This is a genomic window from Nostoc linckia z4 (assembly GCF_002608075.1).
Taxonomy (GTDB): Bacteria; Cyanobacteriota; Cyanobacteriia; order Cyanobacteriales; family Nostocaceae; genus Nostoc; species Nostoc linckia.
Genome location: NZ_LAHA01000030.1, coordinates 1 through 57671 on the forward strand (window position 1 = coordinate 1; position 57671 = coordinate 57671).

Consider the following 57671-nt stretch of genomic DNA (forward strand, 5'->3'; position numbering starts at 1 on the left):
CCCTTTCCCCTTTACCCTTTCCCCTTTACCCTTTCCCCTTTACCCTTTCCCCTTTACCCTTTMCCCTTTCCCCTTTCCCCTTTACCCTTCCCCCTATTGTGTTTCTTCCCAGACAGCAGCCACGGTCACCTTACCACTACTGGGCTTCCTGCTTAAATTTGTTGTAAAAGAAAGATAGAGTTATTTTTTACTTTTGCCTTTACTATGGCTGTAATTCGCTTGATTCTATTGGTGGCGGTACTGGGAGGACTAACACTGTTGTTAGTTCAGAATTGGTCACCTCCACTATCGCTGGTATTTTTAGGTCTGCGGACTCAACCGTTACCCCTAGCGATGTGGGTTTTGTTTAGTACAGTCGCTGGTGCTTTTACATCTATATTTATTACGACGTTGTTTAAATTATCCAATTATTTTGCCCCAGGACAACGCCAAACTCCTGACAGACCAGCAGCAACTTCATCTCGCGCAAAGGCAAATCCTAGAGAAGAACCTACATATACTCGTCCAAATCCACCACCAGCTAGCAAAAAACAAGAACCTACCAACGATGTGTTTGATGATTGGGAGACAAATAGTAGTGGAGATGATTGGGACTTTGATGAAAAACCCGAAGAAACCTCTACTCGCAATCCTCAAACTCAACAGTCCAGAGACTCTAAAATTTACGAACGCCAATCGCAACCTAAAACCAGTTCTGAATCTGGTTCAGTTTACTCCTACGGCTATCGCGAACCGAAAAATACAGCAGTCGGAAAAACTGAATCAATTTACGATGCTGATTATCGAGTGATTATTCCCCCTTATCAGCCGCCAACTACGAAGCAAGCTGATGATGACGATGATTGGGGATTTTTTGAAGATGATTCTGAAGATGACAATGAACGTCCCCGGCGGTAAGAACTATTAAGCTACCTCTCTACTTGATACCACATCGCTCTCTTGATTCTTGCTTGACTTTACCAGTCATGGCTGCTTCCTGCAAATTCATGAAAGCATTAAAATCTTCCAAGTCATAAGGGGTAGTCAACAGTTGTCGGAGTCGATTTTCAGCTTCCACTGTCAAATAGCCAGTTGCTAAAGCTTCTTGTACAATGTCGCGAATTCGAGCCATAGTTGACGCCTCATTCATCCTACTATTTATTAATTCAGGCTTATTCAAATGAAATATGCAGTAGTTTTTATGTCGAAACTTCTAGTTTGGAAATATATTTCAGCTAATTCCGAGTGATAAGTCATTATTTACACCTTTGATTATCAATTATTAATTGTTCATGTCTTGTCCTAACTCAATTATGAAAAATTCCACTTTGTGTTGATTAAAACACAGTATATTTTGTACTGAAATTCGTCTGCCAAAGATAAAATACTGGCTATTCGGATAGACAGAAATTGTTTCGATAAAGTTTCAAAGAAGTTATCTTAAATTTCCGTTAAACGTAAATGTAGCTCAACAAAATTTGTTAAGCCACCTCACAAAGGTTACTAAATTTGTGAGATGATTAACTATTTATCTATACTGAATAATTGTTAATTTCTTGTGTTTGTTACTTTCAATACAGAAATAACAGTAATAATGGCAATTAATTCCATTCAAATAAAAGATGAATTGATAGAAACTAAGACTTGTGCTTTCAAAAAAAGACTAAATTATAGATGATTTGCATACCACATCTATCTCAAGAAAGATTGTTGTATGACTACATTTTGGGTTTGCTACTACCCAAATTGCCATTGGTTCTGGCTTTGACTTCTGCAAAATCTCAATTCAGTACTAAAATTAAACTCTTGTAAGACTTCTCAGGTTTTATCTGAGCCTTAGGAAGCAGCTAACATAACTCACGATTGGAGCGAAGCAACTGGTGAGCAGTTTATTACAAGGAGTCAACCTGTACTTAATTGGGATGATGGGGGTTGGTAAGACAACAGTGGGGCGCTTACTAGCAAAGCAGCTGGCTTATGGGTTTGTGGATACCGATGATGTTATTGCTCAAGCAGCAGGTAAATCCATCAATCAGATATTTGACGAAGAAGGAGAAGCAGCATTTCGTCAATTAGAAAGCGATGTTCTGTCGCAGGTTTGCGCTTTTACAAAATTAACCATTGCAACTGGTGGCGGTATTGTATTGCGGCGAGAAAACTGGAGTTATTTACACCACGGTTTGATAGTGTGGTTAGATGCGCCAGTGGAACTAATTTACAGCCGTTTAGCGGATGATACCACAAGACCGCTGCTACAAGATTCCGATCCTCAAGAAAAATTGCGATCGCTCCTCGAACAACGTCAATCATTATACGCCCAAGCCGATATCAGAATTGCGATCGCTCAGGAAGAAACACCAGAACAAATTGCAACCAGAATCATAGAGGCTATCCCCAGCGTACTGAAAAAACCTGTTTCTCATTAATGAGGAAAACGTACTAACAGATTATTAAGTGTAATTGCGGAATTATGCCATCATTGTCATAATATTCGCAAATATCGCTGAATCGAAAACCCTATGGTTTGGATAGCTGGACAGCAGTTGCAGGGCGGTAAGTATGTAATTGAACAAATTCTCGGACAAGGTGGCTTCGGTATTACCTACAAAGCGCGACACGCACTACTGAACAACCTTGTGGTGATTAAAACCCCCAACGAAAGCCTGCGCCACGATCCAGAATATCCCAAATATGTCAAGCGATTTATCGATGAAGGACAGCGACTAGAAAAGCTTTCCGAAAAGCAGCACCCAAATATTGTCCGTGTCAGGGATTTATTTGACGAGGGTGGTACTTACTGTTTGGTAATGGATTTTGTTCAGGGAGATAGTTTATTTCAGCTGATTCAAAAAAGAGGAGCATTACCAACACAAGAAGCTTTGCAATATATTATGCAAATTGGTGAAGCATTGAAAGTTGTCCATCAGGCTGGATTAGTCCATCGAGATGCCCATCCCGGTAATATTATGATTCAACAGGATGGCAAAGCAGTATTAATCGACTTTGGCATTGCGGGTGAGACAATGCCAACAACCGTTAGTTCCAGATTTTTTGGAAATCCAGGATTTGCACCCCACGAACAAATGCGGGGAGATAGAAAACCCTATGTTGATGTTTATTCCCTCGCAGCTTCCCTATACTACGCGATCGCGGCCAAAAGACCAACTGAATCTTTTCAGCGTAAAGCCTATAATATGCCATTGGTTTCCCCACAGGAGCATATTTCTAGTATTAGCAATGAATTAAATCAAGCAATTCTCAAAGGGATGGAATTAGAACCAGAAAACCGTCCCCAAAGTATGCAAGAATGGCTAAAATTGCTGACAGATGAAGTTGTCACAATTTGGAAAAGCGGATATCGGTTACAAAATGGCAAATATACTATTGAAAATGATATTGCTCAAGGTGGCTTTGGCATTACTTATTTAGCCATAGATGAAAATAATCAACGAGTTGTCATCAAAACCTTGAATGAAACAGTGCAACGCCGTCCAGATTTTGCCAAACTTCAGCAAGATTTTCTCAACGAAGCTGTAAAATTAGCAAAATGCAATCATTCCCATGTTGTCAAAGTTAGGGAAGTATTCCCAGAAGGGCAACTTTGGTGCATGGCAATGGAATATATTGAAGGGGAACACCTTGCTGATAGGGTGCAACGTCTAGGTGTTTTATCAGAAGCCGAAGCATTAGGTTACATCCAGCAGATAGGTGAAGCGTTAACAGTAGTGCATCAAAATGGTTTGTTACATCGGGATGTGAAGCCAGCAAATATTATTGTGCGTTCTCAAAAACGAGAAGCAGTATTAATTGACTTTGGCATTGCACGAGAGTTTATCCCTGATTTGACACAGATTCATACTCCATATTTATCTCATTGCTTTGCGCCAATTGAACAATATCAAACAGTTGCACCAAGGGGCGCTTACACTGATATTTATGCTTTAGCTGCAACGCTATATTTTCTGTTAACAAATAGATTGCCTCCTATAGCTCCAAATAGGGCTACTGGTGCAGTATTAAATTCACCACAGCAGATTAATTCTAGTATTAGCGACAGGGTAAATCAAGCAATCCTCAAGGGGATGGAGTTGGAACCAGAAAACCGTCCACAAACAATGCAGGAATGGTTGGAATCATTAAAGGAACCACCAGTAGTTGTTGTTGCACCAATCAATAATCATCCACAAATAAATAACAATCCCCAAGTCAATAACAATCAACAAACACTTATCAAACCATCACGGCGAAAATTTATTCAAACTGTTGGCTGGATGGGTGTTGGGTTGGGAACTGTGACTGTGGGTAAGCTAATTACGGATGCTTTTAGAAAACCATCAACATCTCCAAATGCTTCTACAAAACAATCAACATCTCCAAAAGAATTATCCCTAAAAACCTTTAATTTTAAAACAGTGACAGTTGATGCAAAGGGAAACATCACTAACCGCCGCAATGGCCAGGCAAAATACTTTGTGGAAGACTTGGGGAATGGTGTCACTTTAGAAATGGTGCAGATACCAGGCGGAACCTTTAAGATGGGTTCACCGGAGGAGGAAGTAGGGAGAAATGAAGATGAAAGTCCACAGCATCAGGTGACAGTTCCTGGGTTTTTCATGGGTAGATATGAAGTCACCCAAGCCCAGTATCAAGCAATTATCGGGACGAATCCTGCTGTGTTTGAAGGCGAGAAACTACCTGTAGAACTAGTGAGTTGGGATGATGCGGTGGAATTTTGTCAAAAGTTAAGTCAGAAAACAGGACGTACCTACAGGCTACCCAGTGAAGCGGAGTGGGAATACGCCTGTCGTGCGGGGACGACTAAACCGTTTTATTTTGGTGAAACGATTACGACAGATTTAGTAAATTACGACGGGGATTATACATACGCCTCTGCACCCGAAGGTGAAAATTACCTACAAATAAAACCAGTAGGCAGTTTTTTGCCCAACGCCTTTGGTTTATATGATATGCATGGCAATGTTCGGGAGTGGTGTCAAGACCATTACCATGATAATTACTATGGCGCACCAACAGATGGCAGGGCCTGGGTCAGTGATAATACAAATTTAAGGCTACTGCGGGGCGGTTCTCACGTCGATTCTCCTAGACTCTGCCGTTCCACGTCCCGCTACGTCTCTGTTGGGGCAGAGCGCGGTGACCCCAACAATATTATTGGTTTTCGTGTTGTCTACGCGGTTGGGAGGATTCTTCAGTAGCCTTTTTCTCTTTTCCCCTGTTCCCCTTTACACTTCTTCACTTTTCCCTCTTCTGCCTTCGGCGGAAAATTTTTTTATTTTGGGTGTGGTGATTAAATTCATTAAAATATGAATTTATTAGGAAAAATATCTTGATGCGATCGCTTTTAGATTGTGCGATCGCAATATCCTAAATACTACGATCGCATTTTTTAAAGAATATTTTTTGGTGCGATCGCTTTGATATTTACTAATTAAAATTAGAGTATCGTAATTTATAATATGCCATAGCTCTCGAAATGCAACAAGGATTACTATATAATTGAGTTGCCAATATATTTATCAAGTTAATTTTATGTCTCTCACTGAGCTTTTGCCCCATTTAAAAGAATTATCTCACACCGATAAACTTTTATTACTGCATTTCCTAGTAAATGAAATGGTGAACGAATCCGGTTTAGTTCCATTAGATGCTCAAGGTAAAACTGCAAACCTTGGTTTGTATGATTCTTTTGAAGCTGCTGCTGTTTTAGCAAAAGCTTTAGCAGAAGCAAAAGCACCAACAAATGGTTGATAAAGTCAGATTTAGGTTCACTGAGGTTAACCCAGAGTTAGGTGCATTAAGCACATTTCCTTATCTTCCTTTAACCCTAACCTATCAGAATCATTCTTTGAATGTATCGGGTTTACTGGATACAGGTTCAAGTGTTAATGTTTTACCTTACGAAATCGGATTGAGGTTGGGGGCTGTTTGGGAACGTCAAACACTTTCCGTTCCGTTGGGAGGTAATTTGTCTAGATTTGAAGCAAGAGCATTGGTTGTGATAGCAACAGTAGAACAATTTCCAACTGTGGAATTGGCTTTTGCTTGGACAAGAGACAGAAATGCTCCCCTGGTTTTAGGACAGATGAATTTTTTCTTGGAATTCAATGTATGTTTTTATCGTGCTGATTTAGCATTTGAGATTAGCCCTAAAAAAACGCAATTGTAAGTAACTACGCAAAAATATTTATATAATTACGAGAAAAATATTTTCGTGCGGAACATCGCACGAACCGCTACACGATCGCATTTTTGTAGAGAATATTTTTTGGTGCGTTCGCATAGCGACTCCTGTGGAGTATCGCCAGCATAATATAAAATTAATTGCATTTTTCAAGACATATATTTTTAGTGCGATCGCCATCAAGCAGCTTTATTAACAGTTGGTTTTGGAAGTTCTTCACCCGTGGCTTCGTAAGCCATAATTAAAGATTCTAAAGCTTCAATTCCATTTGTGACAGCTTCCTCATAACTATCACCATGAGTTCTCCAAAGCTGTCCGGGAAAATCGGGAAATCCCACCAAAAAACAATTATCTTCTTCAGACCATTGAATCAGCATTTGATACTTAAATTTGCTCATCTTCTTGCTTCTGTTGTTGTTGTCTTTCTTCTACTTCCTTTATAGCCTGCTGAACATCTTTTTCTTGATAGGGTTTAGCATCCGAAGCATCTTTACCAGAAATAGTTAATTTTCCACTGTATAAAGGATGAATCCAGTTGGTATGACTACCTTTACCTGGGAGTTCAGTAAAATCTAATTTACGTAGAATCTGTTTTAACTCCCTGATTTTCCTCGGCATTTTTCAGGTTTTGGTTATTATTCATAGCAGATTAACATTAGCCATCATCTTTTTGAGGATATATTTTGTTGGTGCGATCGCTCCTGGAACAACGTCAAGGACTATATTCCCAAGCCGATCTAAAAATTACAGTGCAAGAGGGAGAAACACCGGAAGAAATTGCCACGCGGATACTTGAGGCAATTCCTAGCGTTCTCAAATCACAAGTTTCTAATAATTAAGAACAAAGTAATTTTCTGACGCTTACCAGATTTTGGTCATCTTTAACACAAATCCTGGCAATTCTGGATTGCCACTAACTGTTTCAGGATTATCCAAAATTTCAAGTTGTTGATGAGGACGGTAAATATAAACCTTTCGATTTTTGCGATCGATCAACCACCCTAATGATGCACCATTGTCAATATACTCCTGTATTTTTTCTTGTAATTCTTTGAGGCGGTCACTAGAAGAACGTAGTTCAATTACAAAGTCAGGACAAATTGGTGCAAAAGAAGCTTTTTGTGCTTCTGTTAAATCATTCCAGCGCTCTAATTTAATCCAAGATGCATCAGGGGAACGAGTAGCACCGTTGGGCAATGTAAAACCCGAACTGGAGTCAAAGCCAATCCCAGTACCATCTTTTTCAGTCCAGTAGCCTAGCTGTGCAGCGATATTAAAGTTACGATTGCCCGTATCTGAAAAAGCTGGTGGCATGATAATGACTTCCCCACTAGCAGTACGCTCAATTCGCAAATCTCGATTAGCTTGGCAAAATTCGTAGAACTGCTCATTTGTCATCTGCACAAGCCAGGGAAAATTGACTGTTAAAGGTGTGCTTTGGGTTTGAATTAGCAGTCTCGTCATTTTTATTTTGCGGTTCTTCAATCCCCGATTGTGATGATTTCAATTTTAGACCTTTGATGCAGCGATCGCCCCGCCCAATGCTCAATGCCCCATAACTTATTGTTACAGGTTCCAAAGTCTTCTACACTGACTGAAATAGGTTTTAATTTTCAATGGCGGCTCCTCATAATGGTTAATGATAGTGAGTACATCAGGCAAGCTGAAGCCACTCGCGTGCAAGTGCTAAGCGAAGCACTACCTTACATTCAACAGTTCACCGGCCGGACTGTTGTTGTTAAATATGGTGGCGCAGCAATGAAAGATAGCACCCTCAAAGATCAAGTCATCCGTGACATTGTATTTTTATCTTGTGTTGGCTTGCGGCCAATTCTAGTCCACGGTGGCGGGCCAGAAATTAATAGTTGGTTAGATAAATTAGGAATTGAAGCGCAATTTAAGAATGGTCTACGTGTTACCGATTCCCCCACAATGGATGTGGTGGAAATGGTTTTAGTCGGTCGGGTTAATAAAGAAATTGTGGCGCTGATTAACCAAGCTGGAGGTTTAGCTGTAGGACTTTGCGGCAAAGATGGTAATTTGATTACAGCTCGTCCCCAAGGTCAAGAAGGCATCGGTTTTGTTGGGGAAGTCAGCAATGTAGATATCAAAATTTTAGAAACTCTCGCTAGTAATGGCTATATTCCGGTGGTATCCAGCGTCGCCGCAGATGAAACAGGACAAGCTTACAACATTAATGCTGATACTGTGGCTGGAGAAATTGCCGCAGCATTAGGAGCAGAAAAGCTAATTTTATTAACTGACACCAGAGGTATTTTAAAAGATTATAAAGATCCATCTACCTTAATTCCTAAAGTAGATATTCGCGAAGCTCGCGAATTAATTAGTGCTGGTATAGTTAGCGGTGGTATGATTCCTAAAGTCAATTGTTGCGTGCGATCGCTTGCTCAAGGAGTACGTGCAGCACACATCATCGATGGACGCATTCCCCACGCCCTACTTTTAGAAATCTTCACTGACGTTGGTATCGGGACAATGATTCTCGGTTCGCAGTTTACATCGTAAAAGGGCATGGGGCAAGCAGGAAGTGTGGGAGGGGTGGGAGGATGGGTGAACGAAATTTTGTGTGGGATTTCTGGCTAAGTATCCAAAAAATGACCCTCCACACCCCCCACACCCCCCACACTCCCCACACTCCCCACACTCCCCACACTCCCCACACTCTCAACACTCCCCACTCTACCGAGGATAAGTAATAATAACCCGCGATCGCCCGCCGCTAAATGGTGTACGACGCCATGAGTTATTGATAATCACCGGATTGACTAGTGTTGAGTTGCGAATTGTAGGATTCACCAAAGTTGGATTAATTATGGTGGAATTTCTCACCCTTTGTCTGATGACAGGATAGGAATAATTGTTGTAATAATCAATGCGTTGTGGTGTCAATCCTGTTGCTGGGTCTACAGGCATTGGTGTGGGAATTGGACTACCATAAATGAAGGAACCAACAGCAGGCGCTCGCCTAATTCCAGAGCCACTGTCAATTATAATTATGTCGGCGGATGCTGGAGCGATGGCAGCACTCATCACTGCCAGAGATATGCCTGCTCCTAGCCAATACAATTGTGAATGCTTGGTTTTTAGCATATGTTTGATAACTTGTATTTGATACCAGACTTTTTAACGAAAAAATAGCCATAGCTACTAGTTAAAATTTTAGAAGTTTATCTAGTTTCAAGTTGTTAGCTTGTGAAAAGATTTTAAAAAGATTGCTGACATTGGCAAAATTAAAATAGTGGTAATTTACGAACAGAACGTGAGTGCAGAAAGTATAGAAATTGCTAAAACCCGCTACCAGACTGGAAAAATTGCCTTTGAAAATGGGCAGTACCGCGAAGCTGTAGAAAATTTAGAAAAGGCTAGCGCTCTATTAGCTCGCAATTCTCGTCTTGGAGGTGAAGTTGAAATTAGTCTGGTGACTGCTTATGAAGCAGCTGGACGCACAGATGATGCGATCGCTCTTTGCGAAAGACTCAAACGCCACCCACATTTTGAAACTAGCAAACAAGCGCGACGGATGCTTTACATATTGAAAGCACCAAAGCTCAAAAGACCAAGCGAATGGATGACTCAAATTCCTGATTTGGGCGCACTACCCGATAACGAACTCAAAATTACTGTTGCTGCTAAGTCTCCTAAATCTCCTCAACCGCAGAAGCCTAAACTGACTGAGCGAGAATTTGTCGATTTGAGTCAAGTTAATACTAAAGATAATCGCTTTATTTGGGTAGCGTTAATTACAATTGGTCTAACTATTTTCTATTTACTTTGGTTGAGTGTTTCCGGAGCACCTGTTTAACATACAGCAGATTTCAAGCAAAGTTAGATACAGTCCTAATTGATTTGTGACATCTAGGAATCCTGTTTGATTGTTGAACAAAATTCTGTAGACTTTACTCTTTTATAACCTTATTGTCTATTGCCTATTGCCTGCCTATACAGATGAGTTCATTACTAAAATTTTCACAACTCAAATAGGATTGCAATACAATACTTGTCGGTTAAGGGGGAAAGGGAAAAGGGAAAAGGGAAAGAAAAAACCTTTAACCCTTTCCCTTTAACCCCTTCGGGGTGACGCTCCTTCGTCGCTAACGCTGACGCTAACGCCAGTCGCTCATGGGGGAAACCCCCAAGACCGCGCTGGCTCACCTTTTCCCCAAACCAAATTCCAGTTTAAAATCCTTAACCGAGCAGTATTGGATTACTATAAACAATGACGATATACATCAGCCGTCATTTGTGCAATGTAGTCCCAATTATATTGTTGGGCTAGCTTGAAATTGTACTGTCCCATAGACAATAATTCATGCTGTTTTTCTATAGCAGAATTCATGGCTTTCATTAAGCCTTTTTTATCATCGATTTGGTATAAAAATGCTCCTTGCTCGTCAAGCACTTCTCCAATACAACCTTTGCAGGGTGCAATGCAGGCTCTACCAAAAGACATTGCTAAAATTACCGCACCTGATGTCAAAATATCTCGATATGGAAAGATAACTACATCACAAGCATTCATGTATACTTGAACTTCATCGTCTGGAACGAAGCCTGGAAAGAATTTTATTCTCGGATCTTTCGCAATTTTTTCTTTCAAGGTATCTGTAATTTCTTGGCTATCGTCATAAACTCTACCTGCAATCACTAGTTGAATGTTATTACTTTTGTCGCTATTTAGCTGACTAAATTGATCTATAAGTTCAAATACTCCTTTGTACGCACGAATTGTACCAAGGAACAAAAAAACCATACTAGAATCTTGCAAACCTAAAATTTTGCGTGCGTTTAATTTTCCAATTTTATTGTCATAAGCTTCTATGTAATTTCCATGTGGAACAACAAATATTTTATCTGCATTTTTTACAGAAAATTTTTTGACTATCTCTTTTTTTGCTATATGACAATGAGCAATCATCGCATTAGCTAATTTAGCTACAGTAAGGCTATAAATTCGGTCTAAAGCTAAGTTTTTATTTTCATGATTTTTGATATTATGTACAGTCCAAATAATTTTAATGCCGATTATTTTAAGAATCATTAACTCCAAGATAATTATGACAAATTTAATTATATTCACCAACGGATTCTTTGAGTGTACAAAGAAGGGATGTAGCCAATGCAAATGTATGATATCTGCTTTTTGTGGGAAAAATACCGTAGATAAAAACAATGTTCTTGAAGAAGAAGTGTCAGGAAATACTAACTCAATATCTAATTTTTTTAGATGAAGTTTCAATTGTTTGATATAAGGATTGTCATCAATGACTTTAGGTAGAAAAATAGATTTAATTTGCTTTTTTGTTAAATTTTTTTTACTAGATGTTGTTATCATATTGATTTGTTATCAAATTTTATAGGATTACCATAACTTATAAAACAAAACTTGCATTTGTTTTATTAAAAATAATTATATATTTTTATTTCTGTATAGAAAATCAAAATACTTTCGTAATCACCTTCTATAATAAAACTTTTCAGGCTTGTGAATTTATTAATACATAAGAAAACAAAGTTTGCTGTGCCATTGAAAGTAGTGAGAAGCAAGAATCCTGATTTTAAACTCCAATTAACCTGTGAAGTTTAGCCTCTGCATTCTTAGACTTCTCGCTATCGATCGCTAAATGGCAAATCTTGTGATTTCTATTTTAAAATCTCCGAAATCATATCAAAGTTAGCTGCTGCTGCTTGCTTAGTTTGTGGTAGTACTTGATTTAGCCGATTGGCCACTTCGTGACGTTTATTCCAACAGTTAACTATAGTTTCACAAGCTACATCGGCATTGAGAAATTGTTGAATTGAAATCAGTAATTTATGATCGTGAAGTGCTTCGGAACCAAAAAGATCCAACATAATTCCTTCTGCCTTCACTGAATAACCAACTGGGAGAGTACAGATACCACTGGAAAGTCCAGCGATCGCTGGGTGCATTCTTTCGGCTACAATCATGTCGCAGGCTGCTATTAATCCTTTAAACTCTGACGCAGTATGATCTGCACCTGCAAGTCGAACATCTAAATGATAATCAAGAGCTTTTAACAATTGCGTAGCAAAGATGCGATCGTCATTATTAGCATTGATTTCTTGAACGTGAGGAATAATCAATACCTGCGCCTGGAATTCGTTAACCATTAGCTTGATTACCTGACACCAAACATTAATATGTTTTTCATAATCTTGAGCAGCATAACGGCAAATACCTTGACTAGGTGCAATGGCAATTTTAGGTCTATCTTGGTCAATACCGTAGCTTCTCAAAATTTTTGCTACCATCTCTGGAGATGGCGGTTTCAATAAAAAAGCTGGATCGGCAGTGTGTTTTACTAATGAAGCATCTAAACCTAAATCTTTAGTTACATATTTGTAAGAAAGTTGTTCGCGGACTGTAACTAATTTAGAACGACGAGCAACTTTCAACCAAGCATCCACTTCTTTCTGAGTTTTGAATGGCCCAATTGATTGAGCGAGAAACACAACAGGTACACCAGCATCCAAAGCTATATTTAATGGTAATAAATGCCGATCTAATCTTCCATAGTCAGAACTGAATACATCTCCTCCAGAAGCGATAGCAATTGATGATTGACGGATTCTTTCTACATTGGATTGATAATTAGCTGACAAAGGCTTATAAAACTGAGAAAAAATATTACGTAACTTGTGCAGCTTTGTTTTGTTAGCATTTCTCAGATAATCTTTAATTGTCTGCGAGCCAAAAACCTCTAGCCGGATTTCGTCATAATCAGGTGAATCAGTCAACACATCTATACCTAAACTAGGTTGACGTTCTAGTAACTGTTCAATGGTAGGAACGACTAACGCTTCAACACCTCTATTACGTAACCCAGTGATTCCCGTAATAATTGCATTCATGATGATTTTTATCCTTCTAGTGACTTAACGGGAAATATTGACTACTTGCCAAAATAGTTTTGGTGCAATCAATAAAATCGATAAAACGTATACTATTATGCCTACAGCTATGGAAATAGCTAATATTACAGGAGGACTAATTAAGTTAATCAAAAAGTACTTAACACTAAAGATACTCATTAGCATAATTATTGTTCCTGCTAAAGGAACAGCACCTTGACGCAGATAAGTCCATATATCAATATGAATTAACTTCCAAACTACCCACACATTAAGTGGTGCCATTAAATAACCTCTAATCACATAAGCTGCTGCAACTGCAATAATTCCCCACCTAACTGCTATAGCAAAGGCAATAACATTGCTGACAGCTTGTATGAAATCTAAACCTAACTTCCAAGAAGGTTTTCCAACAGCCATAATCACAGAACCGTTGAAATAAAAATAAGCATAAAGAATACCAATCAAATTCAAAACTTGCATCACTGGAATACTTGGCGACCACTTTTGCCCAAATATCACCGTTACTATTTCAGGTGCTAATATGACTGTGGCTAAAAAACCCGGAAAAGTGATCAAGCTTGTCATTTGGATCGCTTTATAAAGCGCATTGCGTAATCTTTCGGGTTCTTGCTGTAATCTCGAAAAAGTAGGAAGGGATACTTTGACAATAATACTAGTCAGTAATTGTGTGAGAATGAGGAGTAAACGATAGGCAACACTGTAATATCCTAATGCAATAGAACCGAGGAAATAACCAATTAAAAAATCATCAGAGCGACGGTTTAAGAAGTTAAATAAATTCATTCCCATTACATTCACTCCAAAGCTAAATAGTTCCTTGAAGTGTTTTTGGGAAAATCTCAATCCTGGACGCCAATCGCTAACTGACCAAAGTACCAAAACTTGTACAAAACTATTGGTTAATTGCTGACCGACTAGACTCCAAACTCCAAATCCCATAAACGCCATAGTTACGCCTACTATACCGCCAATAACTACCGCTATTAATGAGCGTATTGCAAGAGATTTGAATGCTAGTTTTCGCTGAAAAGTTGCTTCTTGAACGCTACTAAAAGCACTGATGATAAAGCCTAAAGATAAACAACGAATGATTGGCGTAATCTGTGGTTCCTTGAATAAATTAGCAATCAATCCAGCACAAGCAATACTGAGTATAGCTGCTAGTCCACTGACTCCTAAATTAGTCCAAAAGGCAGTGTCTAAATGTTCTTTTTCTATATCTTGGCGTTGGACGATCGCTTGAGAAAGACCTTGATCGAGAAAAACTTGTAAAAAATTTAAAAATATGGTAGAAAGAGCAATCAAGCCAAATGTTTCTGGCCCTAGCAAGCGTGCCAGTATTAAGAAAACCCCAAGAGAAACGATTTGACGCCCCCAACTGTCTAGAGCAGACCAAAATACTCCCTTAACAGCTTTTTGTCGTAAATTTGATGAATCTTTGGGTGATTGCATTATAATAAAATCTTTCTACGAAATAACCTATTTTGTAAGTGTTAGCTTTGTGGATCTTAATAGTTAACTAAACTATTTATTTAAATTTAGGTTACTGATGCAGTTTGATTTTTATGTATAGTTACTAACAAAAATTGTTCATCTACAACGAACATAATAAAATACATAATAACCGTCAGATCGTCTATAAAAAAATATTTTTTAGCCTCCAATCAACAATCTTGGAAGACCTTACCATAATAATATTTTTGCAGATTGGTAATCATTAAGCAAACTGTAACATAAAATTTGTTCATAAATTTATGGAATTTTTATACAAAGTAATTTTGTAGTTGATATTTTCAGGAGTGAGGTAAAATTTAATTCTTTAATCAACGATTAAAATACGGAATAAGCAGAATAGCGGACTTCCAAAGAATAAATTAACCAATTCATTTAGATATATAGTTTTTTCTCTAGTCTGCTTCCTGCCGTCCTGCCAATACGGTTCGGATAAGCAGTATGAACTTCCCTTGTGGTCTGGGAAAAAGTTAAGGGGTAAGGGGATTTGGATGTATTTGAAACCTTTCTCCTTTTCCCTTTCCCCTTTAACCGAACTGTATTGGTCGTCCTGCCAAATACCTTTAAAATGTAACATTCTGATGATTTTTGAATGTTCCTGAGAAGGTTCATCAACACTCAGCATAAAATTAGGACAGCTTTTGAACAGTTTCTCAACAGCAGCCAGTCTGTTGCAAACTTTCCCAAAATTGTCAGAATTGGGATGGAAATCTTTAACAACAGATTGCCTGAGGTTGAGGTAAAAGTCAAGATTGGTTAAAAAGTTTGACTTTTGGGGAGATTTATAGTTATGTATTCTTCAATTTTAGGACAAATTTTCTTGTCGTTGATTAAACCATTAAGGTTGGTATTGGCAAAGATGAAATTTATTTCACCACGAGTTGTCCGAAATCGAATGAACCGGGTTTTTCCTATACAAAATCCTATTTTGTGGTTGGTACTGTTAACATCCCTGCTACTATCTGGTTGTGTTAAGTATGACGTAGGGCTGAACTTTAATAATTCAAATAGTGGCGAACTAGTACAACATATTAAATTAGGAGAACAGTTAACAAGTTTTAGTGGCGATTATGTCTATGAATGGTTAAATAGCATAGAGCGGCGCACCAAGAAACTTGAAGGAAAAGCACAGCGAATTTCTCCAGAAGAAATAATTGTGACAATTCCTTTTAGCAGTGGTGGCGAATTGCAAGAAAAATTCAACCAATTTTTTAACTCCCGTGCGAATCAAGCTTCTGAGCCTGTGCAAAGTCAATCTGACTCAGAACTACCAAAAATTGAATCCAACATCATATTGGAGCAAAACAATTTTTTACTGTTGGTAAAAAATCGGTTGATTTATGACTTAGATTTGCGATCGCTGTCTTTAATTTCCAACAAAGGCAACGTCTTAGCTAACGCTGGTTCGATTCTCGATTTGGAATTTGCCCTCAAAACTCCTTGGGGAGCAAAAAATTTAACACAAACTGAAACCGCCATCGAACCGGAAAAGAATGGCAATCAACTGCTGTGGAAACTCCAGACTGGGGAGTTAAATCACATTGAAGCTGTTTTTTGGCTTCCTAGTCCCCTTGGCATTGGTGCATTGTTGATTATCCTGTTTGTCTGGGGAGGATTTTACCTCAGATATAACTTTATGCCAGATCCCAGGATTCAGTTTTCTCCTAAAGCATCGGCAGTTCAACAACAGTAGTAGTTCACCACGCAAATATTGACAGGTTGAGATTGGGGAAAGGGAAAAGGTAAAAGGGGAAGGGTTTAAAGCCTTTACCCTTTCCCCCGCCTGTCAAAAAGACTTTGGCAGACTAGTAGAGTCGGCTGTTGCAAATTTTTTAGTGTTGACTGTGAACTGTCAACAGTCAACAATTATATGCTGTGATTTATAGCACTTTCATCCAGTCACCAGTACCGCATCTTTACGGTGATAAGCGCTGAATATTCCAACTGCCATTATCTAAATGACTATAGAGTAAGCGATCGTGGAGACGACTGGAGCGTCCTTGCCAAAATTCGATTTCTGTGGGGATCACTCGTAAGCCTCCCCAATGAGGTGGGCGGGGGATCTCTTGATTTTCATATTGGTTTTTAAACTCTTCCATACGTCGCTCAAGAACTTCTCGGCTTTCTATGACTTCGCTTTGATTAGATACCCACGCACCTAAACGACTGTTCGCAGGACGAGTGTGAAAATATTGGTCTGACTCGGCTTCGGAAACTTTCTCTACATAGCCACAAATCCGCACTTGACGTTCTAGTTCCGCCCACCAGAAAACTAAAGCAGCTTGGGGATTTTCTGCCAGTTCTTGTGCTTTGTGGCTGTTATAGTTGGTGAAAAAAGTAAAGCCTCGTTCGTCAAAATCTTTAAGTAGTACCATTCTGGCCGAAGGCTTACCATCTGGTGTAGAGGTAGCAATGGTCATGGCATTTGGTTCGGGAAGTTGGGCTGATACTGCCTGGTCGAACCACTTTCTAAACTGAATAAAAGGATTAAGGTCAATTTCAAGTTCGCTCAAACCTTCTAGGGTGTAGTCTTTACGAAGGTCTGCTACGGTTTTGTCCATTTGAATTTGCTTCCTTGCTATGAGATAGGCTAAAAGATGTCTTTGTTAAAAATATCTACGATCGCGATCGACACCAACGCCAGTTTTACAATTTATCTCAAGGAGTCCTAAAAACAGATTGCCTCAGATGCGCCGTTCTGCCTCCCTTAAACAGTTGTTAATCTATGGTCTGAGCGGTCCACTGATCGCTTTAAATGTCTGGTTACTATCTGTGCTTTTTCGCTATTTCCAGCATCCAATTAGCATTTTAAGCATTGCAGCAATTTTGGCTTTTTTACTCAATTATCCAGTTAAGTTTTTTGAACGCGCTCGAATTACTCGCACTCAGGCGGTGATTATTGTTTTGCTTGCAACTTTAACCGTTTTGGCGATTCTCGGCGTTACCCTAGTACCAATACTAATTGACCAAACAATCCAATTATTAAATAAAATTCCTGATTGGTTAAGTGCTAGCCAAGCAAACCTAGAACAGTTTGAAACCATTGCCAAACAACGACGTTTGCCAATTGATTTGAGGGTTGTGACCAATCAAATCAATGTCAACATTCAAAATTTGGTACAACAGCTAGCTTCTGGTGCAGTGGGATTTGCAGGCACAGTCCTGTCAGGATTATTTAATATCGTGTTAATAGTGGTGCTGGCATTTTATATGCTTTTGTATGGCGATCGCGTCTGGTATGGTCTGGTGAATCTTTTGCCTTCTAATATTGGAGATCCTCTAACTGCATCTTTGCGGCTAAATTTCCAAAAGTTCTTTCTGAGCCAGCTGTTATTAGGACTATTCATGGTAACAGTTCTAACGCCAATTTTCTTAATCATGAAAGTGCCTTTTGCTCTGCTATTTGCTATCCTAATCGGCATCTCAGAACTCATTCCTTTTATTGGAGCATCTCTAGGCATTGGTCTAGTGACAATTTTAGTATTGTTGCAAAATTGGTGGCTAGCAGTCCAAGTTGCTTTGGTGGCAATCCTCATGCAGCAAGTTAAAGATAATTTATTAGCTCCGAGATTACTCGGCAATTTTATCGGACTCAATCCCATCTGGATTTTTGTGGCGATTTTAATGGGATATGAAATTGCTGGATTGTTAGGAACACTGGTTGCTGTTCCCATTGCTGGTACTATCAAAGGCACTTTTGATGCCATCAGAAGTGGTAAATCAGGTGACTTTTTATCAACAGTCACTATCCCTCACGATCCGCCCTTTGATTAATACTAATCTGCGTTTTCAAGTTTAAGAATTGTAGCGTGCCTATTGTAACTCTGTTTCTCAAGTATTTAATAATCAAGCAATACCAATAACACTTTAGGAGCATAGAAAATGCAAAAGTATATATGTACTGTTTGTGGTTATATCTACGAGCCAGAAGTCGGTGATGAAGACAGTGGTATAGCACCAGGAACACCTTTTGAAGACATCCCAGATGATTGGGCCTGTCCCACTTGCGGCGCTCAAAAATCAGACTTTGAACCCTATGAAGGATGAGGATATAAACTGACGATAAAACCCCACCATTACAAAGAAAGGCAGAAGGTCGAGGGCAGAAGGCAGAAGGTTAAGAGTATTAATTAAAACTTTTGTTCTGGGTTTAAAGCTGAGTTGAATCAACAATTATACTGAGATTGCTTGCAACGAGGTATAAAGCGTCATTGTTACAATCCCACTCTTTTAAGGGTGGGTTCCCTTCTGCCTTCTGAACTGTTCCCTATTCCCTATTCCCCGTATGACAGCTAGCCTAGAGATATAGATCCTAAAAAGAGATATTTTTGAAATTGCTACCGTTACAAATTGTAGTTATTGGGGGTGGGGCAGCGGGTTTTTTTGGCGCGATCGCTTGTGCTAAAGTCAACCCTAATGCCCAAGTCACTTTAATCGAAGCTAGTCGCCAACCCCTAGCGAAAGTACTAATTTCTGGTGGCGGACGCTGTAACGTCACTCACGCTTGCTTCGATCCTGGGGAGTTAGTGCAAAATTACCCTAGAGGTGCCAAAGCTTTGCGCGGTGCTTTTTCTCGGTTTCAAGCTCAAGATACAGTAGCTTGGTTTGCTAAACACGGAGTTAATTTAAAAACCGAAGCCGATGGTCGGATGTTTCCTGTTACTAATACTTCAGAAACAATTGTGGAGTGTTTAATTAAAACCGCAGCAACATCTCACATCAAACTTCGCATCGGTACACCCGTAACTTCAGTGAAACGCACTTCCAACGATTCTGGGTTTGATATTGTCTTAAAATCGGGAGAAACAATTAAATGCCATCGCCTACTTTTGGCTAGCGGCAGTAGCTTGATGGGTTATAAAATTGCTAGGGAGTTAGGACATACAATTGAATCACCAGTTCCCTCTTTATTTACCTTCAATATTCTCGATCCAAAACTGAGGGAGTTGGCTGGAATTAGTGTTAACACCGTACAATTACGGTTATCTGTAGGTGGAAAGTCTCAATTACAACAAACAGGGCCGTTACTGATTACCCATTGGGGTTTCAGCGGCCCTGCTATTTTAAAGCTTTCTGCTTGGGGTGCAAGAGTTCTCCATGAAAGCCGCTATCAAGCAACATTATTAATTAATTGGTTGCCTGATTTGCAACAAGAACAAGTGCGACAACAAATTTTAGCAGTCAAAAATGAATGGTCGAAAAAAGCGATCGCACTGCATCGTGGTGTTGACTTACCTCATCGTCTTTGGCAATATATCATTGCCCGCGTAGGCATTACCACAGAGGATCGCTGGGCTGGAATATCCAATAAAACCTTAAATCTGTTAGTGCAAGAACTCACTCAAGGACAATATTCAATCAGTGGTAAAGCAGCTTTTAAAGAAGAATTTGTCACCTGTGGCGGTGTCAACCTCCAAGAAGTCAACTTTAAAACAATGGAAAGTAAGTTAGTTCCTGGACTTTACTTTGCTGGAGAAGTTTTAGATATTGACGGTGTGACTGGCGGTTTTAACTTTCAAAGTGCTTGGACGACAGCTTATATAGCTGGTAATGCAATGGGGACTCAGCTGTAGCGCATTTGATATGTTGACTGTTGACTGAGATTGATTCTCCTTGTCTCCTCAGTCTACAGTCCCCAGTCACTGTTTTTTAAATAGGTATCGCCACGATGAAGAGATTCGGGCAAAATAACTGGAAATTCCTATCTAAAACGAGAATTTTGCTTACGACGTTGCTTATGTCTAGCAATTGCTTTGCGCTTCTCTTTTTCTATTGGAGTCTCGAAGTGACGTTTTTTTCTCATATCTTGGAAAATTCCTGCTTTAGAAACTTCCCGCTTAAATCTTCGTAGGGCTGATTCAATACCTTCATTCTCTCCTAAAACTACTTGTGTCATTCTCATTCCTCCTGAATGTGGATGAATAATTGAAAATTAAATACAAAAAAAAATATTCCAGCAGAGTCGAGCCTTTGCTTTTATCTGCTGGAGACTCTAGATGTGAGATTTTTAGGAATTGATTTAGTAGCGATTGTTGCGGCGAGCATTACCGCCACCCCAGCTACCACGAGAGGAATTGTTTCTTTCCTCACGGGGTTTAGCTTTGTTGACTCTCAAATCACGTCCCATCCATTCAGCGCCATCAAGTGCATCAATGGCAGCTTGTTCTTCTGCATCTGTTTGCATTTCTACAAAAGCGAACCCACGCGGCTTGCCTGTTTCTCTATCTGTAGGCAATTGAACACGTGCTACTGTTCCGTATTCTGCAAATGCCCGCCTGAGGTCGTCTTCCGTAACCTGATAGGACAGGTTACCAATGTAAATTGACATAAAAGTCTCCGAATTTAGGGAGTGTGGAGAGTTAAATTCGGAGAGACGCTTTGAAAAATCAAAAGGAGTTACTCAACCGAACATAATCCTTATATGGATTAGTTTAGCACAGCGTTTGAATATGAACTAATGGTAAAACCGAATTTCCAAACAAAAGTTTCAAGGCTGGGTTACAACCCTTCTAACAAAAGACTTTTGCTGTTTTTGCCATGAGAGTTTTAGTTTCAATAGCAAATCAGTATCAACTAGCGATCGCCCAAAAACTTTAGTGTTTTGGATATTGGGATTATTTACCAAGCATTAACTACATATTATTTTACTAGTGGCGTTAATTATACCATAGATAACTGTACTCAAAGCAGATTTGAAAATATTTATCAAATATCCCAGGTGATTTTAAGGGACTTAGATCTGTTAACTGTTGACTGTTGACTGTCAACAATAATGAAATACTTTTTCACTTGGAAGCCCCTTAACTTTCAGTGAACTGGGCTAAAATTCTTTCTGCTTCTTTACACAGCACTTCGTGATATTCACCGTTACTGGCCAGTAGACCTCCCCATTGATTGATATCACCTGTGTTGTATTCTAAGGGTGTACCATCAAAGTGAGTAAATTTACCTCCGGCTTCTGTTAAAATCAACTCTGGGGCTGCAATATCCCAATCTTTGGGAGCAGATTTGCCAGACAGAGAAATGTAAATTTCTGCTTGTTGTTCGACAATTGTGGCGATTTTACACCCGACACTGCCAACAGCTTTTTGATTTTGACAGGGTAGATTTTGTAGTAGACGATCTAACCTTTGGTTGCGGTGAGAACGACTGACGACTAAGGTTAAATCTTCAATTCGTTTACCTGACGACACTTGTAAAGGAACACAGCAATCACGGGTTTCTAGAAAAGTGCCGCCGTCTTTTGTGGCATAATACAACTTTTGAGCTTCTGGAACTGCCACCACTGCCAAAACTGGGCGCGTTTCTTTGACTAAAGCAATGTGAATGGCATATTCCCCAGTTTTTTGGATAAAGTCCCGCGTGCCATCCAAAGGATCTATAATCCATACCCAAGGGGTAGAAGGTTTTGCAGACTCACTTAGGGATTGATAGGTTTCTTCGCTGATGTAAATAAACTCTTCATGACCTAGATTTGCTTGTAGCTTTTCCAGAATATATTGACTCACAGCTACATCGGCGACGGTAACAGGTTCATTTTCTTTGTATTGTATTGCTAAATTAGGATCTTTAGCAGTGCCGTGGTAATAAGATCGCAATATATCCGCCGCTTCCCAACCTACCTGACGAGCGATCGCTAATATTTCTTGTAAGTCTTTCATTAAATATAGCCCTATCTAACTTAAAAATATACAACCTCAGCTGGGCAAGACAGTTGTCTATCTTCAAATAAAATCCATCCAGCGCCGAGTACCAAAAAACTGGCAAGAATTAGCAGCGATATTTGCTGCCATCGCCAAGGCATCGGTAAAGCTTTCTTTTAAAATGTAGTGACAGAAGCCACCGTGAAAAATATCTCCAGCCCCTAAGGTATCAACGGCTTGAATTTTCGGCACATCTAAAATACCAGTTTGATTGCAACTCCAATATTGAATTGGTTGTTCTCCGTGGGTAATGGCGATATGAGGAATATTAAATTTGCTTAGATAAGCAAAAACCTGTTGTGAAGTCTGACAATTTGGTGGATGAAAATTAGCCGAACAGATAGCGTAATCTACGAATGGTAAAATTTCCTCAAATCCAGGTTTCCAGCTACCACCATCGATGACTACCGGGATATTCTGGGCTTTGGCCATTTGGGCTATGGAATAACCAACAGCCATTTGATGTCCGTCAATTAATACTATGGCAACATTTTCTAAAATATTGGCGGGAATGGATGCGCTAGTGGCTTGAGTTTTCACAGCATTGATAGAAACCACTGCTCTTTGGCCTGTGGCTTGGGTAACAATAATTGAAGAGACTGGTGGTGCTAAATCGATGGTAGGCTGAAGATCGGCGATCGCCACTTGATAAGTTGCTAAATCACCTCGAATTAACTGGCCCGTTGGGTGAGAACCCACCACACCCAAGACTGTAGCTTGATTACCCAAATAACTAAAAGTTACAGCCGCGTTTGTCGCTGGGCCACCTGCTGCCACACTGTAGTCAATAGCCACAATCTTTTGATTATTCTGAGGTGGAGAGTCAGCGAGGTAAATCAAATCCAAGGTTACTAAACCTATAAATAACCCATTAGTCATTAGTTATTAGTCATTAGTTATTAGTCATTAATTATTAGTCATTAGTTATTAGTCATTAGTCAACAGTCATTTGTGTATAAGTCTTCGTAGTAATGTATGAATTATTTGTCATAACTTCTAACTCCTAACTCCTAACTCATAACTCCTAACTTTCAAATTTTTGCTCATGCAAACCGATCCCAAACCAAGAACACTTTACGTCGTTGGCACACCAATTGGCAACTTAGAAGATATGACTTTTCGGGCGGTGCGAATTTTGCAAACTGTGGATATGATTGCTGCGGAAGACACTCGCCACACAGGGAAATTACTACAACATTTTGAAATCAAGACACCCCAAATCAGTTACCACGAGCATAATCGTACCAGCCGCATTCCAGAATTATTACAATATTTGACGAATGATAAAGCGATCGCTTTAGTAAGCGATGCTGGAATGCCAGGAATTTCCGATCCTGGATATGAATTGATTGAAGCTTGTATTGCAGCTGGTATTTCTGTAGTTCCGATTCCTGGGGCCAGTGCGGCAATTACGGCTTTGAGTGCAGCCGGACTTCCTACGGATAGGTTTGTGTTTGAAGGGTTTTTGCCAGCAAAAAGTCAACAACGGCGAGAACATTTAGAATCTTTACAAACAGAATCTCGCACATTAATTTTCTACGAATCGCCCCACAGATTGCAAGATACTTTACAAGACTTAGCAGAAATTTTGGGCAGCGATCGCCAAATCGTACTCGCAAGGGAGTTAACTAAATTGTATGAAGAATTTTGGCGGGGAACAATTGCCGAAGCCATCGCTCACTACAGCCAACGGGAACCCCAAGGTGAATATACTTTAGTTGTTGCGGGAATTCCACCGAGTCAGCCCCAATTAACACAAGAAGAATTAAAAGCCGAATTAAAACAATTAATTAGTCAAGGAATATCGCGATCGCAAGCTAGCCGTCAATTAGCAAAAGAAACTTCTCTTCCCCGTCGCCAACTCTATCAATTGGCTCTTTCTTTGGTCATCACTCCAGATTCTTGAATATTTAATTATGCTTTTCAAGAGGAAAGATGTCGGCTTTTAATTATCAAAAATAATTGAAAATTAACAATATTTAATCAAAGCTTAAATTTCTTTTAATTGTGAATTTTTAATTGTTAATTGCTAGGTTTCGAGGATAAAGTGTACCAAAGATACAATTCTTCTTTTTTTTACTACATCCAATACCCTGTTTTTAGTTTAAATTTGAAGAATTATATTTTTACTTTTTTCTCTGGAAATTGCGGGTAGTTTTTTTAGTATATGCACAATAAGCAAAACAAAAATAGGTTGCAAAACTCGCCTCTACTTTTCTTACTTACCTTAGCTATAGCTATTAGAATCTACAACATTAATTCCCCAATTATTGGTATTCATTCCTGGCGTCAATCAGATACAGCAGCGATGGCGAGAAATTTTTATGAAAATAATTTTAATTTATTTTATCCTCAAATTGATTGGGGAGGTAATTCTCCTGGTTATTGTGAAACTGAGTTTCCCATTTATTCATTTATCGTTGCTTTAATTTATAAGATTTTTGGAGGAGTTTCAGAATTTTGGGGAAGATATTTTTCAATTCTTTGTTTTTTAGTAGCTCTCTACTTTTTATATCAATTAATTGTGAAAATTTTAGATCAAAAGACCGCCTCTTGGTCTTGTTTATTTTTCGTTATTTTACCTTTAAATGTTTATTATAGTAGAACATTTCAACCAGAGTCGATGTTATTGATGTGTTCAGTTATCGGCATCTATTATTTTATTAATTGGCTGGATTTTGAAAAACAACAAGATTTAATTTTATCAGGTAGCTTTGTCGCCTTGGCTTGTCTGATCAAAGTTTTACCAATCATATACTTAGGAATACCAATTTTTTACCTAGCATGGACTAAATATAACATCAGAGTTTTTTCTCAAATATCTCTGTGGATTTATAGCATTTTGATATTAATGTCTGTAGCTGCTTGGTATTACCACGCGCATCAATTATTTTTAGAGTATGGCAATACTTTTGGTTTTTGGTCTGGTTCAACTAATAGGTATAACTATAATATTGTACTGAGTTGGCGTTTTTGGACAGAAATATTTTTTAGGACTGTTGTGAGGCATTTTGCCATTTTTGGTTTTCCCATATTTTTGTTGGGTTTGTTCATTACTAGAAAAACTAGACAAGAGTATGTATTAGATATTTGGTTAATTTCAGTAATATTAACTTGGGTTTTAGTACCTATTACAAGTTTAGTTCATGAATATTATCAACTTCAATTTATGCTTCCAGCAGTGATATTCATGGGTAAAGCTTGTAGTTATTATTTGGAACAAGCTGCTGGGCAATTTAATTATAAGAAAGCAATATTAGGGTGTTTATGTTTAACTGTGGCTGCTGGTTCTGTTATTTATACTGTTGATTATATGTTTAAAGAAAGAACAGACAAATCGGCTGTTTTTCAATTGGCACAGCAAGTCAAAGCAAATACTAAATCGGAATCGCTGATAATTGCTACTACTGCAAGCGACCCGACATTACTTTATTTATCACATCGAAAAGGATGGCTAATTAACCATAATGATGTTACAGAAGAATTTATTTTATCTAAAGCTAAATTAGGAGCTAAATATTTAGTCGGAAGTTTTAATTTTATTGAGAGTTATAATTTGTTTGTGGATGACAACCAAAAGCAAAAAGTCCAAACTTTTCTCAAGAAATATCCCAATGTTTTGAAAGATGGTAAGAATTTTATTGCTGAATTACCGTAATAACAAAAGAGTATCTTGGTTAAGGAAGTTGCCAATTCAACTACTTCTTGTGGGGTGGACATCTTGTGTGCCCTTGTTTACAGGCGGGCGAGACGCCCACCCCACAAAATTAAGTAATTAATTTCTTGGAAGCCCTAGAACTTATTTATCAGATTTACTGATTGCATTCAGAATTCTGATTACTGAACTTTCACTAAATAATTTGTCAATATTTCAGCTAACACCTGTACGTGGGGTTCGTGGAGTAAAGAAAGATGAGAACCGGGAATATAATGTATGTCTAATTCCCCGGCAACTATGTCGCCCCAACCAAATTGCGGATCGTATTGTACACCTATACCTTCACCTCGGTTCTTGTCTTCAGTCCGCAATAAGATAGCTCCACCAGGATAAATTGGATAAGTATAGCGGCTAATAGCTTGAGTATTAATTTCTATACTTTTTAAATGTTTGTCAGTTTCAGGTAAATCAAGTTTGGCTTCCAAGTAACGTTTATATGTATTTTGGAGACGGGATTTATTCCAATAGCTCCATCGGAGAATCTTTTGCCAAAGATAGCCAACTCCTTGCTCAATAACATTATTTAAATGCAAGAAAATGCGTTTGAAAAATGGCGATCGCCAACTATAACCAGGGCGACAACTATCAATGATAATTAAAATACCAATTTCTTCGCCTTTTTCGCAAAGTTGTCGAGCCATCTCAAAGGCAACTGCACCGCCAAAGGAATAACCGCCGAGAAAATAAGGGCCCTGGGGTTGAACAATTTTAATTTCTTGAATGTAGTGTGCGGCCATGTCTTCAACGCGGGTATGGAAAGGATGTTTTCCATCTAGCCCCTGTGGTTGTAGTCCGTAAAATGGTTGTTCAAAACCCAAATTTTTTGCCAATTCACGGAAACACAAAACTTCTCCACCCAGTCCGTGAACGCAGAAGAAAGGCGGCTTGGAACCATTGGGTTGAATTTCCACCAAGGATGACCAAGTAGCTGTTGATTTGTTTTTTACTGAAGTTTGATTTGTGGCTAAATTTTCTTCTTCGCAGATGATTTTGGCTAAAGCCTCTACAGTACTTGACTGGAAAAGAGTCGCAAGGGGTAGATTTTGATTAAATGTCTTCTCAATTTGCCAAAATAATTTGACTGCCAGTAGAGAATGCCCTCCTAATTCAAAGAAGTTATCTTGAATGCCGATGGGTTTGACGCCTAAAAGTTGTTCCCAAATTTCTGTTAGCTGGCGTTCCACTTCATTGCGGGGAGCAACAAAAGTTCCTTCTGGCTGTTGTCTTGATAAGTCTGGTGCAGGTAAGGCGCGGCGGTTTACCTTGCCGTTGGGGGTTAAAGGCATGGTCTCCAGCAAGACAAAAGCTGAAGGTAACATGTACTGTGGCAGCTTAGTGGAGAGAAAGCGGCGAATTTCACTGACTGTGGCTACTGAATCCTGATTTAAGATCGTGTAAGCTACTAAACGCACATCTCCTGGAATATCCTCACGGGCAATGACCACAGTCTGGAGTACATCTGAGTGTTGAGCTAACACCGTCTCAATTTCCCCTGGCTCAATGCGTATGCCACGGATTTTCACTTGATGATCTTTACGACCGAGGATTTCTAAAGAACCATCTGGACGATAGCAACCGCGATCGCCTGTATAATAAAGCCAATCTTGTTCGTCATTGCCAAAGAAATTTTTCACAAACCGAGAACGGTTTTCTTGCTGGGCATTGATATAACCCAAACTCCGAAATGGAGTTCTAATCACTATTTCCCCTGGTTCTCCAATGCCGCACAGTTGATGATTTGGTGTGAAAACCAGCGCTTGGGTTTCTGGCAATGGCGTTCCTACTGGCTGTACTCCTGGGGTACATTCAACAGGTACTCGATAATAACACTTAGCTAAAGTTGTCTCTGTGGGGCCGTAGAGATTGACAATTTCCCCTGATTCTGGAAAAGCATCCCGCCACCGAAGTACAAGTGTTTCCTTGAGAGGTTCCCCAGCAAAAAATAACCAGCGTAAGTTACGGAGAAAAACTCCTGATGGTACATTTGCTAACCAAGATTGTGCCAAGGAAGGAACTGTGTGCAATACAGAAATTTCCTCGGCTTCTAAGTAAGGCAAAATTTTAGTCGCTTCTAAGTTATCGCCTTCCTCTGGCAAACACAAAGTTGCACCACTAATCAAAGGTAAGAAAATATCCCTGAGGACGACATCAAAGGAAAGACCAGTCAATTGGGCAACCCGGTCTTGCTGACCAATTTTAAATGTCTGCCGCTGCCAGTTGAGAAAATGTGCCATTCCTTTGTGACACCCCAACACGCCTTTGGGTACACCAGTAGTGCCGGAAGTAAAGAAAATATAAGCTGCATCGTCACCAGTGATTTGTGGCAAATTTACGCTTTGAGTACTGCCTTGGGGTGAATTGAGAATTTCTCCTGTATCTGGATTTACACGGATGCTAATTAAAGATTCAGTGATGCCTTTGTCTTCTTGGATCTGATTATCTATATATAATATGTATTTGGCTTTAGCTTCTTTGAGCATCAGCTGGTGGCGTTGTCTAGGCAACTTCGCATCGAGTGTCAACAGCACACCACCGCTTAAAAGCACAGCTGTCATACTTGCAATCAACCCAAAGCTGCGCGTACCAAACACCGCCACCACATCTCCCCGCTGGAGTCCTTGGGATAATAAAGCCCCAGCTAAACCTTGAGCTATTTTCCCCAATTGCCCGTAGTTCCAAGTCCGAGATCCTTGCCGAAGTGCTGAATGTTCTGGCACAGAATTTACCCAAGAGGTAAACATTGTTGTTACCAGTTCGTACTTTGGTTCAGGTAACGCTGCTGTTGGTTCTGGCAGCAAAAATCGCGCTTGTGGTGTGACCAGAGAATACAAACTAATCTGATTTTCTGGAGCCGCAACAATTTGATTCAATAAATGATGGAACTGATGCAGCATTTCCATCATCCGCTCTGGAATAAACAAATCGGTGTTGTAAACTAAATCAAGTTTGATTCCCTGGTTTTGTTCTGTAACATACAAAGTCAAGTCAAACTTGGAACCTGTTTCTAACATCGGGATTGGTTCTACAGCCACCCCAGGTATTTCCAGTTGGATATCCCTCAAGTTGAGCATATTAAACCACACTTGAAACAGTGGGTTGCGGCTGGTATCCCGTTCTGGTTGCAGTTCTTCCACCAGTTTCTCGAAGGGCATATCTTGATGGGCATAAGCACCCAAGGCCATTTCCCGGACTCGACTCAACACCGAACGAAAACTAGGGCCGCCGGAAAAATCAGTCCGTAAAACCACAGTGTTAATGAAAAATCCAATCAGCCCTTCAACTTCAGAACGGTTACGTCCAGCAATGGGAGAACCAATGAGAATATCTTCTTGCCCAGAGTAGCGATGCAGTATTGTTCCAAAGGCCGCCAGCAAGGTCATAAATAAGGTGACGCCTTCCTGACGCGACAGTTCTGTGAGTGATGCACTCAAACTTTCGGGTAGCATTAACGACTCAGCCGCCCCTTGGTAAGTTTGCACTGGTGGCCGCGGTCGGTCAGTGGGCAATTCCAGTACAGTATTAGCACCTGCTAACTGGGTTTTCCAGTAGTTTGTTTGCTTGGTAAGGACTCCACCAGACAACCATTGATGCTGCCAAGCAGCAAAATCGGCATATTGAATGGGTAATTTTCCTAAGACAGAAGGCTTACCATTTAAAAAAGCTTCATAAAGCGCTGCTAACTGCTGCCAGAGGATACCCATTGACCAACCATCTGAGGCAATGTGGTGCATGACTAACAAAAGTATCTGCTCCCGTTCGTTTATTTGCAGCAAGCTAGCCCGCAGCATCAAATCAGATTCTAAGTTGAAGGGGGGTTGCGCTTCTTGAGTCAGGAGATATTTTGCTTGCTCCTGGGTGACTTTAATTACCTTGAGTTCCACTGACCGGGGTGCCCTAATTACTTGTATGGGGCTACCGTCGGGTGATTTAATAAAGTTTGTTCGCAGTGCTTCGTGGTGAACAACGATGCCATCTAAGGCCTGTTGCAATACACCCAAGTTTAATTCGCCTGTTAAGCGTTGTGCATCTGCAATAATATATGCCCTGCTGTTGGGTTCCAATTGCTCCAAAAACCAGACTCGTTGCTGGGCAAAGGATAAGGGCGCTGCTTCTCGGTTGGCAATTTGGGGAATGGCCTGATTTTGGGGATGATTTTCTGGAATTTGGTTTTGAGCAATGGCTTGGGCTAAGCTAGCGATGGTGGGATTTTCAAACAAAACTTGCAACGGTATTTCTATCCCGAAGGCTTGGCGAACCCTAGACATCACTTGGGTAGCCAGCAGTGAATGGCCTCCCAATTCAAAAAAGTTGTTGTGGATGCCTACTTGTTGCAAACGCAGAATTTTTGCCCAAATGCTTGCTAAGACTTCTTCTGTGGGGTTTTGCGGAGGGACAAAGTTACTTGAAAGATTCAGGTCGGATATATCAGGTGCAGGCAAAGCCCGACGGTCTATTTTTCCATTGGGGTTTAATGGCAAGGTATCTAAAAATACCAAATAGGCGGGCACCATGTATTCTGGTAGCCGACTTTGCAAAAACTGGCGGATTTCAACCTGAGTAGGCGTTTTCCCTGGCTTAGCAACTATGTATGCCACCAACCGCTTATCGCCAGGAATATCTTCTCTAGCCATCACTAAAGTCTGCGCCAGCGCCGGATGTTGGCTGAGTACAGCTTCAATTTCTCCCAATTCAATCCGGAAACCCCGTATTTTCACTTGGTGGTCAATGCGACCAACAAACTCGACATTACCATCGCTGTTGTAACGTGCCAAGTCCCCAGTTTTGTAAAGGCGTGCCCCTTCTTCAGAGCTAAAAGGATCGATAATAAACTTTTCTTGAGTTAATTCTGGACGGTTCAAATAGCCCCGTGCTAAACCAATACCGCCTATATGTAGTTCACCTGACTCCCCATCAGGCACTGGCTGTAAATTTTCATCGAGGATGTAAATCTGGGCATTGGTAATGGGGCGACCAATGGGAGCAATGTTGTAATTACTGCCCCGTTGGCAAGTCCAGAATGTGGTATCAATGGAAGCTTCTGTGGGGCCGTAACAATTGTGTAAAACATTGTCCAAATTTAATTTGGCAAAAAATCGCTCTATGAGTTCTACCGGTAAAGCTTCACCACCGCAGGTTACGTGTCTGAGAAGTCGGCAATTTTCAATTCCCTTTTCTTCCAATAAAACACGCAGTACTGAAGGTACTAAGGCGATGACAGTAATTTGCTGTTGGGCGATCGCTTTGATAAGATAGCCAGCGTCTTGATGTCCCCCAGGACGAGGTATAATTAATTGCCCTCCAAAGCACAACGGCCAGAATATCTGCCACACTGAAGGGTCAAAACTAAAAGAAATGGTGAGTAAAACTTTGTCTGTCTGAGTTAATCTAAAGGTTGTTTGCCGCCAGTGCAATTGATTGCAAATTCCTCGGTGAGGAATCATTACACCCTTGGGCTGTCCTGTAGAACCAGATGTGTAAATTACGTAAATTAAATTATCAAGGGTCGTCTGATTTTCAGGATTTTCTTGGTTATTTTGGCTGTTTTCTTGCCAAAACAAGTCTAGACAAATGACTTGCGCCTGGTGCGGTGGTAAATCCTTGAGCAATTTTTCTTGGGTTAACAACACTGGTGTTTGTGTATCTTCCAAGATGAAAGCTAAGCGCTCTTTTGGATATGACGGGTCTAAAGGCACATAAGCGCCTCCAGCTTTGAGAATTCCCAACAGCCCCACAATCATCTCTAAGGAGCGCTCTAAACATATACCCACAAGTACTTCTGGCCCAACGCCTAAAGTACGTAGATGGTGTGCTAGTTGGTTTGCTTGTTGGTTTAACTGCTGATATGTAAGTTGTGTATTTTCAAATACTACAGCAATTGCTTGGGGCGATCGCTCTACTTGCATTTCAAAAATTTGATGGATACACAAGTTACCAGCAATTGTCTGGGTATCACTACATTCCTGTAGAACTTCTGTGTTAAAAATTTTAGTTAAGTTATCTAACGAAATATTTCCTTTGCCTTCTGAACTATAACTGTCTATCTGCATTTTTTATATATCAATAACTTACGAAAGTCTCTAGTTAAATTTGTGTTGTTACTACAGGCAGAGTTCCCATTGATTTAATAATAATCACCATATATTGATATTACTTAATCATTTGTACTTTTTTGCCATACTATATTTTTCACTCTAGGGAAAATCTACACAGGAAGGAAAATAAATTTTTCAACGATTTTTTCATAACGCAGGCTTTTTAGTTGCCAGAGAGCTTCAATCACAGTTTTCGTTTTGAATTATAAATTGATATTTTTTGCAAAAACCTCTCCATCGGATATTTAAAATTTTATATTGAGTTTGAAATTTTTATATTTTTTTACTTTAGCTTTTTTAATTAAAAACTATATGACCACAGAAGAATAAAAGTTTGAATCGTTTTAAGTAAATCAGCTTAGCAAATATAAATAATAGTGGAATTACGTTATCCTTTTTATCGTCTTTTCTCTTAACTAGTTGAGCGAAAAAATAATTATTACCGAATCTTCATTGTGTTTCTTGGTATGTAAAATTACTGTAAAGCCTTAGTACAAGTAGCTGCAATAATTACGGTAATTCAGTAGAATTTCTACATACGCGGTTAGTTACGTAAGTCCGTAGTTTCTAACACATCAAACTAAATCAACTCTAAATCTAATCTGAAACCAAAGAATAGCCAAAATAATTCACTTTCTCAAGGAGTAAAAATGCCTATAATGCATATATAACAAGCTTTGTACCTTTTAAACATACTTGAACAGTGCTTCAATTCCTCAAAACTCATTTTTACTGTTTCATATTTGCCGAACAGCTTTGTTAGTTTTGTGAAACTACATCTACACTGACAAGATGCTCCCTTGACAAAAGTGATTTATCAATTGAAGGTTTTTACTGAATTTGCCATCTATATGTTTATTCACATCCTTCAAAAATTAATAAGAATCTAACCAAAGTACAAAGAAATGTAAACTTTTGTAACAAAACTCAATGATTTTGATGCATTTCGTTATATGTTATGTCTGTATGTTTTTTTAATCAGTAATTATGCGTAAACAATCAAAAAGCCTTGAAGCAAAACTAAACCAGTGTAGTTAAACATACAACATTAACTTTGTGAGGGGTATAGTTTTTTTGAAAGCCCAAACCTGTGAAAGAGCTTTAACGGCCTCGATAATGTATTACGCAAGTTAGAAACTCTAATATCCTGACCTAGCATATATAAGATATTAATGTCAGGAACTGCATTGAACTATAGTTTAATTAAAAAAACATCCTTACCTTTAGACTAAAGCCCAAAGTTTCGAGATGCTACGTTGTAAAAAATGCTGAAATTTTGGTTGATGTTCGCACTGAGACATTTGAATACATTTTTGCTCAAGAAATTAACTTTACTCCAAAAAAGTGAGTAAATATTCAACTAAAGAATTTAGTTTTCTTTGAAAGACATGTGAAATACTCCACTCGTATATATTTCCATCCAACTTTAACGAGACCAAGTGTTACTAACTATGAGTAATCAAAGTATCGCAACAAACCAATTAAGTGAAGTGCCTTTGGATTTACGTGCATCTTCAATTGTGAAAGTACGCAAAGGTTCCTGGTGGCTGAGACTAACAACGCTATTTTTAGTAGATTGCACTCTTTTATCCTTAGCTTGGATTTTAGCTGGATACCAATCAGCTGACAGTTTTTATTCGGGTAGCTCAATTAATTATTTGCCGATATTCATAACAATTGGAATTCAAATCGGATCGCTAGCTCTAGAAGGTGTTTACCGAGAAGGCCAAAAACGGTATGACTATCTAAATATTACCAAGTCACTAACTTTTGCTCACGGATTAATACTATTTATTTGTTTGATATATCAGCCGATTGTAGATATCACAAGTCAGAGATTAATACTTTTGTCTTGGTTGTTCAGTACATTTTTTGTTTGTACTGGTAGATATAGTGTAAATCTAGTTCTAGAATATCTCCGTAAGCAAAAGAAAATAGTTCGTTCTTCTGTATTTATTATCTCCGATCATCAAGACCAGGAGCAAATAGCAAGCTTCATCAAAAAAGAGAAACATTACATTGTATCTGGAACAGCAAATGCTAATGCCTTAGACAGATATCAACGCCAACAAACATTGAATCAACTTAATCAGTTAGGTGTAACAGAAGTCTTTATATCCTGGGATGCTTTGAAGAATAGAATGTTTCTATGTTGGTTATTTCAAGCATCAGGTATACAAGTACACATTATACCGATGGAATTAAAACCAATTTATAGAAACGTAGAATTCAACAAAGTGGGAGGAATGCCTTGTCTGAGTTTGGATTGCCCGATAATTACAGGTAAAGATTTTTGGATCAAGCGTATTTGTGATTTTTGTGTCTCCACTATCTTCGTAATGTTAACATTCCCCATCTACATAGCTATAGCTATAGCTATCAAGTTGGATTCTCCTGGCACAGTATTTTACAAACAAACTCGTATCGGTCTACATGGAAAACAGTTCAAAGTATGGAAGTTTAGAACCATGAGATCTGATGCAGAGAAATTGCAGAAGGAACTGGAAGCTTTGAATGAGACCAAAGATGGGATTATTTTCAAAATAAAAGACGATCCTCGCATTACTCGTGTTGGAAAATTTCTCCGTCGTTACAGTTTGGATGAATTACCCCAACTTTTTAATGTCATCCTTGGAGAAATGAGCATAGTCGGCCCTCGTCCTTTACCAACTAGAGATGTAGATAAGTTTTCTGAACATCATTTTATTCGCCATGAAGTTTTACCTGGTGTTACAGGACTTTGGCAAGTTTCAGGTCGTTCAAATATTTTAGATTTTGAACAAGTTATAGCCCTGGATATGAGCTACATAGAAAATTGGTCGCTGAGTTTAGACTTTGAGATTCTCATCAAAACAGTAATGGTGGTTTTGAAAAAAGAAGGTGCGTATTAAAAGGAAGTGAGTTACTATCGTTGAGTTTAGATTAATTAGTTAATTACCAAGCTCAACGAAGTATACTCTTCATCACAAGCAAAAACTATTTAAATAGTTTTTGTTTCAGTTACTTTTTTTAATCAAGCTGACATATAACTTCGTAACAGGTCAAAATTATCTTCAAAAATGAATTGTCAAATAAAGTTAATTTAAATTCTTTTCAATGATATTTGTGCTTTTTAATTTTGAAAAATTTTTCTACAGAGATTTACGGTTTTTACAATTATCAAAATTAAGCTGATTACTATATGGTAAAAAACCGTAAACTAATAAGTAATTCCCTGTCAATGGTAATTAATCGTTTAACACAAAGTATCACAGCCTTTGTGTTGACAGCTTCTATAGCTCGCACATTAGGAGCAGAAGCCTTAGGACAATATCTACTAGCATTTACTTATTACTTTATATTTGTCAACATCGCCTCACAGGGGTTAAAGACTTTATTTACCAGAGAAATAGCCCGTGAACCAGAAAAAACATCACTTTATTTAATAAGTGGAACCTGGTTGCAGTTAATTTTCAGTTGCTTCAGTTATGTAGTTTTAGTAATCATAGTATTTCTATTGCCCTACACTTCTGAAACTTCCACTGCTTGTTACATCATGGGGTTAACAATCATTCCGTTTTCACTTTCTAACATTACTGAGGCAATTTTTCAAGCAAAAGAAAAGATGCATTTAATTGCCCTAGCAACAGTTCCAGTGTATGTGATGCGTTTATTCATCATGCTCTGGTCAATGCAAAGGAATTATGGAGTTGATTATTTAGCGGCAATTTTAGTAATTTCAGAATCAATAATTCTAGCTATTGAATGGATTTTAATCACTAAATTTGTTAAAACTAAATGGCAAATTGATAAAGCTTTTGTTTGGAAAACACTTAAAAATGCACGGACATTCTTTGCAATTGAAGGACTAGCTGTAGTCAATGCTCGAATTCAAATTTTGATACTTTCATTATTAGGAAGCGAATTTGTAATCGGTGTTTATGGTGGAATCATGCAATTATTCCAACCATTTTTGATCGTTGCAAATAGTATAGGTATAGCAATGTTTCCCCGATTATCAAAAGCCGTGAATGAAGGGCGGGATAAACAGCGAAACATTATAGAAAAATGTATTGAAATTTTATTAACTATTGGATTACCTTTATGCGTTGGTCTGCTGTTTATTGGTAAAAATTTACTAATTATTATATATAATTCTAGCTTTGCTCAAGGAAGTTTAGCTCTTAGTATTATTGCCATATCATTAATTTTCCTACCCTTCAATCAATCATTATCTTTTTTACTTGTGGCAAATGGTTTTGAAATTGTAAATTTGCGCCAAGTAGCTATTAACACCATATTAGGAAGTTTACTAGGTTTGATATTAGTGTCGCAATATAACTTACTGGGGGCAGCAATAATGGCTTTGTTAATGAGTTTTATTGCTTTTAGTCAGTATATTTATTTCACTTATACTTTAGTATTTCCATTAAATTTATGGAGAATTATCCGAAATCCTTTGATAATTAGCGTTTTGATGACAATTGTATTTATAGTTTTAGAAACAATAAATTTGAATTTGTTATTAACTATGGCGATCGCCACTTGCTGCTATATATTATTCGTTAGTTTGTTGAGTATTCATGCTTTAGGTAAAATTCCTATAGCCTGGGAAAAAATTGTCAAAAAATAAATGCTTATTTATCGTTGATTTTCTTGTTTAAATAACTTGTAAAACCATAAATAAAGCATCAAGTTTAATAAATATGGTAATTATTCAAAGAAAAAACAACTCCAAATATGCCAATGACAAACGAAAGTAACCAACCAATAGTCAGTGTAGTTATTCCTACACGTAACAGACCACAAATTGTTGTCAGAGGTGCTAAAAGTGCCTTGAGTCAGACACTACAATCCATTGAAGTGATTGTGATAGTGGATGGCCCAGATCGGCAAACAGTCGATGCGCTATCTCAGATTGGCGATCCCAGACTCAGAGTAATAGAATTACCACAAAATATTGGCCCATCAGGTGCTAGAAACACCGGGGTGAGGGAAGCTAAAGGCACTTGGATAGCATTTTTAGATGATGATGACCAATGGCTACCACAAAAATTGGAACGTCAATTAGAACTAGCGACTAGTTCTACTTATGAGTTTCCAGTTGTTGCCAGCCGTTTCATTTCTCGGACTCCAAAAGGTGACTTTATTTGCCCAAGAAGGTTACCTCAAGCCTCGGAACCTTTAAGCGAATATCTTTTTGTTCGGAACTCTTTTTTTAAAGGAGAAGGATGCATACAAACCTCTACTCTTTTTGTGAAAAAAGAGTTAATGGAAAAAATGCCTTTAGAAGAAAAATTTCCCAGACACGAGGATTGGGAGTGGTTGCTGCGGGTGAATGCAATGGAAAATGCACAAATTCTATTTGTACCTGAAGCGATGGCAATCTGGCATTCAGAAATGGGAATCAAACGTTTGAGTAACGTTCATGATTGGAAATATTCTTTGGATTGGATTCGTTCAACTCGTCATTTAGTAACACCAAAAGCTTATTCAGGTTTTATTGCAACAATTGTTAGCCATTTTGCGTCATCAGCAGGTGATTGGAAAGCTTTTTTGCCTCTATTGTGGGAATCTATACGCTTGGGTAAGCCAAGACCAATGGATATATGTTTGTACCTAACAATGTGGTTAATTCCTCAAGATCTCAGACAGCGAATTCGTTCTCTTTTCAAAAAAAATTCCCAAACAAAACCAACTGTTTTGAAAGAAATCTCACCTTGAAGTGAGTTAGTTGACTGATATACTGAGGTATCAAAAAGATGTGTTGTCAGTTAAACCCCTTGATGTGTCTCATTAACTGGCAACTCATATAAACTGTACCTCTAGCTGGCTATCAGCAATACTGCAACATTACTCAAATACTTTTATGTTTATCAAAAGCCATAGAAGTGAATTTAATTTTTAAAATCTACTCTGCATAATGATATGAACAAAAAATTGAATTTGCTACAAGTATACCGTGGTATTGCTGCTATCCTCGTAGTCTTATCTCATGGCGGTCGTATCCTTTCTCGCGAATTCGATCGCAATACTTTATTACAAATATTTCATTTTGGTTGGATAGGTGTTGATTTCTTTTTCGTACTAAGTGGATTTATTATATTTTATATACACCAATATGATATTGGTAAACCAAATAAATTAAAATCTTTCATTATCAAACGATTTATTCGCATATATCCATTGTATTGGATTGTTTTGGCTACCAAACTTCTAGCTTCTACGTTTGCCAATTATAAAGATACGATTTTGCAAACAAGTGCAGGTGAAGTTTTTAAAGCTTTTTTATTACTGCCCCAAGACAATGATATCCTTAACACTAAATTTATTGGTGTCAGTTGGACGCTTACTTATGAAATTTTTTTCTACTGTCTGTTTGCGGGATTAATTTTGTTCAACACCAAGATTTACAAAGCTATAATCGTTGCTTGGATAACTGGTGTCATTCTCAATCTATTCAATCTTTTACCAATTAGCAACAATTTTTTATTAATGTTTATATTTGACGAACACAATCTAGAATTCGTCCTTGGTTGTTTAGCTGCATATACTATCTCTCAATCCAAATTTAAGTTTAAAAATTCATTAATATACACTTCTCTTTTTCTCTTGGTATTATCAATAATCAATACAAGAGATGGTGAATTTAATGTATCAGGTATTCCCACATTAATAGGCTATGGTCTTCCCTTTACTCTTCTAATTATTGGCTCTGTATATTTAGAAATGTCAAGCAAGATCGATGTACCATTGATTTTAATTTACCTGGGAGATGCTTCTTATTCCATATATTTAACACATGGTTTTTTCTTAAGTAATATCAGTAAAATTTTGGATGCGTTAGCAAGGAAGAGTGCAGTATTATACGCAATAATCAATTTCAATATCATTGCCTTTGTCACTGTGGTCATAGCAGTAGCTATGGGATGCTTGATTCATACCTACCTAGAAAAGCCATTAATTACAAATCTCAGAAACAAAGTATTTGCTAAAATTACCTGAAACAACCATACACTCAGGCAACTAGTTTAATCTCTTGTCTGTGTCCACCATGATGCATACTCCAAACAATGAGAAAACTTCTACTTTCTGCCGAACAACTACTTACAGTTATTTGCTTAATAATTTATTCAGGAACTCCGTTAGATCCATTTCTGACTGATGGTTTCACCTTGCAAGAAGGTGATAGAACCATATTTAGATTACTTTACACTCTGACATATGCAATAGCTTTTTTATTAATTATTCTCCGATGGAAGAAAGTTATCTACGTTATTAGTAAAAATAGGCTTATTTGGCTCTTAGTTGGAGTTTGTGCAATTTCTAGTTTTTGGTCTTTAGATCCAGATACAACTATACGTAGGGTTTTTGGTCTAGTAGGAACTACATTTTTTGGAGTTTATTTAGCTTCGCGCTACACCTTAAAAGAACAACTGAAAATGTGTACTTATATGCTTGGCATCTCAGCAATAGCGTGTTTCCTAGTTGTTTTTTTGATGCCACAGTATGGCCTTGGAGTGGATGAACATGCAACTGCTTGGAGAGGAATATATTCACAGAAAAATATCCTTGGTAGGAGATTTGCACTGAGTGGAGCAATATTTTTCTTTATTGCTATGACTACTCGGCAAAATCGCTGGGTTTCGTGGCTTGGCTATATGGCTTCTGCAATACTTGTGTTATTCTCAAGCTCAGCAACATCTTTAGGCAATCTACTCGTAGTTACAGCAGCTTTTCCTGTATATCACAGAATTTTACGCTTTAGGTATACAATCTTGATACCTACCTTGACATTTATAGCCACTGTAAGTATTGCTTTTTATGCCTTGTTTGTAACATACGCCGATCAAATTTTGGGAAGCGTAGGTAAAGACACTACGTTAACTGGACGCTCAGAGATATGGCCTGCTGTCTTCGAGATGATAGGGAGAAAACCCTTACTTGGATATGGCTATGGAGCATTCTGGTTTGGTGCTGATACTTCTGGTGCGGCCTATGTACAAGAGTCAATAGGATGGCCTGCTCCTAGTGCCCACAATGGATTTTTGGATCTCTGGTTAGCTGTAGGTTTAGTGGGACTTTTAGTTTTCCTAGCGGGATTCTTAACTAGTTTTTTCCGAGGCATATATTTAATCAGATTAAATAAAGTATTTGAAAAGAATGTATGGCTACTAATATATTTAACCTTTATCGCTTTTTCCAACTTTACTGAAACTATACTAATCGAGCAAAATTCAATTGAATGGACACTATATGTGTCGGCCATTTTATCAAGTCAAGTATCTCTGAATTTCAACAAAAATTATAAAAATACAATTGGTGTACATACTGAACAATTGGAAATTTAAAATTTTCAAGCTAATTAATAATAAAATGTCACACTTCAGCCAAAGAAGATGAATAAAACTAATCCTATTAAGATTGTCATGTTAGGCCCTAGCTTACTTCAGCAGGGCGGTATTTCTGGTTACGAAAAGCTGTTTTTGGAGTATGCTCCTCCTGAAGTAAAAATATGTCATATCATTACCCATGAAGAAGGAAGTGTAGTTAAAAAAATTACGGTATTTTTGAAAGCTATATGGAAATTTTTATGGATATTACTCAAGCAAGAGGCTGATATTGTTCAACTTCAAATTTCTCAGCGTGGAAGCATTTTGCGACAAGCAATTATGATACTTTTAGCTTGGGTATTTCGGAAACCAATAATAATACATGCTCATGGTAGTCAATTCCATCTCTTCTACGATGGATTACCGAAATCCATACAGCAACTGCTAAGTTGGATATTTGGCAAGTGCCAAAGGCTAATTGTATTATCTGAAAGTTGGAAAAACTTCTATATCAAAAATCTTGGTCTAGAACCGGAAAAAGTTGTAGTTTTTTATAACCCAGTAAAAATTCCTGTAGAAGTTCCAAATCGTTCAATCCCTGACAAAGTTAATTTACTCTTTTTAGGACGAATTGGCCAACGTAAAGGAGCATTTGACTTGATCGAAGCCATTTCTCTATTGCCTAAGGAACATCGAACTAAATTGAGTCTGATTATGGCAGGAGATGGAGAAGTAGAACAAGCGCGCAATTTAGTTACTACTTTAAATCTAGAAGATTACATCAAATTACCTGGGTGGATAGGCTCAGATGAGCGCGATATTCTCTTAACTCAGGCAAATATTTTTGTACTGCCATCTTATAATGAAGGTCTCCCATTAGCAATGTTGGAAGCAATGGCTTGGGAATTACCAGTTGTAGTTACACCAGTAGGTGGTATACCTGAAATAGTTACTGATTTAGAAAATGGTTTCATTGTTAATCCAGGGAATCCAGAGGAGTTATCAAGTTCTTTAAAATCTTTGATTGAAAATGAAGACTTGAGGTTTTCTTTGGGATTCAAAGCCAGAAAAAGTGTATTCGCTCTTGATATAAAAAATCATTGGATTGCTTTCTTGAAGTTATATCATTCGCTATTAAATTTAGATGTTCCAGTAAGTCTAAAAAGTTAGTAATTAAAAAGATTACAAACTAGGAAAATCTAAATATGCAGCTTACTAACAGGGTTTCTAAATAAAGAAGCACATTACACAGCTGACAAGTGTTTTCGTCAAACAATTAAGAATTTAAGTTATCATGGCATTAGCAAAAAGAGTATTAATTATCGTTGAAAATCTGCCAGTTCCCTTCGATCGACGAGTGTGGATGGAAGCGACTACTTTGCAAAAAGCAGGATATGAAGTTGCCGTAATTTCACCTACAGGTAATGGCTTTGATAAAGACTACGAGGTTATTGAGCAAATTCACATCTATCGTCATCCTCTACCACCAGAAGAAAGTTCGGTCGTTGGGTATCTCAGAGAGTATAGTTGGGCGATTAACTGGCAATTCCGCCTAGCCCAACGGGTGTGGCGAGAGCGTGGTTTTGATATCATCCATATTTGTAATCCACCGGATTTACTTTTTCTAGTAGCAGGGTGGTTTAAATTATTTCATGGTGTACGCATTCTTTTCGATCATCATGACCTCAGCCCTGAGATGTATGAAGCTAAGTACCAGCGTCGTGATATTTTTTATCAGGGATTACGGTTGGCTGAACGCTTGACATATGCGACAGCAGACATTGTAATTTCAACCAACGAATCCCATCGAGAGGTAGCTATTACCCGTGGGAAAAAGAAACCAGAGAAAGTCTTTGTAGTTCGTAGTGCGCCAGACCTATCCCGTTTTCGTCGAATGTCTCCAAATCCGAATTACCGTGCAGGTAGGGACTACTTGGTGGGTTACATGGGTGTTATGGGGGAACCAGAGGGAATTGATTATCTCCTGAGAATGGTCAATTACATTGTTCGGAAAAAAAATCGCCAAGATATTCACTTTATGCTGATCGGCAGTGGCCCTGCGGCAGACAAGCTCAAAGCCTTATCTAAAGAATTGGAAGTAACTGATTTCGTAGAATTCACAGGATTTAAACAAGGTGAGGAACTTTTAGAGCGGCTCTCCAGTTGTGATGTGTGTGTGGAACCATCTCCTACATCTGCCTATAACGAAAACTGCACCATGAATAAAATTCTTGAATATATGGCTATGGGTAAAGCAATTGTGCAGTTTGATTTACGAGAGGGAAGACGTTCTGCACAAGAAGCTTCTCTCTATGCCAAACCGAATGATGAAGTGGAGTTTGCTGAGAAAATTCTAGAGCTTCTAGATTCCCCTGAACGCAGAGAAAAAATAGGAGCCGAGGGGCGACGCAGAATGGAAGAGATACTTGAGTGGCAATATCAAGTTCCGAAACTTTTAGAGGCATATGATAAGATTTTTAAAAGTCAGTAATTACCACCTTAAAATTTTCTAATCATTACTCATGAAGTTGGGTAATATCTAAATACTTAATATTGATACTGCGTCAAATCGTTAAGAAACCCTAAAATCAGCTAAAACCCATAGTTTTTCAAGGTTATTTCTGACGAATGTGGCGCAATCATGCAAGAATGTGAACTCAATTTGTAACTTATATAGTCTATACTGTGTGTTATGCGTAAGGTTTTATGGTACAAGTGCTGTTAATTGTAGTGCCTTGTGCTTGCTCTAAGCCATAATATCTTTTAGTTTATCGCTCAAAAACTGTACTTTTGAAGATTTATGTCATAAAAATTTATGGAATCTAGAGAAACTCTTGATTTAGACCTTAATCGTTATTTATTGATGTTGAAACGGTGGTGGGTACCTGCTGCCACCATTTTTATAGCTACAGTAATGCTCAGCGCAGTGGCCACAAGGTTTATCAAGCCGTCCTATGAAGCAGAAGGAAAATTATTGTTCAGAATTCCTTCTTTTAAAGTAGTGGGATCTAACCTTTTGCCGACAACCACAGAAGGAGGATCTACAGGAGACCTCAAATCACTAATAGCATCTCAAAATCCTATAAACACTCAGATAGAAGTTATTTCGTCTCCTGCTTTATTGCAGAAGACAATAGATAAATTACAACTCAAAGATCAAGAAGGTCAACCCCTAACAGTAAAAGCTCTACAAAAATCGCTGATATTAAAAATTATTGGCGGAACAGATGTATTACGAGTTACTTATGCGAGCCTTAACGCAGAAGAAGCTGCCGCAGTGGTCAACACAGTGATGAATGTTTATCTAGAAAATGATATTCTCACAAATCGTTCAGAGGCAGCATCAACTCGTCAATTTATTGCTAGGCAGCTTCCAAAAACTCAAGAGGCTGTTGATAAAGCAGAACGAGAACTACGTATATTTAAGCAGAAAAACCGCATTGCAGATCTAACAGAAGAAACAAAGTCGGCCGTAGGGATTATTGGAAATTTAAATAACGAGATTAATACTGTTCAGGCTCAATTGGATGAAGTCAATGCTCAAACCAATGAACTGCGACAGAAAGTAAATTTGAGTTCTCAAAATGCGATCGCTGTCAGTGCCTTAAGTCAGTCACCAGCTGTACAGGGAATCTTGACACAACTTCAAGATATTGAGCGGCAGTTAGCAAGTGAGCGCAGCCGTTTCCAAGATGATAACCCAGCAATTATTAATTTAGAAGCAAAAAAAGCTAATTTAAGAGCTTTACTACAGCAGCAAATTTCCCAAACAGTTGGTAGCAACGCACAAGTTCCTCAAAATTTATTGCAAATTGGAGAACTCAGACAAACTTTAATCCAAGATTTTCTGCAATCAGAAGTGCAACGTTTTGGCTTAAGTCAAAGACTCGCTTCTTTGTATAATTCTCGCACCAACTATCAAAAGCGCGTGCAAGTAATACCACAATTAATACAAAATCAGCGGGAATTAGAGCGGAAACTTGAAGTTGCAGAATCAACATATCAAACTTTATTGAAAAAAGTTCAAGAATTACAGTTAGTTGAGAACACCAATACAGCAAGTTCTCGGATTATTGCTCAGGCTTTAGTGCCCACTGACCCAGTAGCAGGCAAAAAATTTCTCGTTTTACTCTTAGGAATAATGTTGGGTTTATTTTTAGCTACAACAACTGTTCTATTCTTAGGTATGAGAGATAGATCTCTGAAAACACTCAGAGAAGTTAGAGATATATTTAGATATACCTTACTGGGAATTGTTCCTCTGTCCGTGAAAAAGGTTCGCTCTCGTTTTTCAAGTGCAGAATCAATAACTCAAAAAGTTGCTGTCCGAGACATGCCTTACTCTTTAACAAGTGAAATGTATCGGATGATTCAAGCAAATTTAAAATTCTTGAGTTCCGATAAAGTACTTAAAACAATTGTAGTCACTAGCGCAGTTCCTAAAGAAGGCAAGTCTACAGTTTCAGCGAATTTAGCAGCAGCGATCGCTCAACTAGGACGTAAAGTTTTACTAATTGATGCAGATATGCGAGTTCCTTCTCAGCATCATCTGTGGGAATTAACCAATGCAGTTGGTCTAAGTGAGGTTCTTGTAGGTCAAGCTGAATTTAATACGGCTGTATCCAAAGTAATGGATAACCTTGATGTCTTAACAGCTGGAGTTAGACCTCCCAACCCACTTGCTTTGCTTGACTCAAAACGTATGGCATCATTAATTGACAATTTTTCATCCCAATCTAATTATGATTTTGTCATTATTGATGCTCCTCCCCTTCTGTTAGCTGCTGATGCTTTAACCTTAAGTCAAATGACTGATGGGATTTTGTTAGTAGCTCGTCCTGGAGTAATTGATTCTAACAGTGCTAACGCGGCTCAAGAAATGTTAGAAAGATCCAACTATAATGTGCTGGGTTTAGTTGTCAATGGAATCATTGATAAAAATGAATCTAGTACCTATATGTATCACGGTCACGAATATTTCCAACCAAGGGAATTGACAAAAGAATTTAAGGGACTTGCCAAAAAATAAAAGTTCCATTGTAGTTTATCTTGGTTATACCAACATTTCTTACACCAATCAAACGTTAAGCGGAGCTTTGTTTGCTCCGCTTTTAGTTCAGATGGTATTTATTTGATAACAATCTTAAGAATTACAATTTTATCTAATACTAATTGAAAAAATAATGCGACGTTCTGTCGGTTTTCTTAGTGCATGAATTTTTAATTGGTATAAAGCTTTGTAGTCCTTTGTAAGCCTTCAGTAAAAATAGGTTGTAAACAAAAATACTGTAGAAATCAGAATTTTGCTATACAACCCATTCGTAAACTATTTAGTACTACTTAAATTCAGCACTATTGAATTTCGTATGCTCCTCTATCGGTTGCTGAACCTCTTATACGGGGGTTACCGAGAAAATCAGTTTTCAAAAAATCGAACTTAGTACCACTATTGATTGCTCGACTTGTCGATCTTACTCTAAAATCCTTGCCGCCAGCATTAACAAACTGCGGATCTGCGACAATATCGTTAGAACCCCTACCACTTGCGCTATAACCATTACTGTTATAAAGGTTATAGTTGAAAGTGGTGTTGATATTTTTTCCGTTGTTCATGTTTATCGGCTTACCACTTTGAGAATAGAGAATGTTATTTAGAACTCTCACATTCCTAGTGTCATTCATCGAGATTTGTCCGTATGAAATTTCTGGAGTCTGGTTATTCGTGTAAGAAGTGTTATTGATGACATCGATATTGTCAGTTCTAAATGCATGAATGCCACCACCACCATTTTCATACACAACGTTGTTAGCAATCAAAATACGGCCTTGATACGGTGGTAATTTCGATCCTGCCTCATCATTTCTTCCACGGTCAAAAATTATTCCGTTACCGTCTTGTTTCTTGCCGTTATAAATCCAGGGAACGTACAGTCTATTTCTATAGACCTTGTTGTTCGTTATAATCATTCTGTAGTTGCTCTGATTACCGTCATAGTTCCAATTCTTTAGAAAGGAAATGCCACTACAACCAAAGGGTGAATACCAAGCATTATTATATACTTCGTTATTACTCACCGTTATGTAATCCACTTCAAGTCCTGTAATGCCTCCTCCTCCACAGTCATGTATCTTGCTGTTGAGAATACGAATATGATGAGGCCGAGCTTTTGTTCGCCCATCTATAGTAATGCAACTGCCGCTAGTTCTTGGGTTTCCAGTGTTATACTGTTGACTCAGGGCATAGCTGAGACTGATATTACTGTTATTTCCTTCAATTTCTATGCCGTTGACCTCGATGTAGGAAGCTCCATCTTTAATCCAAATTCCATGCCATCCATCGTGCTCGATTTTCGGCGAATGTCCAGGGTACGCTTTATATGTAATCCATGCATTTGACGAACCTGAACGTGTAATCACTAATACCGAGTTTGCTGGGCTTGAATTCCTGTATACTCCATTCATTAAAAATACTGTATCACCCGCTTTGGTGAGGTTTGCCGCTCTTTGAGGAGTTCTAAACGGCGATGAGGGAGTGAGTCCGCTATTGTTGTCGTTGCCAGTACCGCTAACGTAATATGTCGTCCCAGCAGCAGTAATAGCACTGATGAGCTTGCGATTGGGTAGTTTATTTTCTTGAACAGTGGATGATTGAGGAACATCTCTAACTACAGACTCTGTTATCTTCTGCCCTTGAAGCATACCCGTTAATGCCCAGGGAAGTACAACAGATGCACTCAAACTGAGAAAACTCAAACCATGAATCATCATAGGAAAAAAAGGTTATGTTGCAAAAACTGAACTGTCAATGGTTACTAACTCTAGCCTTAGTAAGTAACTCAGTATTCGATACGGCCGTATAACTGCCATTTGTAAGTTTATACACGGTTTTTTAGGTTTGCACCTGCGAATTTCCGCGTAAATATTGATTAAATGCTTTTTGAGATTGTGTTCTAAAAACTAGCAAGTCTGTAGTAAAAATACTGATAATAAGCCATCAGTATGCAGAATTACAATTTTTGACGAACACTAAGCATTGGTACAAATGGCGTCATTTATAATTCGACATCATTCTACTGTGTATATGTGGGATCTGTGGTTAAGATAGTGTATCTCTCATCAATCGGTTAATTTACTTAAATAATACTTATAATAATGAGAATCATCATGGGAATAAAAATCAAGCAGAAAAAAGCATTTTTCGTCTCTGCTTCCTGAAGATTCTTATTCTCATAAAAATTCAAGCTAATTACAACGCGATCCTAAGTTCTCTTAAAGAGAAAATTTTTACTCTCTACTCCCCACTATCCTTGACATATTAAAGTCATAGATAATTATCGAATAAGTAATAATACTTAAAATTTTGTCAAAAACAGGGGTGAAAACACAATTTTTGAGCTAGCAATGCTGATGCGGGCTAGGCCTACGGGTCATCAAAAAAAGTGCCACTAATTCTTAGGCTCCAATCACCGTATTCAATTGAATTTAATACTAAAATAAAACTATGATATACAGCGTTATTACTATTGACAAAAATAATTTAATTTAAATCTGCTAGAAATTAATCCCCACTCCCTGTTCAAGTTAATTTCACAAGACTTGGGCAAAAATCCCGTGATTTCCATATTACGAGCGACAGGGTAGTAATCCCTCGTCGCGACGACACTACCCTTTATCGCAAGACAAAATAATACTTGCGTCAGTCCTACTTAAAAATAAAATCAAATCGTGGGGACAGGAAAAGTTGACCAACGCCCCCAATTAAAATCTAAATTTGTAACTAAAGTCCGAATACCCTCAAAATACTGAAGATAACACCTAGAGGCCCAGCGACAAGGCCTGCGGTATCACCGACTTTTGCTCCGCCGGAGCGGCCGACTACTACGACATCATTATTGCGGAGTATAGGATTAGTTTGCTCATTAATCCCAGCTGAGAAATCCACTTTTACTACACGTTTCGTGACGGAACCATTAGGATTGAGACGAATCAAATCAACAGCATCGTCACTGGCTCTGGCATCGTTGAATCCACCAGCAGCAAGTATAGCTTGGTTTAAAGAGCTATTAGGTTGAATGTCTGTTAATCCTGGTCTTTTGACTTCCCCGACCACACCCACTTGAATGCGTGCGGGAGACAAAGTAGTGGTGGCTAGTTGAGTAGCCTCTGCTGGGTTAATCTCTGTTGCTGTGGGAACAACGATTGTATCTCCATCTTGGACAATAATGTCTTGATTAGCATCCCCACTCTGTAACAGTTGCCAAAGGTTAATATCTATAGCTTGTTCTGAGCCAGTTCTGGTCAATCGGCGTAGCTTGAGATTACGAATATCTGCCTGTGCCGTAATTCCACCAGCTAGTTGAATTACTCGTGTAACATTTGGTAGACCAGTGGGAGTAGCAGTACCACTGTTAGGAGCTGCGCCTCCCTGCTGTTCGTTTAAGCTACCTGGCGTAACTAGGTAGGAACCAGGACGGTTGACTTCACCAATAATTGTTACTGTGCGGGGTGTAGTTTGACTGGCAGCAAAGTTAGCTGCAAATATATTGCGGGATTCTGCTACGTTGAAGGTATTTGCAGTTGGCACAACTATAGTGTCTCCATCCCGCAAGGTTATATCTTGTGATAATGTACCTGTTTGGATAAGTTCTTTTAAGTTGAGGGTAACGACTTGTTCTGAACCACGTCCGAATTTACGCCGTAATTGAACTTGAGTTACATCAGCAGCCAGTGTAACTCCTTGGGCTGTTGTCAATGCAGCTAACACAGTGGGGTATTGTACGCCTGGATTGTCTCCAGCACCTCCACTCAAGTTTAAAGTATAAGCTCCTGGACGTGTTACCTCTCCAGCAACAAAAACATTAATCGGACGAGGTGATAATAAATTAACTGAGATTAAAGGACGTTTGAGGAAGCGAGCATATCTTCTGGCAATTTCATCAGCAGCCTGTTCGGTTGTTAGCCCAAGAACTGGAACACTGCCAATTAAAGGTAAGTTGATTGCTCCTCCTGGAGGAATTTGGTATTCACCTGTATATTCAGGTACTTCAAAGACATTTACACGGATGCGATCGCCCCCTCCCAATAAATAGTTAGTATCTAATTGTGTTTGTGTATTTGGTATTTGTGTAGTTGATGGTGCTGGTTGTCCCTGAGCTAGGCTAGCAAAGGGTACGGCAACATTGAAAGCAGTTAATAAAGCCGCACCCAGAACTGGTTGGGTAAGCGATTTCAACAAATTCGTGTTAAGCATATTTCCTTGAGATTTTGAAATTACGATTAATAAAGTACTGTCTAAACATTTTTATTTTGACTATACCTAAGTATTCAAGTTCCCCAACAATCTTATTTTCCTTGAAAAGTGTAATTTTCCGGAGAAAATTTGTTGATTTGATTTGAATTTTCAATGAAGTTCATTTAAAGTTAAGTGTCTTGGAATATGACAATTATCCCCAAATAATAAATTTCAGCAATCCAAGGTAGTTTATACAATACTATGTTTGCTTTCCAATGAGGCAATTACCAATAAATTTTTACTAAATTAAGTCAATTTCATGACACTTAAGTTTGAATTTAAAATATGTAATGAGTAACATTTGTTATCAACATTAAAATGACCGCTATTTAATTAGCAACTAGAGAATTATTTAGCAATCAAACTAGTTTAGTGAATGATTTTTTGTTTGGATTTGTTGAATAAAAAGCTCTTCTAAGGACTGACGACACAAGTTCATGGCAATAATTTTACCTTCCATGAGACGAAGACTAGCTAGAAAATCATAGTAGTCATCATGTAGTGTACCTTGCCAGGAACCATCAGGTTCAAATCTCAAAGCAGGTAGCCATTTTTTGAGAATTTCCGAGTCACCACCTTGACCTTTGACATGGTATGTGTTGTCACCACCCAAAAGTTCATTCAGGGAACCAGAGCAAATTAATTCACCTTGAGCGAGTATGGCAATGCGATCGCAAATCTGTTCTACTTCGCTGAGAATGTGGCTGTTGAAAAAAATCGTCTTGCCGGCGGCTTTGAGAGCCAAAATAATTTCCCGCATTTGGTAGCGTCCTACAGGATCGAGGCCAGACATTGGTTCATCTAAAAAAACTAATTCTGGCTCGTTAATTAGCGCCTGTGCCATACCAACACGCTGTAACATGCCTTTGGAGTAGCGGCGCAGCAATTTTTTGCGGGCATCGGCTTGGGATAAACCCACTAATTCCAGCAATTGGGGAATGCGTCGGCGTTGTATGCCCTCAGGAATTTGGAATAGCCCAGCTGCTAACTGCAAAAACTCCCAGCCAGTTAAATAATCATACAAATAAGGATTTTCAGGTAAATAGCCGATGTATTGCTTAACATTGCGATCGCCTATTGGCTGACCTAACAATAGTCCCTGTCCACCAGTGGGACGAATAATCCCTAACAATAGTTTTAAAAGGGTAGTTTTACCAGCGCCGTTGGGCCCTAACAGTCCAAAGGTTTCGCCTTGATAAACTTTTAAAGAACAGCTTTTTAAAGATACGACTTTTTGATTTAGCCAAAAACCAGTACGGTAAACTTTTCGCAACTCAGAAGTTAGGACTACTGGCAGAGTGTTTGTCCTATTGAGTTGAGAATCAGGGTCATCTGCAACAGACTTCATCTCGGTTTAATCAACAATTAGCAACTTGGTATCTATTACAAGTTACCCAACAGGGTGATAATAATCACCACTGAGTTTGATAATTATCGCAAACAGAGTGAGTGCTATTAGCGGTAGTGGGGTGTTTAGCCCTTAGTGAATCAAAAGTGAGGAGTTATCATTCTTCCTTTGCTTCCCTGCCACTGTGCCCCCATCCCGCATTAGGTTTCCTGGGATAAACTGATCCCTGGAGGCTCTTACAAAACGCCTTTAGAACTAGGAATCAAGCCAGCACGACGAGGGTCAATTTCTACTGCTAAGCGTGTCGCCCTTGCAAAGGCCTTAAATGTCGCCTCAATAATGTGATGAGAATTAATGCCATCCAGTTGCCGAATGTGTAGTGTCATTTGGCTGTGGTTTGCTAATGCCACAAAGAATTCGCGCACCAGCTGGGTGTCATAAGTTCCTACACGCTGGGTAGGAATTTGTAAACCGTAGCTGAGGTGAGGGCGTCCCGAAAAGTCCAGCACCACCTGAACTAAAGCTTCATCTAAAGGTGCAAGGAAATTACCAAAACGAGCAATGCCTTTCCTATCGCCTAATGCTTGGTTAAAAGCTTGTCCTAAGGTAATACCTACATCTTCGTTGGTATGGTGGTCATCAATTTCCCAGTCTCCTTTGGCTTGGATATCTAAGTCAATCAACCCGTGTGAAGCTATTTGATGCAACATATGATCCAAAAACGGAATACCTGTTGCTGCGGTGCATTTTCCTGTTCCATCAAGATTGATGGTAACTTGCACATTAGTTTCCCCTGTGGTGCGATGAACAGTAGCAATCCGAGGGGTTTTAGTTAACTGGTCGTAATTTGAATTGACTTGGCGATTGGTTGTTTGCATAGGGAAGAGTTAGAAGTTAGGAGTTAGGAGTCAGGAGTTAGGAGTTATAAATTTTTAACTCATAACTCATAACTCATAACTTTATCGCGTCACATTCCCATAATTTCATATCCTGCATCTACATACAGAACTTGTCCGGTGATGCCGCTGGACAAATCACTGCATAAAAAAGCCGCAGTGTTGCCGACTTCTAGCTGAGTGACAGTCCGCCGTAGCGGAGCTACTTCCTCTACATGATGGATCATATCTAAGATTCCGCCCACTGCTGAAGATGCTAAAGTGCGGATGGGGCCTGCGGAGATGGCATTGACGCGGATATTTTGCGGCCCTAGTTCAGCAGCCAGGTAACGCACGCTCATTTCTAATGCCGCTTTGGCAACTCCCATAACGTTATAGTTAGGAATTACCTTCACACCTCCTAAATATGTCAAGGTGACAATACTACCCCCCTCAGTCATCAAGGGTTTAGCTGCATTGCTTAACTGTACTAAAGAATAAGTACTAATCTCTAAAGCAGTTTTGAAACCAGAACGAGAGGTTTGGCTAAAACCTCCCGTCAAATCTTCTTTGTTGGCAAAGGCGAGACAATGAATCAGGATGTCTAGCTTTCCCCACTTATCCCGTACTGTCTCAAAGGTAGATTGAATTTGTTCTTCGTTTTGGACATTACAGGGAAGAAATAAGCTGGGGTTGAGGGGTTGGACTAGTTCGGCTACTTTTGTCTCCATTTTGCCGCGTTCATCTGGCAGGTACGTAATTCCGAGATTAGCTCCTGCTTTGTGCAGCTGTTGGGCAATGCCCCAGGCAATGGAGCGGTTGTTGGCAATACCTGTAACCAAGGCATTTTTTCCAGTCAGATTCAGCATAGAAATTGTTAATGGGATCGATCATTAGGAGCATACTAGAATCCGAGGCTAGTTTGTCTTTGTTTTACACGGGATTTGCAAAAATGAATATTGGTAAGGGTGTTTGCTATCAACAAATTCTTGATTCTTTCTAAAGATATTCTCAAGTTCTCTTTATTCGTTCTTCAAAAAAGCTTTTTAATACCACTACTAGGAACAGTTTATCAACAATTTATAGCTGAAGAGATCGACAATTATGTATCATTATAAACAGTGAGTTAACAAACAATTAGTTGGAGTATAGGAAAGTACAGAAAGGTTGACGGTGCTTTATTGAATTTTCAGGTGTATTCTTAGGTAATTAGTTTTTGTTTTTCCGGCATTGGGTAGGGGAAGGGAGATGATCGTGACACAAGATAAAGCCCTAGCAAATGTTTTTCGTCAGATGGCGACCGGGGCGTTTCCGCCAGTTGTGGAAACGTTTGAACGCAATAAAACGATCTTTTTTCCTGGCGATCCTGCCGAACGAGTTTATTTTCTTTTAAAAGGTGCTGTTAAACTTTCCAGGGTGTACGAGGCAGGAGAGGAAATAACGGTAGCACTGCTGCGAGAAAATAGTGTTTTTGGTGTATTGTCATTGCTGACAGGAAATAAATCGGATAGGTTTTACCATGCGGTTGCATTTACCCCTGTGGAATTACTGTCGGCACCAATCGAACAAGTAGAGCAAGCACTCAAGGAAAATCCAGAATTATCAATGTTAATGCTGCGGGGTCTGTCTTCGCGAATTTTACAGACAGAGATGATGATTGAAACTCTTGCTCACCGAGATATGGGTTCCAGGTTAGTGAGTTTTTTATTAATTCTTTGTCGTGATTTTGGAGTTCCTTGTGCTGATGGCATCACAATTGATTTGAAGTTGTCTCATCAAGCGATCGCTGAGGCAATTGGTTCGACTCGTGTTACAGTTACAAGGCTACTAGGGGATTTGCGTGAAAAAAAGATGATTTCTATCCACAAGAAGAAGATTACTGTGCATAAACCCGTTACTTTAAGTCGGCAGTTCACATAAAACAATTGGAAAAAGCGGAGTCGGCACGTGTCGTATTTTCAAGATCGCACTAATAGCTCAAGGAAAATCTAAAATTGACTAATCTCAGCTATTGCCAACCTCCACTTCTCCACAGACAATGGTCAAAAGTAGTAGGCTGTATCTGGAAGGATTTCGGTAGCTAAACATGACCACCGGATACATCCTCATCGCAGCAATTTTAATTCTGGGAGGCGTAATTGCAACCGTGGGCGATCGCATCGGCACACGAGTTGGCAAAGCCCGCCTCTCACTCTTTAACCTTCGTCCAAAAAACACCGCAGTACTAGTAACGATTTTTACTGGGGGTTTGATTTCAGCATCAACCTTAGGAATTTTATTCGCTGCTGATGATAAATTGCGGCAGGGAGTTTTTGAGTTAGAGGATATTCAAACAGACCTCAGGCAAAAGCGGGAACAGCTAAAAACCGCAGAAACCCAGAAAAGTCAGGTAGAAAGCGAATTGAATCAAGCAAGAATCGCCCAAGCCAAAGCCCAACAAGAGTTGCAAGCAATTAATCAGTCTTTACAGGCGGCCAATGCCAAGCAAAGGGAAACCCAAGCCCAACTCAACCGCACCATTCAGCAGCAAGCCCAAACCCAAACTCAACTCCAGCGCACTCAAGGGCAGTTAGATCGAGTTGTCAGTCAGTACCAAAAAGCCATAGCCGAACTGCAAAGCGTTTACAATCAGCGGCAGGAACTACAGGCAGCAGTTGAACTACTAAAGACAGAACGTCAACGACTGTATGCGGAAGCGAAAAAAGCGATTGACGAAGCCAAAACAGCTATCGAAAAACGCGATCGCGAACTTGCCAACCGCCAAGAAGGGATAGAAGCACGCGATCGCAAAATTGCCCAACTCGACCAGTTAATTCAAAAGCGTAATTCAGAAATTACAGCTAGAGAACAAGTGATTGCCAAACGGGAATCTCGCCTCAAAGAATTGGAAACACAACAACAGCAACTAGAACAGGAAGTTGCAAGGCTGGAAAAATATTATCAGTCTTACCAAGACCTGCGTTTGGGTAAACTGGCTTTAGTTCGCGGTCAAGTTCTAGCGGCTGCTGTAATTCGCGTTACCCAGGTGGCTGCGGCTCGTCAAGCGGTGGTACAACTTTTACAACAAGCTAATCGCAACGCCAATCTGGAATTAAGTGAGCCTGGTGGAAATTCTCCAAATGTAGAGCTGGTGCGCGTAACTCAGGAAAGAGTCGAGCAATTGAGCAAGCAAATTGAGGATGGTCGCGAATACGTAGTGCGAATTTTTTCCGCAGGTAATTACGTTAGAGGAGAAAAGCAAATAGAAATTTTTGCCGACATAGCCAGGAATGAACTCGTTTTCTCTGGAGGTGCCCAATTAGCCACAACCACCGCTGACCCCAAAAACATGACATCCTATCAGTTGCAGCAGCGATTGGAAATACTAATTTCTGCTTCCCAATTTCGCGCCCGTAACGCCGGAATTGTGGAAAATGTACAAGTGGATGGTACTTTTCTGCGTTTTGTTGCCCAATTAAGAAAGTACAATCAACCATTGGAAATTAAAGCCATCGCCGCAGAAGATATTTATACAGCGGGGCCTTTGAGAGTGAAATTAGTAGCAGTAGTCAACGGACAAATTATTTTTAGTACTTAAACAACAAGTCAGAAGTCAGAATTCAGAATTCAGAATTCAGAATTCAGAATTCAGGAGTTAGAAGTCAGAATACAATTAATGGGAGATGAGCCAATACGGTTCGGATAAGCAGTATGAACTCCCCTTGTGGTCTGGGAAAAGGTGAGCCAGCGCGGTCTTGGGGGTTTCCCCCATGAGCGACTGGCGAACCCCGAAGGGGTTAAGGGGTAAGGGGTAAAGGATGTATTTGAAACCTTTCCCCTTTCCCCTTTCCCCTTTAATCGAACCGTATTGGGAGATGAGCGCGGAAAGTCACGACTCGGCAGCTTACGCCGTAGACGCTTGGAGGTTAGTTTGCCGCAGCCAGCATAACTTTCCTACACAGACTCGCCACTAGCCACTAATTTATTCTGATTCCTGAATTCACCAATTCTGAATTCTTTTTTTTATTACTTATGACTTTCCGTGAATTTTCACCGACACAGCCAGTGATTTTGGGTTTCGATCCAGGTCGAGATAAATGTGGTTTAGCAGTGATGGGGCTGGATCGGCAATTATATTATCATCAAGTGGTGTCAGCAAAAGAGGCGATCGCTACCATTGAGACACTGCGTCAGCAATTCCCCATCTCCTTGATGGTGATGGGCAACCAAACAACAGCCAATCAGTGGAAACAGCAATTTTATCAAGAATTATCAGAACCCCTGAACATTATTTTAGTAGATGAGCGCTACACAACCTTAGAAGCACGCGATCGCTATTGGCAAATGTATCCGCCCAAAGGGCTAATAAAGCTACTACCACAAGGTATGCGACAGCCTCCAAGACCCATAGATGACATTGTTGCCATTCTGCTAATCGAAAGATACTTAAATCGCCTCACGGAATCAGCCAATTTTAGATTTTGAATTTTGGATTCAATCTAAAATCTAAAATCCAAAATTGAATAACTCCTAAATTTCCGCCCGAATTGTAAAAGCATAGTCTCCTCCAGGCTCTAGTTGATAATCTTGTTTCTCCAAAAATCGACCGAGGGGTTCTTTGATTAAGGCGCGACCTTGGGAGGGCTTGACGGCAAGTTCTCCCCTACGAAAATGCCACTGGAAATGCCATTCAAATTCACCTGCACTCACTTCACCCTCTAGGAAGCCGTGTTGCCAGGATTGGCGGGTAATTTTGACATGGGCAATGGTTTCTGGCAGACGTTTGGCACTCACAATGCTTTATGTCAAGTGTGGAATAACTAGCCAATTTATGTAGGCTACTTATTTTATTTACCAAACATAGCTTAAATAGACAAACTGACAAAATAAGTATTTGTAATTGAGGAGGTTATATTAATCAGCCGAAAGACTTGAGGGTAGGAATCGCCAAGTATAAGTAAATGGGAGGATTTCCGATCGATAGCTAAAAAATCTTTAACTCAGTGCTTCATAATTGGGTCAGAAAGCTATGACTAGAAGCATGGAAACCAAACAGTTAGGAAAAACAGGTATTTTTGTGAGTGCCATCGGTTTGGGTGGTATGCCGATGTCAATTTATAATCGCCCTCCCGAATCAGAATCGATCGCAGTTATTCATCGTGCCTTAGATCTGGGTATTACGTTCATTGACACTGCCGACTCTTATTGTAAAGACGAATCAGATAAGCATCACAACGAACAGTTAATTCACAAAGCACTTACCAGTTACCAAGGCGATATCAGCCAGGTAATTGTCGCAACTAAAGGCGGCTTGATGCGTCCCGATGGTAATTGGACGCGCAACGGGAACCCAGAACACTTGCGTCAAACAATTAAAGTCAGCTTTGAGGCTTTGGGCGGCGCTAAACCCATCGATGTTTGGCAATATCATTCCCCAGATAATAATTACACCATCGAAGAATCTCTTACACCAGTCAAAGAAGCAGTAGAAGCAGGTTTAATTCGTTTCGTGGGAGTTTCTAACTTTTCCGTTGAACAAATTAAGCGGGCGCAGGATGTGGTGGATATTGTTTCAGTGCAGAATCAATATAGCCCTTGGGAACGACAGCCAGAAATTGATGGCGTGTTGGAGTATTGCGAACAGCAAGGATTGACTTTTTTACCCTGGAGTCCATTTGGCGGTAGGCGTCGTCATCAAAACTTAGAAGATATTCCAGCGATCGCTCAGTTGGCTAAAGAAAAAG

General features: G+C 39.1%; 46 protein-coding genes and 1 pseudogene (1 of these 47 running past the window's edge). 26 read left to right on the plus strand and 21 right to left on the minus strand.

Features of this window, described 5'->3' with window-relative positions; genetic code table 11:
* Positions 1–204: 204 nt before the first annotated feature.
* Positions 205–897 carry a hypothetical protein gene (locus VF06_RS22075; protein WP_099072724.1) on the plus strand — a complete coding sequence of 231 codons (693 nt, stop codon included), beginning with the start codon at positions 205–207 and terminating at the stop codon, positions 895–897.
* A gap of 19 nt (positions 898–916) precedes the next feature.
* Here the strand turns inward: VF06_RS22075 and VF06_RS22080 are convergent, their stop codons facing one another.
* On the minus strand, positions 917–1111 hold the full coding sequence (locus VF06_RS22080; protein WP_099072723.1) for a hypothetical protein: 195 nt from the start codon (positions 1109–1111) through the stop codon (positions 917–919).
* Between the two features lie 748 nt (positions 1112–1859).
* On the opposite strand from VF06_RS22080, the gene VF06_RS22085 reads away from it, so the two are divergent.
* The 4 genes from VF06_RS22085 (at position 1860) to VF06_RS22105 (ending at position 6166) form a co-directional block, all read left to right on the plus strand.
* A complete protein-coding gene (locus VF06_RS22085) occupies positions 1860–2405 on the plus strand; it encodes a shikimate kinase (RefSeq protein WP_180267655.1) in 546 nt (181 codons plus the stop codon).
* 93 nt (positions 2406–2498) lie between these two features.
* Positions 2499–5195 (plus strand): bifunctional serine/threonine-protein kinase/formylglycine-generating enzyme family protein, encoded by a 2697-nt coding sequence (locus VF06_RS42840; protein WP_244917978.1) that lies wholly within the window; start codon positions 2499–2501, stop codon positions 5193–5195.
* Between the two features lie 334 nt (positions 5196–5529).
* Positions 5530–5748, plus strand: a complete 219-nt coding sequence (locus tag VF06_RS22100; RefSeq protein WP_099072722.1) for a hypothetical protein — start codon at positions 5530–5532, stop codon at positions 5746–5748.
* Positions 5741–6166 carry a hypothetical protein gene (locus VF06_RS22105; RefSeq protein WP_099072721.1) on the plus strand — a complete coding sequence of 142 codons (426 nt, stop codon included), beginning with the start codon at positions 5741–5743 and terminating at the stop codon, positions 6164–6166. The genes VF06_RS22100 and VF06_RS22105 overlap by 8 nt, the downstream gene beginning before the upstream one ends.
* A gap of 26 nt (positions 6167–6192) precedes the next feature.
* On the opposite strand, the gene VF06_RS42845 is transcribed toward VF06_RS22105, so the two are convergent.
* From VF06_RS42845 to VF06_RS22115, 3 genes are read right to left on the minus strand one after another with little or no spacing between them, the layout of a single operon-like run.
* Positions 6193–6327, minus strand: coding sequence for a hypothetical protein (locus VF06_RS42845; RefSeq protein WP_257207719.1), 135 nt, complete (start codon positions 6325–6327; stop codon positions 6193–6195).
* A 33-nt stretch (positions 6328–6360) separates the two neighbouring features.
* Positions 6361–6579, minus strand: a complete 219-nt coding sequence (locus tag VF06_RS22110; protein ID WP_099072720.1) for a type II toxin-antitoxin system HicB family antitoxin — start codon at positions 6577–6579, stop codon at positions 6361–6363.
* The gene (locus VF06_RS22115) at positions 6566–6799 is read right to left on the minus strand and encodes a type II toxin-antitoxin system HicA family toxin (protein ID WP_099072719.1); all 234 of its coding nucleotides are present in this window, start codon (positions 6797–6799) and stop codon (positions 6566–6568) included. Before VF06_RS22115 ends, VF06_RS22110 begins: the two co-directional genes overlap by 14 nt.
* Positions 6800–6870: 71 nt before the next feature.
* Here VF06_RS22115 and VF06_RS22120 point away from each other — a divergent pair.
* Positions 6871–7020 (plus strand): annotated as a pseudogene (locus VF06_RS22120) (shikimate kinase); the annotation flags it as partial.
* Positions 7021–7042: 22 nt separating this feature from the next.
* On the opposite strand, the gene VF06_RS22125 reads toward VF06_RS22120, so the two are convergent.
* A complete protein-coding gene (locus VF06_RS22125) occupies positions 7043–7645 on the minus strand; it encodes a Uma2 family endonuclease (RefSeq protein WP_099072718.1) in 603 nt (200 codons plus the stop codon).
* A gap of 165 nt (positions 7646–7810) precedes the next feature.
* Between VF06_RS22125 and argB the strand changes: the two genes are divergently transcribed.
* Positions 7811–8707: an acetylglutamate kinase gene (gene argB / locus VF06_RS22130; protein WP_180267656.1), complete on the plus strand. Its 897-nt coding sequence runs from the start codon at positions 7811–7813 to the stop codon at positions 8705–8707.
* Between the two features lie 174 nt (positions 8708–8881).
* On the opposite strand, the gene VF06_RS22135 is transcribed toward argB, so the two are convergent.
* On the minus strand, positions 8882–9292 hold the full coding sequence (locus tag VF06_RS22135) for a hypothetical protein (protein WP_099072967.1): 411 nt from the start codon (positions 9290–9292) through the stop codon (positions 8882–8884).
* Between the two features lie 169 nt (positions 9293–9461).
* Here VF06_RS22135 and VF06_RS22140 point away from each other — a divergent pair, with 169 nt between their 5' ends.
* On the plus strand, positions 9462–10004 hold the full coding sequence (locus tag VF06_RS22140) for an outer membrane protein assembly factor BamD (RefSeq protein WP_099072969.1): 543 nt from the start codon (positions 9462–9464) through the stop codon (positions 10002–10004).
* Between the two features lie 405 nt (positions 10005–10409).
* Here VF06_RS22140 and VF06_RS22145 read toward each other — a convergent pair whose 3' ends face one another.
* From VF06_RS22145 to VF06_RS22155, 3 genes are all read right to left on the minus strand, one after another.
* On the minus strand, positions 10410–11534 hold the full coding sequence (locus tag VF06_RS22145) for a glycosyltransferase family 4 protein (RefSeq protein WP_244917979.1): 1125 nt from the start codon (positions 11532–11534) through the stop codon (positions 10410–10412).
* 308 nt (positions 11535–11842) lie between these two features.
* Positions 11843–13072 (minus strand): polysaccharide pyruvyl transferase family protein, encoded by a 1230-nt coding sequence (locus VF06_RS22150; protein WP_099067754.1) that lies wholly within the window; start codon positions 13070–13072, stop codon positions 11843–11845.
* A gap of 24 nt (positions 13073–13096) precedes the next feature.
* Positions 13097–14548, minus strand: coding sequence for an MOP flippase family protein (locus VF06_RS22155; protein ID WP_099067753.1), 1452 nt, complete (start codon positions 14546–14548; stop codon positions 13097–13099).
* 850 nt (positions 14549–15398) lie between these two features.
* Between VF06_RS22155 and VF06_RS22165 the strand changes: the two genes are divergently transcribed.
* Positions 15399–16301 (plus strand): DUF3153 domain-containing protein, encoded by a 903-nt coding sequence (locus VF06_RS22165; RefSeq protein ID WP_099067751.1) that lies wholly within the window; start codon positions 15399–15401, stop codon positions 16299–16301.
* Between the two features lie 223 nt (positions 16302–16524).
* On the opposite strand, the gene pdxH is transcribed toward VF06_RS22165, so the two are convergent.
* Positions 16525–17169: a pyridoxamine 5'-phosphate oxidase gene (gene pdxH, locus VF06_RS22170; protein WP_099067750.1), complete on the minus strand. Its 645-nt coding sequence runs from the start codon at positions 17167–17169 to the stop codon at positions 16525–16527.
* Between the two features lie 127 nt (positions 17170–17296).
* On the opposite strand from pdxH, the gene VF06_RS22175 reads away from it, so the two are divergent.
* The 3 genes from VF06_RS22175 (at position 17297) to VF06_RS22185 (ending at position 20181) form a co-directional block, all read left to right on the plus strand.
* Positions 17297–18382 carry an AI-2E family transporter gene (locus VF06_RS22175; protein ID WP_099067749.1) on the plus strand — a complete coding sequence of 362 codons (1086 nt, stop codon included), beginning with the start codon at positions 17297–17299 and terminating at the stop codon, positions 18380–18382.
* A gap of 108 nt (positions 18383–18490) precedes the next feature.
* Positions 18491–18655, plus strand: coding sequence for a rubredoxin (rd, locus tag VF06_RS22180; protein ID WP_099067748.1), 165 nt, complete (start codon positions 18491–18493; stop codon positions 18653–18655).
* Between the two features lie 287 nt (positions 18656–18942).
* Positions 18943–20181, plus strand: a complete 1239-nt coding sequence (locus VF06_RS22185) for a BaiN/RdsA family NAD(P)/FAD-dependent oxidoreductase (protein ID WP_099067759.1) — start codon at positions 18943–18945, stop codon at positions 20179–20181.
* 128 nt (positions 20182–20309) lie between these two features.
* On the opposite strand, the gene rpsU is transcribed toward VF06_RS22185, so the two are convergent.
* The 4 genes from rpsU to VF06_RS22205 form a co-directional block, all read right to left on the minus strand.
* Positions 20310–20504 carry a 30S ribosomal protein S21 gene (rpsU, locus tag VF06_RS22190; protein WP_073645277.1) on the minus strand — a complete coding sequence of 65 codons (195 nt, stop codon included), beginning with the start codon at positions 20502–20504 and terminating at the stop codon, positions 20310–20312.
* 123 nt (positions 20505–20627) lie between these two features.
* Positions 20628–20936: an RNA-binding regulator gene (gene rbp / locus VF06_RS22195; protein WP_099067747.1), complete on the minus strand. Its 309-nt coding sequence runs from the start codon at positions 20934–20936 to the stop codon at positions 20628–20630.
* A 472-nt stretch (positions 20937–21408) separates the two neighbouring features.
* Positions 21409–22269, minus strand: coding sequence for a 3'(2'),5'-bisphosphate nucleotidase CysQ family protein (locus VF06_RS22200; RefSeq protein ID WP_099067746.1), 861 nt, complete (start codon positions 22267–22269; stop codon positions 21409–21411).
* Positions 22270–22332: 63 nt separating this feature from the next.
* On the minus strand, positions 22333–23190 hold the full coding sequence (locus VF06_RS22205) for a sugar kinase (protein ID WP_099067745.1): 858 nt from the start codon (positions 23188–23190) through the stop codon (positions 22333–22335).
* Positions 23191–23356: 166 nt separating this feature from the next.
* On the opposite strand from VF06_RS22205, the gene rsmI reads away from it, so the two are divergent.
* Complete coding sequence (rsmI, locus tag VF06_RS22210) at positions 23357–24217, plus strand: 16S rRNA (cytidine(1402)-2'-O)-methyltransferase (RefSeq protein WP_099067744.1); 861 nt, start codon at positions 23357–23359, stop codon at positions 24215–24217.
* 261 nt (positions 24218–24478) lie between these two features.
* Positions 24479–25969: an ArnT family glycosyltransferase gene (locus tag VF06_RS22215; protein WP_099067743.1), complete on the plus strand. Its 1491-nt coding sequence runs from the start codon at positions 24479–24481 to the stop codon at positions 25967–25969.
* 179 nt (positions 25970–26148) lie between these two features.
* On the opposite strand, the gene VF06_RS22220 is transcribed toward VF06_RS22215, so the two are convergent.
* On the minus strand, positions 26149–32076 hold the full coding sequence (locus VF06_RS22220) for a non-ribosomal peptide synthetase (protein WP_099067742.1): 5928 nt from the start codon (positions 32074–32076) through the stop codon (positions 26149–26151).
* Between the two features lie 1496 nt (positions 32077–33572).
* On the opposite strand from VF06_RS22220, the gene VF06_RS22225 reads away from it, so the two are divergent.
* From VF06_RS22225 to VF06_RS22260, 8 genes are all read left to right on the plus strand, one after another.
* Positions 33573–35012 carry a sugar transferase gene (locus tag VF06_RS22225; RefSeq protein ID WP_099067741.1) on the plus strand — a complete coding sequence of 480 codons (1440 nt, stop codon included), beginning with the start codon at positions 33573–33575 and terminating at the stop codon, positions 35010–35012.
* A 290-nt stretch (positions 35013–35302) separates the two neighbouring features.
* Positions 35303–36733 (plus strand): oligosaccharide flippase family protein, encoded by a 1431-nt coding sequence (locus tag VF06_RS22230; protein WP_099067740.1) that lies wholly within the window; start codon positions 35303–35305, stop codon positions 36731–36733.
* Positions 36734–36846: 113 nt separating this feature from the next.
* Positions 36847–37824: a glycosyltransferase family 2 protein gene (locus VF06_RS22235; protein WP_099067739.1), complete on the plus strand. Its 978-nt coding sequence runs from the start codon at positions 36847–36849 to the stop codon at positions 37822–37824.
* Positions 37825–38028: 204 nt separating this feature from the next.
* Positions 38029–39105, plus strand: a complete 1077-nt coding sequence (locus tag VF06_RS22240; protein WP_099067738.1) for an acyltransferase family protein — start codon at positions 38029–38031, stop codon at positions 39103–39105.
* Positions 39106–39173: 68 nt separating this feature from the next.
* On the plus strand, positions 39174–40451 hold the full coding sequence (locus VF06_RS22245; RefSeq protein ID WP_099067737.1) for an O-antigen ligase family protein: 1278 nt from the start codon (positions 39174–39176) through the stop codon (positions 40449–40451).
* 48 nt (positions 40452–40499) lie between these two features.
* Positions 40500–41603 carry a glycosyltransferase family 4 protein gene (locus VF06_RS22250; protein ID WP_099067736.1) on the plus strand — a complete coding sequence of 368 codons (1104 nt, stop codon included), beginning with the start codon at positions 40500–40502 and terminating at the stop codon, positions 41601–41603.
* A gap of 124 nt (positions 41604–41727) precedes the next feature.
* Positions 41728–42924, plus strand: coding sequence for a glycosyltransferase family 4 protein (locus VF06_RS22255; RefSeq protein ID WP_099067735.1), 1197 nt, complete (start codon positions 41728–41730; stop codon positions 42922–42924).
* A gap of 324 nt (positions 42925–43248) precedes the next feature.
* Positions 43249–45462 carry a GumC family protein gene (locus VF06_RS22260; protein WP_099067734.1) on the plus strand — a complete coding sequence of 738 codons (2214 nt, stop codon included), beginning with the start codon at positions 43249–43251 and terminating at the stop codon, positions 45460–45462.
* 323 nt (positions 45463–45785) lie between these two features.
* Here VF06_RS22260 and VF06_RS22265 read toward each other — a convergent pair whose 3' ends face one another.
* The 5 genes from VF06_RS22265 to fabI all read right to left on the minus strand — a co-directional run bounded on the left by VF06_RS22265 (position 45786) and on the right by fabI (position 52817).
* Positions 45786–47171, minus strand: a complete 1386-nt coding sequence (locus tag VF06_RS22265) for a right-handed parallel beta-helix repeat-containing protein (protein WP_244917981.1) — start codon at positions 47169–47171, stop codon at positions 45786–45788.
* Positions 47172–48210: 1039 nt separating this feature from the next.
* Entirely contained in the window at positions 48211–49683 is a 1473-nt protein-coding gene (locus VF06_RS22270; RefSeq protein ID WP_099067733.1) for an SLBB domain-containing protein, read from the minus strand.
* 406 nt (positions 49684–50089) lie between these two features.
* Positions 50090–51073 carry an ABC transporter ATP-binding protein gene (locus tag VF06_RS22275; protein ID WP_099067732.1) on the minus strand — a complete coding sequence of 328 codons (984 nt, stop codon included), beginning with the start codon at positions 51071–51073 and terminating at the stop codon, positions 50090–50092.
* A 236-nt stretch (positions 51074–51309) separates the two neighbouring features.
* The gene (gene hisB / locus VF06_RS22280) at positions 51310–51951 is read right to left on the minus strand and encodes an imidazoleglycerol-phosphate dehydratase HisB (protein ID WP_099067731.1); all 642 of its coding nucleotides are present in this window, start codon (positions 51949–51951) and stop codon (positions 51310–51312) included.
* An 89-nt stretch (positions 51952–52040) separates the two neighbouring features.
* Positions 52041–52817 (minus strand): enoyl-ACP reductase FabI, encoded by a 777-nt coding sequence (fabI, locus tag VF06_RS22285; RefSeq protein WP_099067730.1) that lies wholly within the window; start codon positions 52815–52817, stop codon positions 52041–52043.
* 379 nt (positions 52818–53196) lie between these two features.
* Here fabI and ntcA point away from each other — a divergent pair, with 379 nt between their 5' ends.
* The 3 genes from ntcA (at position 53197) to VF06_RS22300 (ending at position 56412) form a co-directional block, all read left to right on the plus strand.
* Complete coding sequence (ntcA, locus tag VF06_RS22290; RefSeq protein WP_010998529.1) at positions 53197–53868, plus strand: global nitrogen regulator NtcA; 672 nt, start codon at positions 53197–53199, stop codon at positions 53866–53868.
* Positions 53869–54034: 166 nt separating this feature from the next.
* Positions 54035–55525 carry a DUF3084 family protein gene (locus VF06_RS22295; RefSeq protein ID WP_099067729.1) on the plus strand — a complete coding sequence of 497 codons (1491 nt, stop codon included), beginning with the start codon at positions 54035–54037 and terminating at the stop codon, positions 55523–55525.
* Between the two features lie 434 nt (positions 55526–55959).
* Positions 55960–56412 carry a pre-16S rRNA-processing nuclease YqgF gene (locus VF06_RS22300; RefSeq protein ID WP_099067728.1) on the plus strand — a complete coding sequence of 151 codons (453 nt, stop codon included), beginning with the start codon at positions 55960–55962 and terminating at the stop codon, positions 56410–56412.
* A 45-nt stretch (positions 56413–56457) separates the two neighbouring features.
* Here VF06_RS22300 and VF06_RS22305 read toward each other — a convergent pair whose 3' ends face one another.
* Positions 56458–56721 (minus strand): DUF3146 family protein, encoded by a 264-nt coding sequence (locus VF06_RS22305; protein ID WP_096537001.1) that lies wholly within the window; start codon positions 56719–56721, stop codon positions 56458–56460.
* A gap of 247 nt (positions 56722–56968) precedes the next feature.
* Between VF06_RS22305 and VF06_RS22310 the strand changes: the two genes are divergently transcribed.
* Positions 56969–57671, plus strand: partial view of an aldo/keto reductase gene (locus VF06_RS22310; RefSeq protein ID WP_099067727.1) — the 5' portion only. Its footprint extends 164 nt past the window's final position; 703 of the gene's 867 nt are visible here — the first part of the coding sequence; its start codon is at positions 56969–56971; the stop codon falls past the right edge of the window.

Bases quoted from the DNA above. Each gene is read 5' to 3' on its own strand.
- VF06_RS22075 (WP_099072724.1), top strand. From the start codon at position 205: ATGGCTGTAATTCGCTTGATTCTATTGGTGGCGGTACTGGGAGGACTA.
- VF06_RS22080 (WP_099072723.1), bottom strand. From the start codon at position 1,111: ATGGCTCGAATTCGCGACATTGTACAAGAAGCTTTAGCAACTGGCTAT.
- VF06_RS42840 (WP_244917978.1), top strand. From the start codon at position 2,499: ATGGTTTGGATAGCTGGACAGCAGTTGCAGGGCGGTAAGTATGTAATT.
- VF06_RS22100 (WP_099072722.1), top strand. From the start codon at position 5,530: ATGTCTCTCACTGAGCTTTTGCCCCATTTAAAAGAATTATCTCACACC.
- VF06_RS22105 (WP_099072721.1), top strand. From the start codon at position 5,741: ATGGTTGATAAAGTCAGATTTAGGTTCACTGAGGTTAACCCAGAGTTA.
- VF06_RS42845 (WP_257207719.1), bottom strand. From the start codon at position 6,327: ATGCAATTAATTTTATATTATGCTGGCGATACTCCACAGGAGTCGCTA.
- VF06_RS22110 (WP_099072720.1), bottom strand. From the start codon at position 6,579: ATGAGCAAATTTAAGTATCAAATGCTGATTCAATGGTCTGAAGAAGAT.
- VF06_RS22115 (WP_099072719.1), bottom strand. From the start codon at position 6,799: ATGCCGAGGAAAATCAGGGAGTTAAAACAGATTCTACGTAAATTAGAT.
- VF06_RS22125 (WP_099072718.1), bottom strand. From the start codon at position 7,645: ATGACGAGACTGCTAATTCAAACCCAAAGCACACCTTTAACAGTCAAT.
- VF06_RS22135 (WP_099072967.1), bottom strand. From the start codon at position 9,292: ATGCTAAAAACCAAGCATTCACAATTGTATTGGCTAGGAGCAGGCATA.
- VF06_RS22145 (WP_244917979.1), bottom strand. From the start codon at position 11,534: ATGATAACAACATCTAGTAAAAAAAATTTAACAAAAAAGCAAATTAAA.
- VF06_RS22150 (WP_099067754.1), bottom strand. From the start codon at position 13,072: ATGAATGCAATTATTACGGGAATCACTGGGTTACGTAATAGAGGTGTT.
- VF06_RS22155 (WP_099067753.1), bottom strand. From the start codon at position 14,548: ATGCAATCACCCAAAGATTCATCAAATTTACGACAAAAAGCTGTTAAG.
- VF06_RS22165 (WP_099067751.1), top strand. From the start codon at position 15,399: ATGTATTCTTCAATTTTAGGACAAATTTTCTTGTCGTTGATTAAACCA.
- pdxH (WP_099067750.1), bottom strand. From the start codon at position 17,169: ATGGACAAAACCGTAGCAGACCTTCGTAAAGACTACACCCTAGAAGGT.
- VF06_RS22175 (WP_099067749.1), top strand. From the start codon at position 17,297: ATGCGCCGTTCTGCCTCCCTTAAACAGTTGTTAATCTATGGTCTGAGC.
- rd (WP_099067748.1), top strand. From the start codon at position 18,491: ATGCAAAAGTATATATGTACTGTTTGTGGTTATATCTACGAGCCAGAA.
- rpsU (WP_073645277.1), bottom strand. From the start codon at position 20,504: ATGACACAAGTAGTTTTAGGAGAGAATGAAGGTATTGAATCAGCCCTA.
- rbp (WP_099067747.1), bottom strand. From the start codon at position 20,936: ATGTCAATTTACATTGGTAACCTGTCCTATCAGGTTACGGAAGACGAC.
- VF06_RS22200 (WP_099067746.1), bottom strand. From the start codon at position 22,269: ATGAAAGACTTACAAGAAATATTAGCGATCGCTCGTCAGGTAGGTTGG.
- VF06_RS22205 (WP_099067745.1), bottom strand. From the start codon at position 23,190: ATGACTAATGGGTTATTTATAGGTTTAGTAACCTTGGATTTGATTTAC.
- rsmI (WP_099067744.1), top strand. From the start codon at position 23,357: ATGCAAACCGATCCCAAACCAAGAACACTTTACGTCGTTGGCACACCA.
- VF06_RS22215 (WP_099067743.1), top strand. From the start codon at position 24,479: ATGCACAATAAGCAAAACAAAAATAGGTTGCAAAACTCGCCTCTACTT.
- VF06_RS22220 (WP_099067742.1), bottom strand. From the start codon at position 32,076: ATGCAGATAGACAGTTATAGTTCAGAAGGCAAAGGAAATATTTCGTTA.
- VF06_RS22225 (WP_099067741.1), top strand. From the start codon at position 33,573: ATGAGTAATCAAAGTATCGCAACAAACCAATTAAGTGAAGTGCCTTTG.
- VF06_RS22230 (WP_099067740.1), top strand. From the start codon at position 35,303: ATGGTAAAAAACCGTAAACTAATAAGTAATTCCCTGTCAATGGTAATT.
- VF06_RS22235 (WP_099067739.1), top strand. From the start codon at position 36,847: ATGACAAACGAAAGTAACCAACCAATAGTCAGTGTAGTTATTCCTACA.
- VF06_RS22240 (WP_099067738.1), top strand. From the start codon at position 38,029: ATGAACAAAAAATTGAATTTGCTACAAGTATACCGTGGTATTGCTGCT.
- VF06_RS22245 (WP_099067737.1), top strand. From the start codon at position 39,174: ATGAGAAAACTTCTACTTTCTGCCGAACAACTACTTACAGTTATTTGC.
- VF06_RS22250 (WP_099067736.1), top strand. From the start codon at position 40,500: ATGAATAAAACTAATCCTATTAAGATTGTCATGTTAGGCCCTAGCTTA.
- VF06_RS22255 (WP_099067735.1), top strand. From the start codon at position 41,728: ATGGCATTAGCAAAAAGAGTATTAATTATCGTTGAAAATCTGCCAGTT.
- VF06_RS22260 (WP_099067734.1), top strand. From the start codon at position 43,249: ATGGAATCTAGAGAAACTCTTGATTTAGACCTTAATCGTTATTTATTG.
- VF06_RS22270 (WP_099067733.1), bottom strand. From the start codon at position 49,683: ATGCTTAACACGAATTTGTTGAAATCGCTTACCCAACCAGTTCTGGGT.
- VF06_RS22275 (WP_099067732.1), bottom strand. From the start codon at position 51,073: ATGAAGTCTGTTGCAGATGACCCTGATTCTCAACTCAATAGGACAAAC.
- hisB (WP_099067731.1), bottom strand. From the start codon at position 51,951: ATGCAAACAACCAATCGCCAAGTCAATTCAAATTACGACCAGTTAACT.
- fabI (WP_099067730.1), bottom strand. From the start codon at position 52,817: ATGCTGAATCTGACTGGAAAAAATGCCTTGGTTACAGGTATTGCCAAC.
- ntcA (WP_010998529.1), top strand. From the start codon at position 53,197: ATGATCGTGACACAAGATAAAGCCCTAGCAAATGTTTTTCGTCAGATG.
- VF06_RS22295 (WP_099067729.1), top strand. From the start codon at position 54,035: ATGACCACCGGATACATCCTCATCGCAGCAATTTTAATTCTGGGAGGC.
- VF06_RS22300 (WP_099067728.1), top strand. From the start codon at position 55,960: ATGACTTTCCGTGAATTTTCACCGACACAGCCAGTGATTTTGGGTTTC.